General features: G+C 48.3%; 58 protein-coding genes and 1 riboswitch (2 of these 59 cut by a window edge). Of the genes, 38 read left to right on the top strand and 20 right to left on the bottom strand.

Going from position 1 to position 57,671, the window contains the following annotated elements:
* Positions 1-866: the 5' portion of a peptide chain release factor 3 gene (locus tag ACLHG7_RS07250; RefSeq protein ID WP_114899847.1), read on the bottom strand. 724 nt of this gene lie to the left of the window's left edge; the window shows 866 of its 1,590 coding nt (coding positions 1-866); the start codon lies at positions 864-866; the stop codon falls past the left edge of the window.
* Positions 867-1,167: 301 nt separating this feature from the next.
* On the opposite strand from ACLHG7_RS07250, the gene ACLHG7_RS07245 reads away from it, so the two are divergent.
* Positions 1,168-1,434, top strand: coding sequence for a hypothetical protein (locus tag ACLHG7_RS07245; protein ID WP_410210365.1), 267 nt, complete (start codon positions 1,168-1,170; stop codon positions 1,432-1,434).
* Between the two features lie 345 nt (positions 1,435-1,779).
* On the top strand, positions 1,780-1,932 hold the full coding sequence (locus ACLHG7_RS07240; protein ID WP_410210364.1) for a hypothetical protein: 153 nt from the start codon (positions 1,780-1,782) through the stop codon (positions 1,930-1,932).
* Between the two features lie 61 nt (positions 1,933-1,993).
* Here ACLHG7_RS07240 and ACLHG7_RS07235 read toward each other — a convergent pair whose 3' ends face one another.
* The 4 genes from ACLHG7_RS07235 to ACLHG7_RS07220 are packed head-to-tail and all read right to left on the bottom strand — an operon-like array spanning position 1,994 to position 4,623.
* The gene (locus tag ACLHG7_RS07235) at positions 1,994-3,241 is read right to left on the bottom strand and encodes an MFS transporter (RefSeq protein ID WP_410210363.1); all 1,248 of its coding nucleotides are present in this window, start codon (positions 3,239-3,241) and stop codon (positions 1,994-1,996) included.
* A complete protein-coding gene (locus ACLHG7_RS07230; protein ID WP_410210362.1) occupies positions 3,238-3,567 on the bottom strand; it encodes a hypothetical protein in 330 nt (109 codons plus the stop codon). Before ACLHG7_RS07230 ends, ACLHG7_RS07235 begins: the two co-directional genes overlap by 4 nt.
* Before the next feature lie 2 nt (positions 3,568-3,569).
* On the bottom strand, positions 3,570-4,127 hold the full coding sequence (locus ACLHG7_RS07225; protein ID WP_410210361.1) for an isochorismatase family protein: 558 nt from the start codon (positions 4,125-4,127) through the stop codon (positions 3,570-3,572).
* Between the two features lie 43 nt (positions 4,128-4,170).
* On the bottom strand, positions 4,171-4,623 hold the full coding sequence (locus ACLHG7_RS07220) for a MarR family winged helix-turn-helix transcriptional regulator (protein WP_410210360.1): 453 nt from the start codon (positions 4,621-4,623) through the stop codon (positions 4,171-4,173).
* Between the two features lie 236 nt (positions 4,624-4,859).
* Here ACLHG7_RS07220 and ACLHG7_RS07215 point away from each other — a divergent pair, with 236 nt between their 5' ends.
* From ACLHG7_RS07215 to ACLHG7_RS07205, 3 genes are all read left to right on the top strand, one after another.
* Positions 4,860-5,579, top strand: a complete 720-nt coding sequence (locus ACLHG7_RS07215) for a helix-turn-helix transcriptional regulator (protein ID WP_410210359.1) — start codon at positions 4,860-4,862, stop codon at positions 5,577-5,579.
* A 76-nt stretch (positions 5,580-5,655) separates the two neighbouring features.
* Positions 5,656-6,027, top strand: coding sequence for a VOC family protein (locus ACLHG7_RS07210; RefSeq protein ID WP_410210358.1), 372 nt, complete (start codon positions 5,656-5,658; stop codon positions 6,025-6,027).
* Complete coding sequence (locus ACLHG7_RS07205) at positions 6,024-6,455, top strand: EVE domain-containing protein (RefSeq protein ID WP_410210357.1); 432 nt, start codon at positions 6,024-6,026, stop codon at positions 6,453-6,455. Before ACLHG7_RS07210 ends, ACLHG7_RS07205 begins: the two co-directional genes overlap by 4 nt.
* Before the next feature lie 54 nt (positions 6,456-6,509).
* On the opposite strand, the gene ACLHG7_RS07200 is transcribed toward ACLHG7_RS07205, so the two are convergent.
* A complete protein-coding gene (locus ACLHG7_RS07200) occupies positions 6,510-7,523 on the bottom strand; it encodes a DUF6670 family protein (RefSeq protein ID WP_410210356.1) in 1,014 nt (337 codons plus the stop codon).
* A 309-nt stretch (positions 7,524-7,832) separates the two neighbouring features.
* On the opposite strand from ACLHG7_RS07200, the gene ACLHG7_RS07195 reads away from it, so the two are divergent.
* The 7 genes from ACLHG7_RS07195 (at position 7,833) to ACLHG7_RS07165 (ending at position 14,494) form a co-directional block, all read left to right on the top strand.
* A complete protein-coding gene (locus ACLHG7_RS07195; protein ID WP_114899858.1) occupies positions 7,833-8,132 on the top strand; it encodes a hypothetical protein in 300 nt (99 codons plus the stop codon).
* A gap of 180 nt (positions 8,133-8,312) precedes the next feature.
* Positions 8,313-9,251, top strand: coding sequence for a chromate resistance protein ChrB domain-containing protein (locus ACLHG7_RS07190; protein ID WP_410210355.1), 939 nt, complete (start codon positions 8,313-8,315; stop codon positions 9,249-9,251).
* On the top strand, positions 9,248-10,612 hold the full coding sequence (chrA, locus tag ACLHG7_RS07185; RefSeq protein ID WP_410210354.1) for a chromate efflux transporter: 1,365 nt from the start codon (positions 9,248-9,250) through the stop codon (positions 10,610-10,612). Before ACLHG7_RS07190 ends, chrA begins: the two co-directional genes overlap by 4 nt.
* A gap of 307 nt (positions 10,613-10,919) precedes the next feature.
* Positions 10,920-11,159: a hypothetical protein gene (locus tag ACLHG7_RS07180; RefSeq protein ID WP_410210353.1), complete on the top strand. Its 240-nt coding sequence runs from the start codon at positions 10,920-10,922 to the stop codon at positions 11,157-11,159.
* A 395-nt stretch (positions 11,160-11,554) separates the two neighbouring features.
* Positions 11,555-11,995, top strand: a complete 441-nt coding sequence (gene msrB, locus ACLHG7_RS07175; protein WP_410210398.1) for a peptide-methionine (R)-S-oxide reductase MsrB — start codon at positions 11,555-11,557, stop codon at positions 11,993-11,995.
* A gap of 14 nt (positions 11,996-12,009) precedes the next feature.
* A complete protein-coding gene (gene msrA / locus ACLHG7_RS07170) occupies positions 12,010-12,720 on the top strand; it encodes a peptide-methionine (S)-S-oxide reductase MsrA (protein WP_410210352.1) in 711 nt (236 codons plus the stop codon).
* 1 nt (position 12,721) lies between these two features.
* On the top strand, positions 12,722-14,494 hold the full coding sequence (locus ACLHG7_RS07165; protein ID WP_410210351.1) for a cytochrome c biogenesis protein DipZ: 1,773 nt from the start codon (positions 12,722-12,724) through the stop codon (positions 14,492-14,494).
* 82 nt (positions 14,495-14,576) lie between these two features.
* On the opposite strand, the gene ACLHG7_RS07160 is transcribed toward ACLHG7_RS07165, so the two are convergent.
* On the bottom strand, positions 14,577-15,245 hold the full coding sequence (locus tag ACLHG7_RS07160; RefSeq protein ID WP_410210350.1) for an O-methyltransferase: 669 nt from the start codon (positions 15,243-15,245) through the stop codon (positions 14,577-14,579).
* 189 nt (positions 15,246-15,434) lie between these two features.
* Positions 15,435-15,661, top strand: a riboswitch (yybP-ykoY riboswitch).
* 41 nt (positions 15,662-15,702) lie between these two features.
* Between ACLHG7_RS07160 and ACLHG7_RS07155 the strand changes: the two genes are divergently transcribed.
* The gene (locus tag ACLHG7_RS07155; protein WP_410210349.1) at positions 15,703-16,704 is read left to right on the top strand and encodes a sodium:calcium antiporter; all 1,002 of its coding nucleotides are present in this window, start codon (positions 15,703-15,705) and stop codon (positions 16,702-16,704) included.
* Between the two features lie 120 nt (positions 16,705-16,824).
* Positions 16,825-17,016 (top strand): hypothetical protein, encoded by a 192-nt coding sequence (locus ACLHG7_RS07150; RefSeq protein ID WP_410210348.1) that lies wholly within the window; start codon positions 16,825-16,827, stop codon positions 17,014-17,016.
* Between the two features lie 45 nt (positions 17,017-17,061).
* Here the strand turns inward: ACLHG7_RS07150 and ACLHG7_RS07145 are convergent, their stop codons facing one another.
* Entirely contained in the window at positions 17,062-17,241 is a 180-nt protein-coding gene (locus ACLHG7_RS07145) for a hypothetical protein (protein WP_410210347.1), read from the bottom strand.
* Between the two features lie 281 nt (positions 17,242-17,522).
* Here ACLHG7_RS07145 and ACLHG7_RS07140 point away from each other — a divergent pair, with 281 nt between their 5' ends.
* The gene (locus ACLHG7_RS07140) at positions 17,523-18,686 is read left to right on the top strand and encodes a DUF4382 domain-containing protein (RefSeq protein ID WP_410210346.1); all 1,164 of its coding nucleotides are present in this window, start codon (positions 17,523-17,525) and stop codon (positions 18,684-18,686) included.
* A 97-nt stretch (positions 18,687-18,783) separates the two neighbouring features.
* On the opposite strand, the gene bla is transcribed toward ACLHG7_RS07140, so the two are convergent.
* The gene (gene bla / locus ACLHG7_RS07135; protein ID WP_410210345.1) at positions 18,784-19,683 is read right to left on the bottom strand and encodes a class A beta-lactamase; all 900 of its coding nucleotides are present in this window, start codon (positions 19,681-19,683) and stop codon (positions 18,784-18,786) included.
* Between the two features lie 362 nt (positions 19,684-20,045).
* On the opposite strand from bla, the gene ACLHG7_RS07130 reads away from it, so the two are divergent.
* On the top strand, positions 20,046-20,648 hold the full coding sequence (locus ACLHG7_RS07130) for a protease pro-enzyme activation domain-containing protein (RefSeq protein ID WP_410210344.1): 603 nt from the start codon (positions 20,046-20,048) through the stop codon (positions 20,646-20,648).
* Positions 20,649-20,787: 139 nt separating this feature from the next.
* Here ACLHG7_RS07130 and ACLHG7_RS07125 read toward each other — a convergent pair whose 3' ends face one another.
* Entirely contained in the window at positions 20,788-22,143 is a 1,356-nt protein-coding gene (locus ACLHG7_RS07125) for a transporter (protein ID WP_410210343.1), read from the bottom strand.
* A gap of 317 nt (positions 22,144-22,460) precedes the next feature.
* Here ACLHG7_RS07125 and ACLHG7_RS07120 point away from each other — a divergent pair, with 317 nt between their 5' ends.
* A complete protein-coding gene (locus ACLHG7_RS07120) occupies positions 22,461-22,679 on the top strand; it encodes a hypothetical protein (protein WP_410210342.1) in 219 nt (72 codons plus the stop codon).
* 70 nt (positions 22,680-22,749) lie between these two features.
* On the opposite strand, the gene ACLHG7_RS07115 is transcribed toward ACLHG7_RS07120, so the two are convergent.
* Positions 22,750-23,118: a hypothetical protein gene (locus tag ACLHG7_RS07115; protein ID WP_410210341.1), complete on the bottom strand. Its 369-nt coding sequence runs from the start codon at positions 23,116-23,118 to the stop codon at positions 22,750-22,752.
* A gap of 1,112 nt (positions 23,119-24,230) precedes the next feature.
* Here ACLHG7_RS07115 and ACLHG7_RS07110 point away from each other — a divergent pair.
* The 4 genes from ACLHG7_RS07110 to ACLHG7_RS07095 all read left to right on the top strand — a co-directional run bounded on the left by ACLHG7_RS07110 (position 24,231) and on the right by ACLHG7_RS07095 (position 28,747).
* Complete coding sequence (locus tag ACLHG7_RS07110; RefSeq protein ID WP_410210340.1) at positions 24,231-26,141, top strand: protease pro-enzyme activation domain-containing protein; 1,911 nt, start codon at positions 24,231-24,233, stop codon at positions 26,139-26,141.
* Positions 26,142-26,312: 171 nt separating this feature from the next.
* On the top strand, positions 26,313-26,693 hold the full coding sequence (locus tag ACLHG7_RS07105; protein ID WP_410210339.1) for a VOC family protein: 381 nt from the start codon (positions 26,313-26,315) through the stop codon (positions 26,691-26,693).
* 151 nt (positions 26,694-26,844) lie between these two features.
* Complete coding sequence (locus ACLHG7_RS07100; RefSeq protein WP_410210338.1) at positions 26,845-27,114, top strand: hypothetical protein; 270 nt, start codon at positions 26,845-26,847, stop codon at positions 27,112-27,114.
* A 562-nt stretch (positions 27,115-27,676) separates the two neighbouring features.
* A complete protein-coding gene (locus ACLHG7_RS07095) occupies positions 27,677-28,747 on the top strand; it encodes a hypothetical protein (protein WP_410210337.1) in 1,071 nt (356 codons plus the stop codon).
* Between the two features lie 55 nt (positions 28,748-28,802).
* Here ACLHG7_RS07095 and ACLHG7_RS07090 read toward each other — a convergent pair whose 3' ends face one another.
* From ACLHG7_RS07090 to ACLHG7_RS07065, 6 genes are all read right to left on the bottom strand, one after another.
* Complete coding sequence (locus tag ACLHG7_RS07090) at positions 28,803-29,642, bottom strand: metal-dependent hydrolase (RefSeq protein WP_410210336.1); 840 nt, start codon at positions 29,640-29,642, stop codon at positions 28,803-28,805.
* 201 nt (positions 29,643-29,843) lie between these two features.
* Positions 29,844-30,533: a TetR/AcrR family transcriptional regulator gene (locus tag ACLHG7_RS07085; RefSeq protein WP_410210335.1), complete on the bottom strand. Its 690-nt coding sequence runs from the start codon at positions 30,531-30,533 to the stop codon at positions 29,844-29,846.
* A gap of 106 nt (positions 30,534-30,639) precedes the next feature.
* Positions 30,640-31,890, bottom strand: coding sequence for an MFS transporter (locus tag ACLHG7_RS07080; protein ID WP_410210334.1), 1,251 nt, complete (start codon positions 31,888-31,890; stop codon positions 30,640-30,642).
* 45 nt (positions 31,891-31,935) lie between these two features.
* The gene (locus ACLHG7_RS07075; RefSeq protein WP_410210333.1) at positions 31,936-32,745 is read right to left on the bottom strand and encodes a siderophore-interacting protein; all 810 of its coding nucleotides are present in this window, start codon (positions 32,743-32,745) and stop codon (positions 31,936-31,938) included.
* A gap of 75 nt (positions 32,746-32,820) precedes the next feature.
* On the bottom strand, positions 32,821-33,522 hold the full coding sequence (locus tag ACLHG7_RS07070; RefSeq protein WP_410210332.1) for a PadR family transcriptional regulator: 702 nt from the start codon (positions 33,520-33,522) through the stop codon (positions 32,821-32,823).
* 494 nt (positions 33,523-34,016) lie between these two features.
* Positions 34,017-34,454, bottom strand: a complete 438-nt coding sequence (locus ACLHG7_RS07065; RefSeq protein ID WP_410210331.1) for a hypothetical protein — start codon at positions 34,452-34,454, stop codon at positions 34,017-34,019.
* A 416-nt stretch (positions 34,455-34,870) separates the two neighbouring features.
* Between ACLHG7_RS07065 and ACLHG7_RS07060 the strand changes: the two genes are divergently transcribed.
* From ACLHG7_RS07060 to ACLHG7_RS07045, 4 genes are all read left to right on the top strand, one after another.
* Entirely contained in the window at positions 34,871-35,302 is a 432-nt protein-coding gene (locus ACLHG7_RS07060) for an SRPBCC family protein (RefSeq protein ID WP_410210330.1), read from the top strand.
* Positions 35,303-35,996: 694 nt separating this feature from the next.
* Positions 35,997-37,763, top strand: coding sequence for a protease pro-enzyme activation domain-containing protein (locus tag ACLHG7_RS07055; RefSeq protein WP_410210329.1), 1,767 nt, complete (start codon positions 35,997-35,999; stop codon positions 37,761-37,763).
* Positions 37,764-37,910: 147 nt separating this feature from the next.
* Positions 37,911-38,207 carry a DUF1330 domain-containing protein gene (locus ACLHG7_RS07050; protein WP_410210328.1) on the top strand — a complete coding sequence of 99 codons (297 nt, stop codon included), beginning with the start codon at positions 37,911-37,913 and terminating at the stop codon, positions 38,205-38,207.
* Between the two features lie 247 nt (positions 38,208-38,454).
* Entirely contained in the window at positions 38,455-39,132 is a 678-nt protein-coding gene (locus ACLHG7_RS07045; RefSeq protein WP_410210327.1) for a hypothetical protein, read from the top strand.
* A 92-nt stretch (positions 39,133-39,224) separates the two neighbouring features.
* Here ACLHG7_RS07045 and ACLHG7_RS07040 read toward each other — a convergent pair whose 3' ends face one another.
* Positions 39,225-40,109 (bottom strand): LysR family transcriptional regulator, encoded by an 885-nt coding sequence (locus ACLHG7_RS07040; RefSeq protein ID WP_410210326.1) that lies wholly within the window; start codon positions 40,107-40,109, stop codon positions 39,225-39,227.
* 157 nt (positions 40,110-40,266) lie between these two features.
* Here ACLHG7_RS07040 and ACLHG7_RS07035 point away from each other — a divergent pair, with 157 nt between their 5' ends.
* Together ACLHG7_RS07035 and ACLHG7_RS07030 are read left to right on the top strand one after the other, a co-directional pair.
* Positions 40,267-41,229: an NAD(P)H-binding protein gene (locus tag ACLHG7_RS07035; RefSeq protein ID WP_410210325.1), complete on the top strand. Its 963-nt coding sequence runs from the start codon at positions 40,267-40,269 to the stop codon at positions 41,227-41,229.
* A gap of 117 nt (positions 41,230-41,346) precedes the next feature.
* A complete protein-coding gene (locus tag ACLHG7_RS07030; RefSeq protein WP_410210324.1) occupies positions 41,347-41,715 on the top strand; it encodes a hypothetical protein in 369 nt (122 codons plus the stop codon).
* A 103-nt stretch (positions 41,716-41,818) separates the two neighbouring features.
* Here ACLHG7_RS07030 and ACLHG7_RS07025 read toward each other — a convergent pair whose 3' ends face one another.
* A complete protein-coding gene (locus ACLHG7_RS07025) occupies positions 41,819-42,046 on the bottom strand; it encodes a hypothetical protein (protein ID WP_410210323.1) in 228 nt (75 codons plus the stop codon).
* Positions 42,047-42,305: 259 nt separating this feature from the next.
* Between ACLHG7_RS07025 and ACLHG7_RS07020 the strand changes: the two genes are divergently transcribed.
* Positions 42,306-42,590 (top strand): hypothetical protein, encoded by a 285-nt coding sequence (locus ACLHG7_RS07020; RefSeq protein WP_410210322.1) that lies wholly within the window; start codon positions 42,306-42,308, stop codon positions 42,588-42,590.
* Between the two features lie 74 nt (positions 42,591-42,664).
* Here ACLHG7_RS07020 and ACLHG7_RS07015 read toward each other — a convergent pair whose 3' ends face one another.
* The gene (locus ACLHG7_RS07015; protein WP_410210321.1) at positions 42,665-42,922 is read right to left on the bottom strand and encodes a hypothetical protein; all 258 of its coding nucleotides are present in this window, start codon (positions 42,920-42,922) and stop codon (positions 42,665-42,667) included.
* A gap of 309 nt (positions 42,923-43,231) precedes the next feature.
* Here ACLHG7_RS07015 and ACLHG7_RS07010 point away from each other — a divergent pair, with 309 nt between their 5' ends.
* From ACLHG7_RS07010 to ACLHG7_RS06965, 10 genes are all read left to right on the top strand, one after another.
* On the top strand, positions 43,232-43,831 hold the full coding sequence (locus tag ACLHG7_RS07010) for a hypothetical protein (RefSeq protein WP_410210320.1): 600 nt from the start codon (positions 43,232-43,234) through the stop codon (positions 43,829-43,831).
* A gap of 13 nt (positions 43,832-43,844) precedes the next feature.
* Complete coding sequence (locus ACLHG7_RS07005; protein WP_410210319.1) at positions 43,845-46,874, top strand: hypothetical protein; 3,030 nt, start codon at positions 43,845-43,847, stop codon at positions 46,872-46,874.
* 375 nt (positions 46,875-47,249) lie between these two features.
* Positions 47,250-47,894, top strand: a complete 645-nt coding sequence (locus ACLHG7_RS07000) for a hypothetical protein (protein WP_410210318.1) — start codon at positions 47,250-47,252, stop codon at positions 47,892-47,894.
* A gap of 140 nt (positions 47,895-48,034) precedes the next feature.
* Positions 48,035-48,889, top strand: a complete 855-nt coding sequence (locus ACLHG7_RS06995) for a hypothetical protein (protein WP_410210317.1) — start codon at positions 48,035-48,037, stop codon at positions 48,887-48,889.
* A 93-nt stretch (positions 48,890-48,982) separates the two neighbouring features.
* The gene (locus ACLHG7_RS06990) at positions 48,983-51,193 is read left to right on the top strand and encodes a type I secretion system permease/ATPase (protein WP_410210316.1); all 2,211 of its coding nucleotides are present in this window, start codon (positions 48,983-48,985) and stop codon (positions 51,191-51,193) included.
* A complete protein-coding gene (locus ACLHG7_RS06985; protein ID WP_410210315.1) occupies positions 51,190-52,578 on the top strand; it encodes an HlyD family type I secretion periplasmic adaptor subunit in 1,389 nt (462 codons plus the stop codon). The genes ACLHG7_RS06990 and ACLHG7_RS06985 overlap by 4 nt, the downstream gene beginning before the upstream one ends.
* A complete protein-coding gene (locus ACLHG7_RS06980; RefSeq protein ID WP_410210314.1) occupies positions 52,568-54,070 on the top strand; it encodes a TolC family protein in 1,503 nt (500 codons plus the stop codon). The genes ACLHG7_RS06985 and ACLHG7_RS06980 overlap by 11 nt, the downstream gene beginning before the upstream one ends.
* Positions 54,071-54,154: 84 nt before the next feature.
* Positions 54,155-54,514, top strand: a complete 360-nt coding sequence (locus ACLHG7_RS06975) for a hypothetical protein (RefSeq protein WP_410210313.1) — start codon at positions 54,155-54,157, stop codon at positions 54,512-54,514.
* 309 nt (positions 54,515-54,823) lie between these two features.
* Positions 54,824-56,194, top strand: a complete 1,371-nt coding sequence (locus tag ACLHG7_RS06970; protein ID WP_410210312.1) for a DUF2252 domain-containing protein — start codon at positions 54,824-54,826, stop codon at positions 56,192-56,194.
* A 274-nt stretch (positions 56,195-56,468) separates the two neighbouring features.
* A protein-coding gene (locus tag ACLHG7_RS06965; RefSeq protein ID WP_410210311.1) for a hypothetical protein crosses the window boundary here: on the top strand, positions 56,469-57,671 show its 5' portion. 876 nt of this gene lie beyond the right edge of the window; the window shows 1,203 of its 2,079 coding nt (coding positions 1-1,203); its start codon is at positions 56,469-56,471; its stop codon lies beyond the right edge, outside the window.

Genomic DNA, 57,671 nt, shown 5'->3' with positions numbered 1-57,671 from the left:
GCTTCAACCGTACGCTCTACAGTCGGATGATCTTTAGGACGTGGTGCCCAATCGACGAAGGCATTCAGCACTTGATCCACACCGAAGTTACCGAGTGCAGTGCCGAACAAAACTGGGGTTTGTTTGCCGCTTAAGAACAAGTCGAGATCGAGCGGATCACTGGCGACTTGCACCAGCTCCAGTGACTCTTCAAAACGCGCAAACTCTTGACCCATACGCTCACGGATATCCGGATGGTCGTAACCTTGACGGGTTTCGATTTCCACGATTTCTGAACCATGACCCGGTTTGTACATATAGAGGCGATCTTCCGCCAAGTGATAGACACCGACAAAATCACGGCCTTTACCCAGTGGCCACGTGATCGGTACACATTTGATCTTCATCACGTTTTCGATTTCATCGAGCAGTTCTAGCGGCTCACGAATCTCACGGTCAAGTTTGTTGACGAAAGAAATAATCGGGGTATCGCGCATGCGACACACGTCCATCAGTTTGATGGTGCGCTCTTCCACGCCTTTTGCACCGTCAATCACCATCAGCGCCGAATCCACGGCGGTCAGAGTGCGATAGGTGTCTTCACTGAAGTCTTCGTGACCTGGGGTGTCGAGCAGGTTGATAATATGGTCGCGGTATGGGAACTGCATGACGGATGTCGTAATCGAGATGCCGCGCTCTTTTTCCATTTCCATCCAGTCGGAGGTCGCATGGCGATCACTCTTACGACTCTTGACGGTCCCTGCAATCGCGATGGCTTTGCCCCACAGCAGTAGTTTTTCTGTGATGGTGGTCTTACCCGCGTCGGGGTGAGAAATAATAGCGAACGTACGTCTAACCCTTATTTCATCGAGGATTTGTTGATTCATAATTTAGTGTTTTCAATGATGATATCCGTCTGCGGACATCAATTTATAAACGCTACCCGAGATTTAAGGTCATAGACAGCATGAAGGTGGCGCGCATTATAGCACCGCTCATTCACATAATTGTAGATATGCGAACTTAGTCGATAAATTGAGCTTGAGTGACATAAAGACCCGCTCACTTAAAGGACTTTATTTAAAAAAAATGCACACATAAAGCACCCAGTTTTATGCTTGTCGAAAACATCGGCATCCCTCATATTGTCTTTCCCCTTCTTCTGTTTCACCACTGAGGTTCAATGCGATGAGTTACTTAGAGAACGGTGTCCTGCACAATGACAAGGATGGAATTGATTACGTTGTAACGACTAAGCCCACACGTGTGGGTTCTGATCTGGTGAATGAATTTGGCGAATATGCCATTTTTATCGCTGAAGGTTATCGATCCAATGCCATTGAGGATCGGGTTAAAATCACGTGGCATATTCGCGTTGAAGAATTGCAGGATTTGGATGATAGCGGACAGAATATGTTTGAGGAACCGATCTCAATAGAGCCGATTAAAGCATAACGACCATAAAGCCTCTATCGCATGACTGTAGGGGCTTTTTTGAATAATTCTAATCCATAAAAAGCCTAGCGATCTAAAACCCTCTGAGTAACTTTCTCAGCCCCCCCCTCTTTTTAACTAACTGAAGTTGACAATCTTTCTACTCAGTCCCCTCCCCATGCAACCCAGTAAATAACAGCCAATTTGATTACAATTTACACAAAATAACCAAATTGATAGACAATAATGCCTACTAGTTTACATATTAACCCCTATGATTGCCGCTTTTTTAGCCAGGAGACATTAATGGGTCACTTTTTAGGTTTCATTTGCCAAAGCTGCCATTCTATTCAGTCTGAGAAATTTATGCTGACCACCCAAGATCATTACATCTCTGGTTCAGTGTGTAAGCAGTGTCATCAAGTCATTCCGACCGAAACGAAATTGAAGCAAATCGATGAATTATTGTTTAAAACTTATCTTGCTGATTTAAAATCGGGTTTATCCAACAGCAAATAATCACCAATCAAAAATAGCCCACATGATCAGCAATGGGCTATAGATAAGATCATGAGCATCGCTAAGAATGCGTCTCACACTCAGCCAGATGCAGCTCACGCCGATACCTAAGCTGATACTTCAACACTGTGAGCGCCCCCATAACCCCTGCTGCGGCACCAATCCCCAGCGCCCAACGCGCACCGAAAGTATCCGCCACCCAACCCACTATGGGCGCGCCGATCGGAGCACCGCCAAATGCAATCGCCAGCAATATCGCCACTACCCGTCCGCGCATGGCAGGTTCAGTAGAGAGCTGGATGATGCTGACCGATCCAGTCGTTAATACTTGGGCGGAAATCCCGATCATGACGAGCACCACGGCAAACAGCCAATAGTTGGGCATGAGTGCTGCAAGGGCAAAACCAACGCCAAAGATCAACGCACTCACACCCAAAAGTGCAATGTGCATACGTGCGCGCTTGGCGACAATCAACGCACCTGTCACCGACCCTACCGCCATGATTGAAGTCAGAAGACCGTAGTGACTTGCGCCGACATGAAAGACCGTGACCGACATGGTGGAAATAAAAATCGGGAAATGCAGTCCAAAGGTGCCAACCAGAAAAATCATGAAGAGCAATGCTTTCAAATCAGGTCGCTGCCAGATATAGCGAAAGCCATCGGCAAAGCTACCGCGCGTTTGTGCGGTGACTTCCTTGCGATGTAGCTCTTGCACGCGCAGCAGACAGAGTGCACCCAAGACTGCCGCAAACGATAGCGCATTGATCAAAAAGACCCATCCAGTACCCACACCTGCAATCAGGAGACCTGCCACCGCAGGGCCGATTATGCGGGCAGAGTTAAATGACATGGAGTTGAGTGCGACGGCATTGGATAGATCGGTTTCACCGACTAACTCGGAGACAAAAGTCTGCCGCGCCGGCGCATCAAATGCGACGACACTGCCAAACAGAAAGGCAAATACATAGACATGCCAAAGCTGTACAAGTCCTGTGAGGGTCAACAGACCGAGCCCCAAGGACAGTAGCCCCATCAACGCTTGCGTCACAAACAACAGTTTGCGCCGATCAAAATAATCCGCCGCATAGCCGGTTAACGGCAGCAACAATATCTGCGGACCAAACTGCAAGGCTGTTACAATCCCGAGCGCCGTCGCATTGGTATGCGTCAGTTCCGTCAGCACCAGCCAATCCTGTGCGGCACGTTGCATCCATGTCCCGATATTGGACACCAGCGCCCCGCTTGCCCAGATTCGATAGTTATGATTTGCTAGTGACCGAAAAAGACCTGTTTTGGAATCACTCATGAGCTTTGCGAAAGATTCCCGCCATTAAAACGACCAAAATGGCGCGCGGTAAAAAGAGCCAAGAGCAAAATCCCAGCACCCAAGGCCAACACGTCTGGAGTCGACTGAAGATCAAAATGCCCCACCCGACAGATCAGCACATAACCCACGACAAGATTAAAAAAGCCCCACCAGACATTCATGGTTGATGAGGAAAGACCTTCGCCGCGCGGTCTGGCAAACGGCGTCTGGAAAGGACGACCCATGACGCCGCACACCAGATGGGGAACGGCATTGGTCAGGAATGCCCCAGCAAAGAAATAAGACAATGCATGATTCCACAGCATGATTAAGCCCTCTGGCTAAGAAGTTGGAGTAAATCCTGAGTAGAGCCCGTCTCACTGATCTTTGGAAAGACTCGGGTAATGCTGTTGTGATGGGTATCCGCGTTCAAATCCGTCACAGCATCCGTGACCACACTGACGTGATAACCCAATTCATGGGCCTGACGTACCGTCGACTCAACACCAACGCTGGTCGCGACACCAAGGATCACGACCTGCGTCACGCCAAGGGCTTTAAGCCGTGCATCCAAGTCGGTACTGAATGCCCCCCATGTCCGTTTGGTAATGCGCAGATCTTCGGGCTGCGCCCCCAGTTCTGGAGACAAATCCTCCCAATCGGCTGGGGGTTGACTATCCGCCACGATTCGATCGGCACGCCCTATCGGACGGCCAGCAACGGTGACGAGAACGACAGGAAGTTTATGGTGCCGAAATTGTTCGGCGATCACGCGTGCCTTGGCGACGATATCAAGCGGATTTTCTACTCCGGGAAGTGCGAGGATACCTTTTTGCAGGTCGATCACAATTAGCGCAGTCTTTGGATCAAGTTGAGTAAATGCCACGATGTATTCCTCTTAATGCGTTAGGGTTGAAAGGTCAGTTGTTTTAATCATTGGCAAGACGTTTGAGCAAAGCAATGCCTTGTGCCAACTGCGCTTGTTCTTGGATCGTCAACTTAGCTTGAATCGCATGGAGTAGCCAATCATCGCGGACCGCACGATTTTCGGTAACCAGCGTGCGACATGCATCGGTCAAGGTCAAAATGGTCTGCCGACCATCTTTGGGATGCGGCGAACCCACAATCAGTTCAGCAGACACCAGCGCGGCAACTGTCGCACCCATCGATTGCGAGCGAACGCCTTCTGCACGGGCAAGCTCGGTGACGGTAGCCGGGCCATCACGCTCCAGACGACCCAAAACAGTAACCTCAGACCACGTCAGGTTGCCGATATGGACTTGCTCACGCAACAGCCGTCTCAGTTTGCCAATCGTAATACGGAGCTCACTCGCCATCTCTAAGGCACGCTCGGTATCCATATCATCAGGTTGCTTGCTCATTGATGTCGCCTTGTCTTTCATTATGGAATATCAAAATAGGAAGATAAACTACGTAGTTTACCTTTCTATTTATCGTATATAAAATGAGCCGACCACGTCAAGCCATTTTTTAGATGGCTGTGTAACGGTAGGTAAAGAACTGCATTGGGCAAGCTTTACAGCCTAGCCTTGAGTGATAGGCACCCTAAGCAATAACTGGCATGATAGAAGTACGTCATTAACAGAGAGTCGACCTCGTGTCTCGCGCCCAACGCCTGCTTGATTTAATCCAGATTCTGCGCAGTCATCGTTTTCCGGTGACGGGCGCGCATTTGGCGAGTCAACTGGATATCAGCCTGCGCACGCTGTATCGGGATATCGCTACCCTGCAAGAACAAGGTGCGCACATTGATGGCGAACCGGGTATCGGCTATCGATTGCGCCCGGGCTTTATGCTGCCCCCACTGATGTTTTCGGAAGATGAAATTGAGGCGCTGGTACTGGGTGTCAGCTGGGTCACCAAGCGCAGTGATGAACGCTTAAGTGCGGCAGCAAGAACTGCGCTTAGTAAAATCTCTGCGGTACTTCCCAGCGATCTGCGTAATACGCTGGATGCCGCGCCACTGCTTGCGGGCCCCAGTCAGACGCCGCAGACCAGCAGTCTTGAACTGTATCCAGTCCGTCAAGCCATTCGCTTTGAATGCAAAGTCACGATGACGTATCAGGATCAGCATGGCAAGCAGTCTGTGCGTACGGTCTGGCCTTTTGTGCTGGGCTTTTTTGATCATGTCCATATCCTCGCTGCGTGGTGTGAACTGCGCGAAGGCTTTCGCCACTTCCGTATTGACCGCATCTCCAGTCTGGAGATTACCGATCAGCGCTATCCGCGCCGCCGTCAGGCTTTGCTTAAAGAATGGCGGCAGATCAATGGCATTGCAGATTCACTACTGACAGAATCTGACAGTAGGTCAGCTTAGCATTGATGTTGAGATCAGGAGATGACAACCATTTCCCCTCTTCCACTGATGCAAGTTCTGATATGGAGTCTTTAAAATGACCAGCCCAAATTTCGTGATTTTGTACGTCGAAGCACCCGAAGCCAGTGCAGCATTCTATGCGGATTTATTTGATCAAAAACCTGTGGAGTTATCCCCGGGTTTTGCTCTGTTTATCCTGCCATCAGGTCTGAAGTTTGGCCTGTGGGCAAAGCACGATGTGCAGCCTGCAATCACTAGCTTTGGCACTGGCTGTGAATTGATTATCCCTGTGGTGGCACACGCTGAGGTTGAGACCACTTATGCGGCATGGCAGCAGCGTGGCCTACACATTGCCCAAGTACCCACCGAAATGGATTTTGGTTATACCTTTGTCGCGCTTGATTCTGATGGTCATCGTCTACGCGTATTTGCGCCGAATGCATCATGAACCACTGGATCGCGGTGGCATCGGCTGAGCACGTCCGGCGTGGACGCGCTGGAGGCTTTATGCAAGTCTGTCATGGCAAGGCGGCGCCGCTACGCCGCATCAAGCCGGATGATCGGGTCATCTATTATTCGCCCTCTGAAATCTTTGGCAGTAAAGATCGCTTCCAGATCTTTACTGCCATCGGAATGGTTAAAGATGAAGAACCCTATCCTTTTGACATGGGTGGGGGCTTCGTGCCGTATCGACGCAATGTGTTGTGGTTGCCTGCAACGGAGGCACCCATTCACCCCCTACTTGATGTACTGGACTTCTCCATGGGCAAGCGCAATTGGGGTTATCAATTCCGGTTTGGGATTCTGGCGATCAGTGAGCGGGATAGCCAAGTGATTGCGGAGGCGATGGGAACGATACTGCCTACAGCCTCATAACAGGACCGAAGGCAGAGTGTGAGGTGATATGCAGGAGCTATCACCTCTCTTCAATTAACGATGATCCATATACTCAATATAACCTGTCCCTTGAATGTTCTTGCCCTTGAAACGACCCGTATATTGATAGCTACCCGCATAGCCTGCCGCCATGCCATAACAAAAGTCACCATTGGCAACGCCATCAATCGTGATCACCTCCTGCCCCGCATCATCCTTGACTAGCCATGAGAATCGTTTAGGCATTTTCATGCGCACCCCTTCAGGAGTGACTTTAATTTCATCATCCAGTTTCTGAACATCAAAGCTGATATGACGATCATAAATCGCACCATGATCATCTAGGCTACGTATATACGCTCTACGCTGAAGAATGCTATTGGCAGGTCCAAGTAAATCAACAAACAATACTTGCGTTTTCTCATCAATGTTTAAAATCTGATAAGTGAAGAATCGAAATGGCAGATTCACATCAACACCGCGTGCATACTCAAAGGTACAGAGCCCTTTGACAGGTATTTTCTGCTGTTGAAACTCAATCACCCCTTCGTATTCACACAGCAGCGCCCAATGATCATATAACCCACCGATCAAGTCGGCGAAGTGGGCAATTTTATCTGTGGCACGTAGGGTCAGGTCATAGCTAAACGGCTTATTTGAACGCTTGGCTGTAAAGTTTGGATAGGTTCCTGCGATAGTCAAATCTTCTCCGAAGCGCAGCAAACTTGCGTCTGGCCGAATCTCGCAATCCTTTTCTATGCTGTAACCTGCGAAATGGTCTGGTGTTGCCACACCTGTTCCTACTAGCAAATTGGCTGTATCTCGTGCAGTTGTCTTAATAAGATGATCATTACGCCACATTTTAATCTCTGGTTGACCCAGCACGGTGATCATATTTAAAAACCGAAACGGTTCGGGCAAGTTGGGAATCATGATGCCGTAATGCACAGTCGTATATCGACCTTTTGGCGGCAGCATAGGAACTTGAGCCGGATCAAAGGGCTCGCCATTGATACTTGCTGAGTGATCCATCGCATTGCGAAGAAACGCTGGTATCGGTATATGCATCTCACTTTTCCTCACACATCATCCAAAAGATAAAATCTCACCAGCACTCGTATATCTGTACTTAGGTGACGAGTGATCGAATTTAGCACTAAAGAATCAATACCCATTGACCTTGAATCCCGATCAAGCATGTCTATGCAGTCAAATCCTGAATCTATAAATTTGCTAGAAAATCCGGATAAAAAGCGCTTTTTTGAGCTTTAGCCTTCATTTTATAGCGTTAATTGCATTTACCCTCTTGCGATTAAGCGTGAATATCACGAAAATCATTTTTTTATTTTTACGTGATCGTCACACTATTCACAACGCATGAAAGATATTTACGATACCAAGACTTTAGAGCTGCTCGAACCGATTCCCAAGAAGCGCGGACGCCCTGCGACTGGTCTTGCGATGACGCCTGCCGAGCGCAAAAGAAAGTCGGTGGAGAACTATCGTTTGATGGTCGCGGAGAAGTGTGCTGAGGATTACACCAAGAAAGATTGTCTATTTGTGATTGAGAACAAATACTTCGACAATATCCCTGCGGCGCGCCGTGCCGCGTGGCTAAGGCTAGGCTATCTGCTGGGGATTGAGTCGCAGTCGGTGCAGTTGCGATTTGAGATATAAAGAAATCGTATACATTCGTTTTAACCTCAAAATCACAGAACTCGAGTCTTTGCATTAAAGCTGCGAAAATCCTTAGCAGAAATACAGATCATTTCTGCTCTTGTTATGTCTTGTTCACTGCAATTCAATTAACATATGATGTAACTATCACTACATACTAGTAGTAACAACTACATCATTATGACATTCATTCTACTCATTCTGACTCTGCCTACGCAAAATGCAACGGCGCGGATGCGCGCTTGGCGCACACTTAAAGCATCTGGTGCGGCAGTACTCCGGGATGGGGTATATATCCTGCCGGATCAAGACGCCTGTCGCGCCACCTTGCACACCGTTGCGATCGATGTGAATGCGCATGCAGGCAGTGCTTATGTACTGGATGCACATGCCCCTGAAGATGCTCACTTTGAATCACTGTTTGATCGTAGCCCTGACTATGCCGCACTGCTCAATGAGGTCATCAAACTGCGGGAGCCACTAACCACCGAGCAACTCCCGGAAACGATCAAACAAACCCGTAAACTGCGTAAACAGTTGAGCGCTTTGATTGAAATCGACTTCTTCCCTAACGAGTCACAGCCGCAAGTTACTGCGGCTTTGCAAGAATTAGAACTACACATTGCTCGCTCGCAATCTCCAGACGAACCGCAGGCAGTCAATCAAGCCATTCCACGACGATTAATTGCGGATTATCAAGGCAAGTTCTGGGCGACACGGCAACATCCTTGGGTGGACCGCTTGGCATGTGCGTGGCTCATTAAGCGTTATATCGACCCCCTAGCCCAAATTCTGTGGCTCACCACCCCGCTTGATTGCCCTGCTAATGCACTGGGTTTTGATTTTGACGGTGCGACGTTTAGTCATGTGGGCAACGCAGTGTCTTTTGAAGTCTTACTCACCAGCTTTGGGTTGATGGAATCGGGTTTACAGCGCCTTGCAGCACTGGTGCATTACTTGGATGTCGGCGGTGTGCAGCCTGCTGAAGCGATAGGTATTGAAAGTGTCCTAACCGGACTCCGACAAACCATCCACGATGATGATCAACTTTTAGCGGCAGCCCTGCATGTTTTTGATGGGTTATTGGCTGCATTTGAAAACGGGGAAAGCACAGCATGAGCCATTCAGAGTTACCTTCAACCGATCCCCTCGATCACCCACCCGCACCCGTGAGTTTCTGGGCCGCCTTTGTCTTTTGGCTCAAACTTGGCTTTATCAGCTTTGGCGGGCCCGCGGGACAGATCTCGATCATGCATCAGGAGTTGGTGGAGAACCGGCGTTGGATCTCGGAGCGGCGCTTTCTGCATGCCTTAAATTTTTGCATGCTGCTGCCCGGGCCTGAAGCGCAGCAACTGGCGACCTATATCGGCTGGCTCATGCATCGTTCGATTGGCGGCATTACCGCTGGTGTACTGTTTGTGCTGCCATCTTTATTGATCTTGATCGGGCTGTCGTGGGTCTATGTCTCATTTGGTGATGTGCCGATCATTGCCGGGCTGTTCTATGGCATCAAGCCTGCGGTAACGGCAATCGTGCTGCACGCTGCGCATCGTATCGGCTCACGGGCGCTCAAAAATGGTATCTTGTGGGCAATTGCCGCGGCATCCTTCGTGGCGATCTTTGCCTTAAATGCCCCATTCCCCCTCATCGTTGCAGTGGCGGCGCTAATCGGCTATCTGGGCGGGCGCTTTCTGCCAGAGCAGTTCTCGCTGGGCGGTGGGCATGGGTCAGCGGATAAATCCTTTGGTGCGGCCCTCATTGATGACCACACCCCCACACCTGAGCATGCACGCTTTAAATGGGCTGGGCTGATTCGTGTGGTGATCATCGGTGCTTTGCTGTGGAGCATTCCGATGGGTCTCTTGACCGCGATCTATGGCTGGCATCATCCCCTAACCCAAATGAGCTGGTTCTTTACCAAGGCTGCGCTGCTCACCTTTGGCGGCGCTTATGCAGTGCTGCCTTATGTCTATCAGGGTGCGGTGGGGCACTATGGCTGGCTGACACCAACACAGATGATCGATGGTTTAGCACTAGGCGAAACCACGCCAGGCCCGCTGATCATGGTAGTCGCGTTTGTTGGTTTTGTTGGTGGGTATGTCAAAGCAGTGTTTGGACCAGATAACCTGTTTCTGGCTGGCGCTGCCGCAGCAACACTAGTCACATGGTTTACGTTTCTGCCGTCATTCTTGTTTATTCTGGCCGGGGGACCATTGATCGAGTCAACCCATAACGACCTGAAATTCACCGCGCCACTCACGGCAATTACAGCAGCTGTGGTCGGGGTGATAATCAATCTGGCCTTGTTCTTTGGCTATCATGTCCTCTGGCCGCATGGATTCTCCGGTTCCTTTGACGCGGTGTCGGCTCTGATTACGCTGGCCGCAGCCATCGCGCTGTTTCGCTATAAGCGCAATGTGATCCATGTCATCGCAGCGTGTGCGGTTGTGGGCTTAGTCGTGAAAACACTGTTGATTTAAAATGCTCTCATTTTTAAGAAAAATACGAGACATGAATCACATAAAATACATATCAGAAATAAACAGATAGGAAAAGTGAGAACTGGTTGCTTTAATATTACAAAAGTGTTATTTTTTGATCATTGGCATGAGAATTAATGCCTGAAATTTTCAGCTCATTTCTCCAAAGGATCTGAGCTTTTTTATACAGCACGCCACATTTTTTTATAGCGTGACTTTTTTTGCAAACTTTTTTTGCACATTAGGGGGAGCCTAAGGTTTTTAGAAACTTTAGGTATAAATCAGATTTAACTGAAGCACCGTTAACATGAACGTTGATATCGAACATAGACATATCGCTATGGTTGACCAAAACCAAAAAACGATACAAATCAAACTTGAACGCTTTTTATTTTTAAAACCCACTGCCGCTGGTAACAATGAGGTTGCCTTGCATGGCAGTTGGCTCGCCTTTAATGAATACGGCACACGACTCTTACAAGAAGGGCGTGATTATGTGACGGCTGATCGTCAGCGGCGCTATACGCCCAGTTCGTCTTTTGAATAATTTAAAACCGTGCTACACGCCCGTAATAATCAAAAACGGCTTACCCGAACAGCTCACTGGTAATCACAAAAAATCCCTACTTTGAATCTAAATTCATCCCATCCACGTATATCCCCAAAGCCCTTATCGCCTCGATCAAAATAACGATCAATTCCTTGTAACAATTCGATGCGATGGACGTCTATAGACCAGTGATCACATCCGGCGCACACTGTGTGCTGGACAGTGCAGCACCTCTACCTCTATCTTGCAGGAGTACACTGATGTCCAATCTCTATTCCCGCCGCCACTTGCTGGCAACAGTAGTCTCGGCATTCACTGTGACGACGATCGGCAGCCTCTTGGGTCGTCAGGCTCTTGCTACCCCGATCCCCGGTCAACCCAGTGACGTGTGGATTGTCAACTTTGCGCCTTCAGGCGCGCGCCTAGATCGGGTAAAAGTACACAAGGTCATCAAAACCGATCAGGAATGGCATCGCCAACTGTCAGGCTCAGCCTACCAAGTAACCCGTCATGAAGGCACCGAACTGCCCTATAGCGGTAAATACGTGGAGCTCCATGCCCGCGGTTTGTTTCGTTGTATCTGCTGCGACACGGCACTTTTTGACTCCAAAACCAAATATGACTCCGGCACGGGATGGCCAAGCTTTTATCAACCCATCGCCGAAGACAATATCAACAAGATCACCGATTCGACGCTTGGCATGACCCGTACCGCAATCTCATGCGCACGCTGTGATGCACATCTGGGACATGTCTTTAGCGATGGCCCACAGCCGACGGGGCTGCGCTACTGCATGAATTCTGTGGCATTAAACTTTGTCCCGTCTGTTTAAGGGAGGAGCACATCATGAAAAAACCATACCCACAACACCTGATCCACACGCTCATTCATCACAGCAGAAGTTTCTTGGTTCCGATCATGATCGGCTTGAGTGCCAGCGCCTGCGCTGAAACGAACACGGCACTGCCTTTCCCCAACCTGAATGAGCCTGTAAGCACCAGCCCTGAAGTCGTGGTGTTTTCGGGAGGATGCTTTTGGGGGGTGCAAGGCGTGTTTCAGCATGTGCAGGGCGTCATCAAGGCGACTTCCGGCTATGCAGGCGGTAGTCGCTCAACAGCACACTATGACATGGTCTCTGAGGGCAATACTGGACATGCCGAGTCGGTCAAGGTCGAGTTTGATCCCAGTAAGGTGAGCTTTGGCGAGTTGCTGCGTATCTATTTTTCAGTCGCGCATGACCCCACCCAGTTGAATCATCAGGGGCCAGATACGGGCACGCAGTACCGCTCAGCCATCTGGTATAGCAGCGATAGTCAGCAGAAAGTCGCACACGCCTATGTGGCACAGCTCAGTAAAGCCCATCTCTTTCATGATCCGATCGTGACTCAGATCAATCCGCTCAAAGGCTTCTATGCGGCAGAGGATTATCATCAGAACTACCTGACCTTGCATCCTGATAACCCCTATATCGCCTTTAATGATTTGCCCAAGGTCGAAAACTTAAAGCGCCTCTATCCCACAGACTATCGTGTAACCCCTGTGCTGGTGGAGAAATAACATGCTGATTTTTATCCTGGCCTATATCGGCGGCGCGCTGACTATCTTGAGTCCGTGTATCTTGCCAGTGCTGCCTTTTGTCTTTGCCCGCTCGGGTCAGCCCTTTGTCAAAAGCAGCTTGCCATTGCTGACTGGTATGGTACTGATGTTTGCCGTGGTGGCAACACTCGCGGCAGTCGGCGGAAGCTGGGCGGTGCAAGCCAATCAGTATGGTCGCTATGCAGCAATCCTGCTGTTGGGACTGTTTGGATTGGCACTGCTCTTTCCGTCGCTATCGGATTACCTGTCCAGACCATTCAATGCGCTGGGCAATCGTGTCCTTAAATCCGCTGATGCCAAGCCCAAATCAGGTACAAAATCATCTCCTGTGGTCTCGTCCTTTTTGCTCGGTATCGCCACGGGTTTATTGTGGGCACCGTGTGCCGGTCCGATCTTAGGTCTGGTGCTAACGGGAGCAGCACTAAATGGCGCCAATGGTCAAACCACACTATTGCTACTTGCCTATGCACTGGGCGCAGCCTCATCGCTTGCAGCAGCATTGCTGATAGGCGGCAAAGTATTTAGCGCCATGAAGCAAAGCTTGGGTGTGGGAGAATGGATACGTCGCGGACTGGGGGTTCTGGTACTGCTTGGCGTGACTGCCATCGCCCTTGGACTCGATACTGGATTACTCACCAAACTGTCTCTCACCCATACCGCCAAAATCGAACAAGCCTTGCTGGATAAAGTCCAGCCCGCACCCACCCCAAGTCGCGCAAACCCGGCGATGGTCGCTACACCAGTCAATGCCAATACCGCAGATCAACTCCCAATTGAAGGAACATTGCCGTCTTTAAGCGGTGCGGTGCAGTGGCTTAACTCACCGCCACTGACCGCCGAAGGTTTACGCGGCAAGGTGGTGCTGGTCGACTTCTGGACCTACTCATGTATCAACTGTCTACGTACCTTGCCTTATGTCAACGCATGGGCGCAAAAGTACAAAGACCAAGGCTTGGTGGTGATTGGTGTACATGCGCCAGAATTTGCCTTTGAAAAAGATATCGGCAATGTCACCAAGGCAGTGCATGATCTCAAGATCAGCTATCCCGTGGCGATTGATAATAACTATGCCATCTGGCGTGCGTTTAATAATCAGTATTGGCCTGCGCATTACTTCATCGATGCCAAGGGACAGGTTCGCTACCACCACTTTGGTGAAGGGGAATATGAGCAATCAGAAAAAGTCATTCAGCAGTTATTGGCTGAAGCGGGTCATCACACTGTTGCCACAGGCTTTGTCGAAGCCAAAGCCACGGGTGTGAGCATGGCTGCCGATGATAACGACGTGCAGTCCCCAGAGACCTACGTCGGCTATGCACGGGCAGAGCATTTTGCCTCCAAGGGCGGACTAGCTCAGGATCAAGCGCATCTCTATACGCTACCTCAAGCATTGGATCTCAACCAATGGGGACTACAGGGCAACTGGAAAGTCGAGGGGGAAAAAGCCACTGCGCTTGATCCACACACCCGCCTTCGCTTTCGCTTCCATGCGCGTGATCTGCATCTGGTCATGGGGCCCAATGCGGATGGCAAGCCAGTAAGCTTTAAAGTCAGTCTGGATGGTCAGGCACCCAAAGCCAATCATGGCATCGATATCGATGAGCATGGCCTAGGTACAGTGACTGGACAGCGGCTGTATCAGTTGATTCGGCAATCGGACACGGTACAGGATCATACCTTTGAGATTGAGTTTTTAGATCCCAAGGCAGAAGTGTTTTCATTCACGTTTGGTTAGCATTCAAGCAGGTAGGCTGCGTTTAGACAAGCCGCCTACCCACTTATTAGGGATAAACTGTTTACCAGTTCACTCCCTCAGTTCAAGACACTACGGTTGCTAATAAGAATCCATCGTAACCTTTACTGCCCACGGTCTGTATGGCTGTTGCCGACAGTCGTGGATGAGTAGCCACAAAGGCTACGGCCGCTCGAGCACCTTGGATCTTCTCATCGGTGGTATGGGCATCCACGACTTCGCCGTCTCTAACCACGTTATCCACCACGATGATGGTGCCGACACGCGCAAGCTTGAGGGACCACTCGAGATAGTACGGGTTGCTGGGTTTATCGGCGTCGATAAAGATAAAGTCAAACGGAGCCAGCCCTTCCTGTGCGATTTGCGCCAATGAGTCGACCGCAAGGCCCACACGGATATCGACCAACGCAGACAACCCCGCACGCGCAATATTGGCCTTAGCCACTGCGGCATGTTCGGGGCTATATTCCAGCGTAATCAAGTGCCCGTCTTTCGGCAGCGCTCTGGCCAGCCAAATGGTGCTGTAGCCGCCCAGCGTACCTACTTCCAGAATACGGCGTGCACCCTGAATCTGCGCCAACAGATGGAGTAGCTTCCCCAAATTGGGCGCCACGTTGATTTGAGGCAATCCAGCCTGATCGCTAGCGCGCAGCGCATCGGATAAAACAGAATCCTCCGGGATCAGACTGTCGCATAGGTAGGCATCTACGGCTGACCATTGTTCTTGGCTCATTGGGCAATCCTCGCTCTAAAATTATTGTTCTGGGGGTTCAGTTCACACTATTCGAAGCATGACGTTTGACGATCTACGACGGATGTGATTGACGTTAAAACTAGCACAAATTTTTTCTTTGCCGTTATATGAAATGTAGATTTACGCTACATCATCTTGTCATGAGGGATGACATTCAGTACCATGATGCTTCCTGTCATTGGGGAGTAGCTAACCTTTTCAGTACGTCGAGATATCAATCCGTTGTACATCATCGAAAAGGGGCTCATGTCAACATTCTTGGGGTTCAGTCACCCCATGGCGTGAGCAGCAACCGAAGCGATTCAAAACGACTCGATAAGAGCGTGATCGTTCGGCTTGACCAGCGAGACCTTTGGCCATCAACATGTCACCCAAGCCGGGCGAACCATGTTGCTGCGCCAATGGTTCACTGTTCGTCCGGCTATGCAACCCGCTTATGTTTATCACCTTCTTATTGTTCTTCCTCTCCGCCGCGACGATTTATTTCGCCTGCGAATTCTTTGTCAATGGCGTTGAATGGCTAGGCCGCAGGCTTAACCTCAGCGCAACTGCAACGGGCACAGTGCTGGCGGCGTTCGGAACTGCACTTCCCGAGAGTGCGGTCACCTTTATTGCCGTGGTGTTTGGCAACTCTCCCCAACAAAAAGACATCGGCGTTGGCGCAGCCATGGGCGGTCCTCTGGTGTTGGCAACGATTGCCTATGCCGTGGTTGGTCTCGCCCTCCTTATGAATCGTCGTAAAAAAAGCCTTGCTGAACGCTACACCATCACGGTCGATCAGAAGCGCTTGAGTCGTGATCAGGCTTGGTTTCTGGTCATCTTTGTGGTGAAGGCGGGATTAGGCTTGGTGATCTTTAGCTTTAAGCCGTGGCTGGGGGTGGTGTTTCTGGCGGCCTATGCTGCATACGTGTGGCGTGAGCTACGCGATGAGGGCGATGATGAGGAAGAGGAACTCGAGCCCCTTAAAATTCGCCCACATGATGCAAACCCCACGATGGCTTGGGTCGCGCTGCAAACGGTTGCAGCACTGACGGTCGTGGCGATTGCGGCGCATACCTTTGTTGCACAGATTGAGCTGATTGGCGTGGCATTCGGTATGGCGCCGCATATGGCGGCTTTATTGCTCAGCCCGATTGCAACCGAACTGCCCGAAATCATGAATGCCTTGATCTGGGTCAAGCAAGGTAAAGAACGTCTCGCACTTGCCAACATCTCTGGGGCGATGATGATACAGGCTACGATTCCAAGCGCCTTGGGAATCTTCTTTACCCCGTGGCTATTTGATGGTCCGCTGATCAGTGCTGCCGTGATCACGATGCTCGCGGTCGTTGCCCTCTTCGCGCTCTTCCGTCGCGGCGTGATGGATAGCCGAATTCTGCTCTCTGTCGGTCTGCTGTATGGTGTGTTTGTCGGCTATGTGATTTGGTATTTTAATTAATATGCCTCATCGCTATGGAGCTTATCGTCTCAAACGATAAGCTCATACATGTCGTGATATATAATTGACTAGACTCATATAGACTTAAATGACCAATCCTACGTTAGCTTAAGGCAATCTATGAAAATCACTAAAATGTTTTTGGTATTGGCGATCAGTACTTGGATGGTCGGCTGTGCCGCTTATACACCATTTGGTGATGTTGTAATCCCAGGCGGTGTGGTGGTGGATAGAGATCATGACGGCGGCGGTCATGATGGTGGCGGTCGTGGCTTCTGCCCACCGGGACAAGCCAAAAAAGGCAATTGCTGATTCCAATATAAAAACCGCTCATGTTGAGCGGTTTTTTTAATCCCATTACTTGTGCCCATGTCCAAGACTATGGACATCTGAGCCGTGATCGCCATGTGCTTTTTCATGGACATAACCGCTGCCATGATGACTACCATGATACGCATAGTGATGGTGGTAATGATGTCCTACAGCAAAAGCAGGTACGGAAACCATCGTGAGTAAAACCGCAAATAAATACTTCATGATAGAACCCCTCGTGTTTAAGGTAATGCCAATTTTTGATCAACTCATTTGTTCCATTTTCGATGATCTATCCATACCATAATGGCTAAACATCGCATATAAGATTACATTTTCGTCATCTTAACGCATCGACACACTCCATTATTTATAATTTTTTCAATATATTAGGAAATTTTTGTTTCAAACATTTTACAGTTGATACAAATTGTTACTTCTTCTTTTTTCTGATGAGACTTACCCTCCGCTCGCTAAATACTGAAAAACAAAGGATGAGAAGAATCATGAAAATTTTATTCCCAGCGACGCTGGTTGCAGCGGCTCTTGCTTTAACAGCGTGCGGAGGCGGCGGGGGCGGCAATGATGCACCAGCGAGCAACTCAGGAACGGTGAATGTCGCAATCACCGATAACCCATCTTGTGGTTTTAACCATGTTTGGGTAACCGTTCAACAAATCCGCGTCAATGGCAGTGCAACTGCGGGTGATAATGATGCAGGTTGGCAAACCCTCACCTTGGCCACGCCGCAGCGCATCGACTTACTTTCTTTAACCAATGGTGTGCTGCAACAGTTGGGACAATTCCCGCTGTCCGCAGGACAATACCAGCAGATTCGTCTGGTGCTGGTTGCGAATGCCAATACCGTGGTTCCGACCACAGCTTCAGGCGCGGATGGTACCGAAGTTGCGCTCTCAACACCAAGCGCGACACAGAGTGGCTATAAAGTTATCGGGAACTTCACAGTTCAACCCAATACCTTAACCGATTTGGTTCTGGACTTTGATGCTTGCCGTTCAATCGTACAGAAAGGCAATGGCTCTTATAGCTTGAAGCCTGTGGTGACAGCGACCCCTGTGGTAGTCAGTGGCCGAATCAAAGGCTACGTCTCCCCTAATGAAGTGGGTGCTACGGTTTATGCTGAACAAAATGGACACGTAATTAAAGGCACGGTAGTCAACACCGATGGCAGCTTCACGCTCGCCCCGCTTGTTCAAAGTAGTGTTAATGGCAATTACGATGTAGTGGTCGTAGATAAAGGCTACGCCGATGCAATCATTCGTGCGGTCCCCGTCACTGCAAATGCAGATACAACCGTCTCCACAGCTGCGGCTCCAATCTCTACACCAGCTTCAGGCATCCAGATCGCTAGCGGTAGTGCAACCTCGGCCAGCGATGGTATTTTGGTGCGGGTGCTGCAAACGGTGAATGGCGGAACCTATGAAATCGCCTCGATGGTCACCAATGGCAGCTTCTCATTCACCCTGCCAGCGGGTATGCCGACCTATGTGGGTACCTATAGCAGCAGCCTGCCGATTGCCTTGACTTCTGATGGAAACGCCGCTGGACAGTATCAGATCGAAGCAGATGAAACAGTGACTGGCGCGGTTCAAACCACACCGATCAATATCACATCAAGTAGCATCACCAACTTAAACTTTAAGTTCTGATCGCCTGCAAGTCACCCAGATTGTGATATCTGGGAGCCCATAAAAAAAGCCACCCCATGAAGGTGGCTTTTTTTATGGGCATTGAACAAAAGACGCCTCAAGAATAATCAGGGTAATGCGAAAGCGCCAATTTGGTTGCAGCCGCCAACACATCACGGCGGTTATCAGCATCTTTTTTAAGCTGGGTAAAGTAGATCGTTAGCACCACGGGATCACCTGAGGGTGGCCAGAGTAGCCCGATATCATTGGTGGTGCCGTAATTACCGCTGCCCGTTTTATCCCCCACTGCCCAGCCGCGGGGCGCACCGGCACGGATGGTGGCATCGCCGGTGGTATTGCCTTTGATCCACGTGATCAATTGCGCACGCAGGTTTGGCGCGAGGATGCTGTTGCCCAGTGCAATTTTCTTCAGGCTGTTTGCCATGGCTTTCGGTGTGGTGGTATCGCGGATATCAAATGGTAGTGCGCTATTGAGGTCTGGCTCGAAGCGATCCAATCTAAAGTCACGATCCCCCAGACTCTGGGAAAAGTGATTCACCGCCTCTAGTCCACCAATTTGTTTGATCAGCAAATTAGCGGCGGTATTGTCACTGTATTGCAAGGCCGCTGCACAGAGCTCCGAGACACTCATGCCCTGCACTAGATTTTTACGGGTGATCGGGGCATAGGACAAAAGATCATCTTCGCCATAGGCGATATGCTGAGTCAGCAGTCCCGCTTGAGTCATGCTCTTCTTTAGCACCGCAGACGCCAGCATCAGCTTAAAAGTACTGCAAAACGGAAAGCGCTCATCACCGCGATATTGAAACTCCTGACCCGTACCGGTGTTAATCAGTGCAAGGCCCAAGCGGCCTTTACTACTGGCTTCTAACGCCGTCAATTCTTGAGTGAGTGTGTCAGAGGGAGTGTCTGCGGCATGAACTCGTGCGGTGAAACTCACAAAAGGGAACGCCACGCCAGCCAATAACAGAGTGCGACGTAATGGAGAATGGGTCATGAGATTGCTCACCAAATAGATCGCGTGACAAAAGGTCATGATCAGCATCAAGACCTGATCGCAAATAGGCGTGCGATGTGAGATGCGTATCGAGAAGATTGTTATGAAAAGCAAATAGGTGTTGATGCACGTACCACACCCAGCCTATCCCGCAAGCAAGATAGCTGGGAACCTGCATCAACACGAATACGTTAAAAGTTTTGACCGGACGGTGCAATGGGCGAAATGTTAAAAAGTGTTGATCGAACAAAGTGAGTCATTACAGTACACCCCATTAAATCCAAACAAAAGTGTATTCCCTATGACGCTTAAGTGTCCGATACTTAAGGAAGCATCCATACAGCTTGGGCACAGATATCATCATGCGATCTTTAGCAACACAACACCCTTTCAATGTTTCACCGCTGAAAACCTTGGCTACCGCCTGCGTTCTGGTTGCGGCTTCGGTCTCGGTGCATGCAGATGAAGCTTGGGTCTCTACCCATACCCGGGCTTTTGCGGCACTGCCCAAAACCACAACGATCGTTGCAAACGATACCCCTGTCCACATCACCGTGGCGCTTAAATTACGCAATGAAGAACAACTGAATAAAAAGATCGAGGATGGTACGCCGCATCCATTTCTAACCCCTGCACAATTTGCCGCAGTATACAGCCCGACCCAGCAGCAGGCGGATCAAGTCAGCGACTATCTCAAAAAGTCTGGTTTTCACAACATCAGCATCGCGCCGAATCGTTTGTTGATTAATGCAGAAGGCACGGCGGAAAATGTCCAAACCGCATTCAACACCCCCTTACAACAATTCACCGCCAAAGACGGGCGACAAGTCTATGCCAATACCAAGGATGCTCAAGTGCCGCAATCTTTGGCAGATACTGTGGATGCGGTACTGGGTCTGCAGAACATCTATTTTCTACACGTGAATCCGCCTAGAGCTAAGGTTCCAGTACCCGCAACCTCATAACATTATTGCGGAATGCTTCAATCGGAACCGATCAGATGAATTCGGTAGACTTCCCTTTTTTCGGCCTTATCTTCCACCCATAAAAAATGGCAATCCGAAGATTGCCATTTTTGTTGAACTTGCTTAGGTGCGAAGCAGCTTAGAAGTGATAACCCACTTTAAAGCCGTAAGCAATCGCGTGACCGTCTTTGAAGTCACCCGCATAGCTGGCGGCTTCATTACCCGGTACCGAATGCGCGCCAGTTTCTGCTTTAGCATCGCCCAACCAGAAGTATTTGATCCCAGTCGAGATATCCCAGTCTTTCACAGGGCTATAGCGTAGACCTAGACCCACATTCCAATAACCATCGGTTGGTCCAAGGGTGGTGATCGGATTACCTGCACCACTGTCCCAGCCCACAGAAGCGGTACCTGAGAATTGATCATTGAATTTACGACCTAAGCCTAAGTTTGCAGACCATTGGTCTTTGGCGTAGTCCACGAGGTTAAAGCCACCAGCATAACCGCCTTTACCCAAGATTGGTGATACGGCACCTGCCACTTGACCAAACTGATAAGGGCGGATCGCGAAGCTCTTCCAGTTGACCCAGCGCACGTTGGCAAATGCTACTGTGTCCGCCATGATGCCAGTCTGGAAGTCTAAGTTGACTGACTGCGGGGTGGTGATTTTGGTATCGCCAGACGCGTTGGTATTGATACCTTTGGCTTTACCCAATGCACCAGCAATCGCTGCACGTTGTGCTGCTGGAACAAGGCTTAAAATACCGCCCAACTGAGCCGCAGGGATGCTCTGAATGGCATTGATCAGTGGTGTCGTTTCATCAGCCTGAACTTCATGTTCAATTTCAGAGCGATAGGTAATCGAGGTTTTCAGAGCAATTTCTGGAATTTCATAGGCAAAACCCGCCAACCAGCCATAAGCATTGTTTTGTTTAATGTTGGCGCTATAGCCGTTAAACAAGCTGTAAGTTGAACCGCGTAGGTCCACTTTACCGCGTAGCTCCTGATACACCACACCACCGTAGAAGTTGAAGTTTTTGGTCGGTTGATAACCAAAGATCGCAGTGTAGTCACGGCTCTCAACTTGTACACGCGTACCGCCATCGATGCCCGCTTTCAAACTGCCAGTGGTGATCGGCAATGAACCCAGTACCTTATCAGTTGGCTTAGCCACAAAGTTGCTGTTACCCGAGTAGCTAGCATCCGCGCCAAACGGCTCATCAAAGATTAAGCCAAACGAGAACTGTTCAAACGGTTGTAGCTTGAGCGCAAACGCAGGGAAGCGATAGGTGTTCGCCATGTCGCCCGTGCCATTGCCGCCATTGTCGCGACCTGAAACAGTCGGGTCGAGCACGGTGAAGCCCGCTTCGGCATAATTGCCTTTTTGCAAAAACGCGCCGATGGACTGACCGGAACGGTCAAGTGCAGCAGCAAAAATACTGGTCGCCGGAAGTGTCGCCAAAACAATAGCGACAGAAAGAGATGTCATTCTCATAAGAGATCGATCCATGATTGAGGAGTAATAAGGTATTTTACGCAGTCAAAACAATAGAGAGAGGTAACCTCCCTATTGTTATTTTTTGACCAATTGGTCTAACGCTTCATTATAGATAACAATATGCCTACATGCCAGCTAATTTAAGGCGATTGGCTTGCTGCAAAGACAGTCCACTGGGTCAAAGACATCGCTAAAAAATGCAAAATACGTCACAAAATAATGAATTATATGGTTTTATTTTGACTTCTGGCATAGTTCATGCTTTTATATTTTCGCTGTACTTTTTTTAATCACGTTGCTCAAGGATGACAATCATGAATACAGTGAAAGTACTCTCTCGGCATTTCGATGCCAGTTTCTGGTGTGAAGCGGATGATCTTTTTCTGAAAGAAAATGCGAACTTGCCCTTTGCACTGCTGGCGGATGTGCTGCATAAGCCCACCTCACAAATCCGCAAACGACGCCAGCAGCTCGGCGTGGTCAAAACCGAGGCCGCGACGCACCATGGCGGGTCTGCATCACTCTTGGCGTGACACGCAGGGACAATGTATAGGTCAGGGATCAGCGGGCTTAAGCAGTTTTCTGACCCTGTACATGACTCAATTAAAGTATTGAACCACCCAAGCTACTCCAGACTGGAGCCAGCAAAGGATCATATATCACCAGATTGCTATCATCCTGCAGGGCGATAAAGCGCTCTGCTGAAACGTTGACACGCCCGGTTTCTGAGTTCCACATCGGCAGGCTGCCTGCGGGATCATAGACCACAAAATTGCCATCACTTTGCAGCAATGCCCAATTGCCTGCACCAGTCGTGTGCGACTGCCAGACGACACTTTGATTGGATCTGGCGTAAATCACCAGATTGCCATTTAACTGCATAAGCAGACGAAAGTTTCCCAATGGGGAGAGTAAGGAATCTCCCGCAGAGAGGCGCTGCCCTAGTGTTAACATCGAACCTTTTTCAGCCATAAAACCACCTAATTCTCTCCAGTTCTTCCTTGAAGGATCAAATCATCACGTGTTTTTCCGCTTGGATAAACATTCAAAATTCATTCCAAAATGCGGGTGTTTTCTGGGTGATATCGACTTTCTTACTGCCTCACTTTTTTGAGCCACACCGTAACCGCAAAAAACTTCTTTTAAGTATCCGCATTCCTTGCAGATTCCCATCCACGCGCGGTGGAAGCTCTATATTATCATTGGCATATGAATGGAATAAGACAACTGCTGATGAATTGCTGCGCCAGCAGCAGCAATTGCTAAAAAATCGAGCAATGCCCTCCATTAAAATAACTAAAATAATAGTACCCCATTTAAGAGTCGCATTCTACTTACAGTACAAACATAATACGTCCACACAATCTACATAACATGTCAATCAAATATACATAATAGGTGGACGAAGCATAAAAATAATATATATCGATAATATATGCGAGATGAATACCACGTACCCGTTAGAAAAAAACGAAAACCAGCATCAATATAGACACGTTTTAAACGTGCTTAGAGACCATCTCTGACGCGACTTCATCGCAAGACACCCTACTATCATAAAAAAACAAAATTATGATTTTATTAATATTTTTTTCATAAACACACAACAAATCGGCCTATTTACCATCACACGTCTACACTCAAGCAAGCTCGCCCTTCTATCTGCTTTAAAGCGCAGTTCATCGTACTCATTTAATTATTTTTACCAAAAGGTAATAAATGGCATATTAATTGCTAAATAGTAATCCAGCGATAAAGCTGATTGAAATATCAACATTTATATTTCAGTTATGAGTAATATTTTTATAAATAAATCGATATAAATATCTCAGACTGTATATAGATTCGCAGATATCCAAAGCGGTTAAATGACCCATCGCCAGCAGCACAAGAGTCGCCACAAACGATGTAGATGTGCGGTATGGCGATGTGGTTGGTATGAGAGGCTATTCCGACCCATGATGCGCTGTGGACACGATGCTCTGCACCGTCAGCTGTTTTTTTAACGAATAAAAATGCTTCAGATTAGAAAACTTCTGACTGAAGACATTCAAACTTTAATAACAGTAATTCTGGAGATTTTCATGCAATTGAATACACCTAAAAGCCTCACCAAGGCTCGCGGTATCTTGTTTGCCACAACAGCATTATCCATTGCTGTGACGTCATCGGTATATGGTGCGGAAGGCTGGGTTTCTACCAAAACCAAAGCATTCTTGCCCTTGATTAACTCATCAGCTGTATCTCAACCTACGACAGGATTAACCGCAAATACGGCAGCGGCAGTCGCCAAGGATATCGCAAGCACCAAAGCAATCCATGTTACGGTAGGACTTGCACTAAGAAATGAAGCACAACTCGATAAAGACATCAGCTTTATCCAATCTGGCGCTGCACGCCAATTCCTCACTCCAGATAAATTTAAAGAGCTCTATAGTCCGACCCAACAACAAGTCGATCTAGTGGTCAAGCATTTGACCAAAGCTGGATTTACCAATATTAAAGTTGCCCCAAACCGCCTCTTTGTCACGGCCAATGGTACGGCAGGTACTGTACATACTGGGTTTAACACGACCTTGAAAGGCTTTAAAGCGGCTGATGGTCGCAACGTGTATGCCAACAGTACTGATGCGCAAGTTCCACAGTCACTCAGCGGTGTCGTACAAACCGTATTGGGTCTACAAAATGTAGTCACGGCCCATACCTTCCACAAATCGTTGCCTGTGCCTGTGACATCTACCGTTGCTGGCGGTCTGAGCAATGCAGCAGCAGCCACTACACCCGTTGAAACAGGTCACAATCCGACTGAGTTTCCAGCCATCTACCATGTAGGAACCACACCTGCAGCAACCAATGTCTCTGTCGGGATCATTACCTGGGGCGATTTGACGCAAACGCTCAGCGATCTAAAAACCTTCACGACAAAAAATACTTTAACCGCCGTAACGACATCCGTAGTCAAAACGGGGACAGATCCTTTCAACGATACTTATTCTTCAGGCGACCCTACAGAGTGGAACCTTGACAGCCAATCCATTATCGGGGCTTCTGGCGGTGTTAAAAGTCTGATCTTCTATACCGCACCAGATGACGCAACAACCAATCTAGCTTTTTTTGATGCCCTGACTGGAGCCTTTAACGCAGCTGTAACGGATATCAATACGGATAAAACTCCTAAAGCACTCATCGTGAATGTGTCGCTGGGATGGTGCGAATCGGATGCCGATGCCTCCAGCGTACAAACTGCCAACGACAATATCTTTAAACAAGCCGTGGCTCAAGGACAAACTTTCTCAATCTCTAGTGGAGATGCTGGAGCCTATCAATGTAGCACCACACCTACCGGCTACCCTGGCAAACCGTATACCAATCACTATACGGTCTCTGCACCCACCAACTCTCCCTATGTGATTTCAGTGGGCGGAACAGCGTTGTTTACCAATGCCGGTGCGTATAGCAGTGAGAAGGTCTGGAATGAAGGCACTGCTGCTGCCAGCTCGACAGATTCAACCAAGCGCTTATGGGCGACAGGCGGTGGCTACAGTAAGAGTGAAACAGCTCCGACTTGGCAAAAAACTATCATCGGTACTTCTACCTTCCGTGGAATCCCTGATATCGCTTTTGATGCCGCCCAAACCAGTGGCGCAATCTTGTATATCAATGGCAGCACTACTCAAGTGATTAATGGTGTGACGTATAAGAATCAGGTGGGTGGAACCAGTCTGGCTTCGCCGATCTTTGCAGGGCTCTATGCACGCCTGCAGTCAGACAACAAAAACGCGTTGGGTTTCCCTGCATCAACTTTCTATAAATACTTCACTGACACTACGGTAACATCGCCCTTAGTCCATGACGTGACCTCTGGTAACAATGGCTATGGCACCACGTACACTGGTTATTCAGCGAAAGCTGGTTGGGATGCCGTGACTGGCTTTGGGAGTATCGATATCTCAAATCTGAACGCCTATATCAAAGCGAAAGCGGTCACACCATAAGGTGAATGATTAACATTGCTTCTGATTAAAAGCCCCATGCTGATGCATGGGGCTTTTTTTATATTCTTTGGCTTTAAGTAAACCTTCCCGATTAAAACATGCTCAGAATTTTAAAGTTTTGCTATGCTCAAGCAGCACAATCACTTCACCTCATCAAGAAGGAACGCAGAAATGATCGATCATACTGAGATTATTGTTCATGATTTTGAAGCCAGCAAAAAGTTCTATCAGGACACCTTAAAAGCCATCGGCTATGAACTGCTGTTGGAATTTCCCGCCTCCGTCACCGGACATACCGATGTGGCAGGGTTTGGTGAAGACGGGAAGCCCGACTTCTGGATTAGCCGTGGCACACCGGGTCAGTCGATCCATGTGGCCTTTCGGGTCAAGAGCCGTGCGATTGTCGATGCCTTTCACAAAGCCGCTCTGGCTGCACAAGGCACAGACAACGGTGCACCCGGCCTGCGCCCACACTATCATGCCCATTACTATGCCGCCTTTATTCATGATGCCGATGGGCATAATATCGAAGCGGTGTGTCACGAGGCCTGAGTGAATAACACCCCAGCAACATTGCAAAGCCTGCTTACAAAACGCAGGCTTTTTTTTAAGCTTTTTTTAAAGATCCCAGTATGCTGATCTTCCGCTCAGTTTTTAAGCGGGTGCCGTCTTCCCATAAACAATGAAAGAGGTGAGCAAGGATATGAAAACCTATCTGATTAGCGCCGAGCTTTTGCCTCATCGCGATGACTCAGTGATCGCGGAGGCGATTGAGCAACTCTCCACCCAGACCTTTAAGTATCAAAGCGCCAAATGGATTATCAAGCATGATGGCGATGCAGGTAGCATCCATGCCGAACTCGTCCCCGCTTTAAAAAACGGTGAGAAACTGATGGTCTTGGGCCTATCAGGTGAAGGCGCGTGGACGGGTGTCGCCCCCTCCAGTGATCACTGGCTGCATGTTCATCTCTAGCGACATGAGGACACGGATCGTTTAACACGATCTTGGGATCCTCTATATGTTCAATTCGCTATAAAAAAAACCTTTATCGCCATTAGCCGAGATAAAGGCTTTTTTTTGCATAATTTAAACTCCGCAAAAATGTTAATCCAAGCGCCGCATTATATAAACCGTACAATCCACACACAAAACAAAACATTTAAAATATCTAGCCATATCTCGTTCAATATTAAATAAAAAATGACTATTTAATATTTACCCCGCCGACCCAACGTCAAAGTGTACCGAAATGCATACTTGTATACATTTGATAACAAGGGTACGGTGATTTAAGTCGTCAGTATAGTGATGCCATGAAGAATTAATAAAATATATACATAGATTCATGGTAACTAACTGTAATTTAAAATAATTATTTAAAGTTAATGTGCGAAATAATTATTTACTAATCGACTAACTGTTCTACCATAATTATTAAAATGTAACAGTGACTTAAATGCAGATTTTACCTTTTAGAAAATAGGTAAATTCATCATATGGACTGATCATAAAAAACAAATGGATTTGAAATATCATGAAATATTCAGCATCTATTCTCGGCCTCATCACTTTTTATCTCGGCACATGCAGTGTTTATGCGCAGCAAGTCTTGGATGACGAATCATTAAGAGAAGTCTCTGGGCAAGCCGCTTTTTATACCAACTATATTCCAACTGGTGGCGCTAACCCTAATGCCAATATAGGCTTTTTTACTTTGGGTTTAGAGGGCAAAGTCGACTTAAACGCCAATATTGAGCATTTGCAACTCGGCTGCGGCGGAGTCAATGGGCCCGGATGCGATATCGACTTGACCCATGCACGTTTAAGCGGTGTGAACCCCGGTGCCAGTGGCACCTATGCAGATTCAGACGCAACCCTGACCAATCCATTTTTGCAAATCGCGATCCAAAATCCAACGCAGTTGGCGACACGCTCGGTGGCCGGGATTCGTTTTGGTGCTCAAGGCGTGCTGGGAATGCTCTCTATCGGGGAGAACCCGAATACCAGTAACCTGAGTGATGATACGGGGATCAATAGTCTGAGCGGTGATATTGGTTTGAATATCACCAACGCCAAGATTACCAATGCTTGTGCTACCCTACTCACGCTCTGCGTTGCACCTGTGACGGCTAACCTGAATGATTATAGTAAGCAATATCACGTCATACGGGGAAACAGTCTAGATATCACAGGCCTAACCGCAGTAACGACAGGGGTATCGATTCTGGGGGTCATTAACCTGCCCTTAGGGATTACGCTCAATAATATCAATATCTATGGAGAACCCTTAAGAGCAGCGCATCAATTAGTCTTAGCAGGTGATGCAGCAGGCACGATTCCGTCTAAAGACGTTTCGCTGTCACTACAAAATCAGTCCATCAAATGGCAAAAAGGTGATGGGACTTATCCCACCACAGGCGCTGAGAAAGGCTGGTGGATTAACCTGCCGAACCTGCAAGTCAATAATCTGCAAATTTCGCAATACATTCCGATTGATGTGCTTCAGGTGGTTGGAAATCTGCTGACGATACCCATCAATCTCGATCCCGTGGACTTAGGACAATCGCCAACGCGTAACTGCTATGGGACTTTAAAGTTCTGTTAAAAAAGATGAATCGAAGAGGCTTGCCCCTGTCTCTTTGATTTACTCTACATAAGTTTCACGTGGATTTAAGCTGTAATTGTTGCCGCCAATGCTGCTCAAGTTGCTGGGTATCATGATCGAAGGGGTGAAATGAAGGGTAAAAATAATCAATAAATCCGTTCATAACAGAGAGATTAAATATCCCTGTTCTAGGATGAAATCCCTTTGCGATGGATTTGAGATGTTGTCTTGACAGTAATTTTTGATCAGCATGCAACAAACGCACACAATTATGTATGGCAAGACCCACCAGAACACTGCCGCTAATCGCCATCCACGTCACACGCTTTAAATAGCCACCGCCCGCAGCTTGATACGCATCAAAGAATACTGCTTTGTGTTCATTTTCTTCGAGCGCATGCCAAACCCATAACTCCCGCAATGGACCAACCATCCGTTGATGCCAGTCATCGCTACGGAGTAATTCAGCCCCCAACGTTGCCGTGCAATGTTCAATCGCACAGCCAATCGCCATTCGATGCATCGCGGGTAAGATACGATCCATGAGGGTATAAAACCGCTTCATCTGCCGCTCGAGCGTCTCAATATCAATATCATGCTGATCAGCATAGCGGTTAAACGCCGTGTGCTCTTTGGAATGCATTGCCTCTTGCCCTATAAATGCACTGATATCGGCTTGCAACTGCGAATCCTTAATCCCTTGCCGCACAGTACGTAATGTCGTAATGAGGAACAGCTCCCCTTGAGGAAAAATACCCGATAGGCCATTGAGCAAATGCGAAAATAACGGGTCATGATCAAACCAATAACGCGGCGAGGACTCGAAATTAAATTTGATATTGCGCACGGGAAAGGACGATTTGACCTTTGGTACAGAATTCATGGTGATCGGCATGATGAGCAAGACTCCAAGAGTTGGTCAGATACAGATGGACGCGCCTACCTAAAGATAAAGTAAGAGGACCATCAGATTAGTACAAAAGAACTGTATAGTTCTTTTGTACTATATCAGACATATTGAAGTCAACATGAAATGAAGACGCGGCTCATCAGCACATGCGCAAAAAGTACATATGTTAAGCTTAGTATGAGTTAATTATTTGATAACAGAAGACTCTGAATCTGGGCGATAACCCAGTGCATTTAAGGTAAACGTAATGATGGTGTCTTCCAGTGCCGTTATATCCCCAAACCGTGATTGACTCACACAACGAAAAATCATCTCATGTGCACCGCCAACCACTGCCTCATAGAGCGTATCAGGGACGAGAAGCCAAGATTCTGGCTGCTTGGCTTTTGCCAATCGATGTGCTTCCCGAAGAAAAGCAGCCAGTTCAATAAAAAAAGCGTTTCTCCGTGCCAATGTACGTGCACTGGCATTGGGAAATTCTATAATCCACGCTTTAGTGAATTCAGGTTCTTCGCTACAGATACGTAAATAAGTCCGAATTGGCGCACGAATCCACAAGTCATTCGTCGTATTATGCTCACGGTCCATAGATGCGATGATACCCGAGAATAATGCCGCTCTACCCATTTGCTCGGCGGCAAGGAAGCAGTCTTCTTTGGTTTCAAATAGCTTATAGAACGCTTGCCGTGATACACGGGCACGACTCACGATATCGTTGATGGTCGTTGCGGCATAGCCCAGTTCGGCGAACGCAGAAATACTGGCGCGTAGCAGGCGTCGGTATTGAGCTTCTTTCGTTTCCTCCGAAGATAAACTGGTCCGTCCGCGAGGAAGTCCTGCTGCATCACTATCATATGTGCCCGATAGTTTTTGCATTCCAATCTCCATATGAAGCCCTAAGCTAGATTGATTCCCGAATCTGCCATAATAGGGCGAAGGATTGAGAAAACTCAAGTTAGAATTTCGCATGTGCCACAACACCTCACCCCGCGGCCTCTGTCTCCAGTGGCTTTGTCGCTTGCACCGGAACCCGCGTACCTCGGACATGATCAATCCATAGCATAGCCAAGATCGCAAGTCCCACTGCAGCCCAGCCCACCATGCCATAGCCTTCGATCTGACCTGTCGCTGTATTCGACAGCATCAATCCACCGAGCCATGCACCGCAGCCTGTACCGAGGGCTTGAATGGCACTATTGGCACTCAAGAACGCGCCGCGATGGGCAGGCTCTGGCACGGTCGTCAAAAGCGCCTGCATCGGGATGATGCGTCCAGACACGGTGACCATAAAGAAAGGGAAAAACAGCACGATCAGGATAAACGGCAGTGCAGGCATATGGGTGACAAACAGAATCGGGAATGCAGACAAGATGACGGCAATCCGAAACACGCGTTTGTTGCCATAGCGATCTGCCAGTCGCCCGACCACACGCGATGTGAAGAAGGTCGCAGCCCCACCCGCCATATAGATCCACGACAACTGCGCAGGCGCCACACCATGATTGGCGACCAGCACAGGGGAGATGAACGGGATCACCATCATCTGTGATGCCATCATGGTGAAGGTAAAGGCAAAGGCGTTGAGATGTCGCGCATTGCTAAACAAACGCCATAGGTTCGGTAGCACTTCACTCAGTACTGGTGGGTTCTGTTTGAGATGCTCGGTCAGTGAGGGCACAACCTTGATGGCGGCAATCCAGACCAATCCCGACAACACCACCAAAAGGACGAACGGCGCTGCCCAGCTAAAGTGCGCACCGAGTAAAACACCTGCAGGCACACCAGCGATTGCAGCCAGTGAGAACGCGGTCATGATGATACCCATGGCCGCACCGCGCCGCTGCGCGGGAATCACATCACTGACAATCGCCATGACGACTGAGCCCAACATGCCTCCGGTAATGCCGGCAAACGCACGGGCAAACAACAACAGCTCATAGCTATTGGCAAGCGCACAGATCAGATTGGACAATGCAAATAGTGCATAGGCAATCATCAGCAAGCGACGACGGTCAAAGCGGTCGATATAAGTTGCCGCCAGTAATCCAGACAGTCCTGAACACCAAGAGTACATCGACACCGCAGTCGCAAAAGCAACCGGGGTAATGTTAAAGGCATGCATCAACTGCGGACCGAGCGGCATCATGACCATGAAGTCCATGATGATGGTAAATTGAACGAGCGCAAGCAGCCAAAGCAGGCTGCGCTCTTGGGTCGTGCTGATGCTATACATCGACGTATTCCTTTTTTAATGATTCTGACATCGATGTTGCCGATGTCAATCTTCTAGATTTTCGTGCACAGCGGCGTCGCCGTGTTTCCAATAACTGGCAATCCGCAGGCGGGATTTATCTATGCCACGTTCGCTGCGGAAGTGGTCTCGGATAGCGCGCATGGCGCTGGCCTCGCCGGCTGCCCAGACATAGCCTTCGCCTGCGGGTAACTCTAGCTCACGCGCGGCCTGCAAGAGCGCATTGCTCTCAAACACCGAAGCACTGCGATAACACCAGATCGTGGTCAGTTCGGCTTGGGTGTCAAACTCAAGATGACCTGAAGCATCGGCCACTTCCAAAATCGCAGTCACGCGGGTGCCCGCAGGGAGTTCGCTGAGACGACGCGCAATGGCGGGAAGTGCGGTGTCATCCCCGATCAGCACCTGCCAGTCAAAACCCGTGGGGATCACCAGTGAGCCGCGTGGACCACCGACGCCTAGAGACTGTCCAACTTGTGCTTGCTTCGCCCATGTCGCGGCGGGGCCGGCTTCATGGATGGCGAATTCGATATCCAGCTCACGCGCAGCGCGATCAAAACGACGCGGCGTAAAATCGCGGGCGACAGGTCTAGGCCCTGCGGGGAACACCAGACCATCGGGTCCCATGCTTGGCATGACCAGAGGCTCGGTGCCTGTGGGAAAAAAGACTTTGATATGGTCATCAAAAGATGCCGATTCAAAGTCACTTAAGTCCTCTCCCGTGAAGGTGACACGAATCAAATGTGGCGTTAGCGCTTGCACACGGGTTGCTTCGAGCAAACGGAATTTCAACGGGTGGCGTACGCGGGTAACGCTCAAATCAGGGGTATTTGACATCTATACGACTCCAATGTATTTCTCTGGATGCATGGTGAATCAATACTTAGCGGGTGATACAGCGCAGTGCTTTTTTTACTCTGCACTGCCCTTTTCACTCTGACCTTCAATCTCGGCTGTTGCACGCGCCAAGATGGCAGCAATACGGCGTTGCTCGTCGGCAGGCACATTACTGCGCAGGAGCAGCGCGTGCTTAAGCGCACGGCGTGCGGTGATCAATTCAGGCAACCAGCCGCCTTCACTGATATCGGCGGGTTCCTCACCGGAGAAGGCACGGCGTACTGAATCCATCTTGCGCGCGATATGTACCAGCTTGGCAAACATCAGCTCGACATGCGCGCGGTTGCTCTCCAGATTCTCACGACCCAAGTCCGCCAGTTCATAGCGTTTACGGTTACCTTCCAGTTGAACGGTGACATAGCCCAGCTCTTCCAGATAGGTCAATGCCGGATAAACCATACCGGGACTGGGGGCATAAAAACCATTGGAGCGGGTTTCCAATGCCTTAATAAGTTCATAACCGTGGCTGGGTTGCTCTTCAATCAATGCCAAGAGCATGAGCTGTAAGTCAGCAGTGGTAAATTTTCGGCCGCGTGGCATACCGTCTCCCTCACCGCCTCCAAATCCACCGAAGCCGCCCCCTCCGCCAAAGCCTCCTGGGCCACCCTGAAAGCGGTCACCGCCGCCACGGCGACCATGACCGATCGCATGCCAGAGCTGATGAATAGAAAAACCACGGGCGCCGTGTTGACGTGAAAAACGAGAATGGGAATGCATGGGTATCTCCTTTTATATCTTAAGATATATTGAAAGATATATATCTTAAGATAGTTTGTCAAATGAAATGTGCAAAAAAAATACAAAATGAAGAGTAGGCATTGCGGAAAGCATCATTGATGGGTGAGTCGTAGCGAACGGTTCTAAGATTTTTGGTCGATTAACGGGAGTGTGTCGAATAGATTTATGCTGAAAGATTAAATGGATATCAAATAATCACCCAAGCAAGTTACGATTAAACCTATGTTCATTTGAAATCAAAAGTGATAACTTAATCACACTTTCACACCCTATATGCCAATGTTTAATTATTTATACGCCTGCTTGGCCATTCTGATCCTTTGTATTGCATTTCTGATCTACCTGTCCTTCAAGACACACGTTTGAGCTGATCCGCTCACCGATCTTCGATAGCGCCCATAAAAAAACCCACGCGATGGTGGGCTTTTTTGTGAAGCGTCACTTTCCTAAACGATAGATGCGTGAGGTTTCTTTTACTGAGCAACCAATGGCGCAAAATCGGGCGTCGCATCGAAGACCTGCGGGTTCGAGGTTTGAACTTTATTCACTTCCTGCCCAACTTCGATGAGTCCTTTATTGATATTCGGATCAGAAAAAAATTCTTTGATCGCTGCACGACCTAAAGCCTGACCAGCCAAACCCAGAGAGGCTTTGCCTTCAAAATTCACAGCATCTTCAGTCTGAGTTTGGCAGGAGACAGTGAAGAGTCGGTTAAAGACTTTACTAAACTCATCGGTAATCTCATGACGCTTACGATCACTGACATTCACCAGATCCTTAAGCTGCTTGGTCGGGGAGAAGACCAGAAAGAAACGCTGAATAAACACTTGTTTGTCTTGCGGAGTCGCTTCCTTCAGCAGACAGCCGACCAACCGCTGGGCATAGACACCCGCATGGGCACTCGCACTCATGCTGCACGCCAAAATCAACATACTCAGTAAAACAAATCTTTTCATAGCCTCTCCCCAAGACCTCCGAGATTAGCACAGAAACATCGGGGCTTAGCAGGGGGTATCCGCATTTAAATCGCACTAAAAACTGTAAATACATACTCGCTCATTGATGCGCTTAAGACAGAGCGATGTCAGTCGCCTGATCCACCCACATGCTCATTCGATAGTATCAGGGAGGCATATCCGTGACGCGCGTAACCGCATTGCTCAAAGCGCTTTCTGAGCCATCGCCCTATAAAGTGGCAAGATCGCATCAAGATCCCGCTTGCCCGTCATCGTCTTATGCTAGAATCGATCAATTGACAACAATAATTGTCAATTGATCGATTCTACAAGCCTCATTAACAAGACTATGCGAATAACGGAGAAGAACAATGCTGAAAACCCAAAAAGTGTATGTGGTCCATGAATTTGATGCACCAGTGGCAAAAGTCTTTGCGACATTGAGCGAACATGAGAACTTGAGCAAAATCTTTGCCCCAGCCAAAGTCACCCGTTTAAACGATGGCAAAGATGCACGCAATGGCGTGGGTTCAGCACGTAAACTATCTATTCCGTTAACCCCGTCTTTCGTAGAGACCAATCAGGTCTACCGTGAAAACGAGCTGATTGAATACGCAATCACCAGCGGTATCGCACCAATCAAGGAGCATCGCGGCGTGATGAAGTTTGTTGATCTGGATGGCAAGCGTACCCGTCTGGAATACACCATTACCTTTAAAGGTCGGGTACCGTTTATTGGTCCAATCATCAAAGCGGCACTGCAAGATGGTGTGGCACGTGGACTGAAGAAACTGCGTTTTTAAGCTTTAAACACTTTTGTGCGTCCAATCCTGACCGACCGCTCTAGGCGGTTGGGATCAGGGCAATGCTCACAGACTGAGCACTCAACATGGTTTAAGCAAACGCTCACTTTGTAAAGTCACCTAAATCAAATTTGAATAAAATCCACATAACCTACATATAATCTACACATAACAAAAATAATTAAAATTAACGACCTATATCTCACTTAATATATTTTCAGGTTTACTCATAATAAAACTCATATAGTCCACGGATTATAAAACGCATAATTCATCACAAGATTCAAAAAACAAAACGATGAAATCTCAATAAGAGCTGCTGGGATCAGTGACTATATTTGCCATAAATTAAACCAAAAAATAAAAGTAATATATTGTTTTACATAACTTAAAATATTTTACACCAACCAGAACTTACAACATCATCTCTAGCACCTATAGCGACAACCCAGTCTTAAAAATGAAATGTAATAAAAGAAAATTTATTATTTCCTCAATTACACAAGAAATACAATTAATTATAAATCTTAAACCTATATTCGACGTTCAAGCATTATTGGATGTTTGTCCCTTAAATATGAATACGCAGCATCATGAATATCATGTTGTATGCCCTATGAATAAATTGGGCGCTGCCCAGTCATTCAAAATCCATCTTAAAGCCAGCTGTCGTTTCTCAATCATGGAGTTTTCTATGCAAGTTTCGGATCTGTTTTCTGCTGTTGCGGTGCGTCGTGTGACGCTCTTGTCATCGATGGTCTCTGTCGTTTTAGTCTCCCTATCCGCACAGGCGTCAGAGCCTTGGGTATCGACCAAGACGCATGCGTTTCAACATTTTGACTGGGCTACCCCAAGTGCAACTACGGCGATAGCAGGAGCGACAACCGCTGCAGTGTCCGATATCACAGCAACAACCGCCGTGCCCATCACCTTGAGCCTCAAACTCCAGAATGAGGCACAGTTGGATAAGCTGGTGTCTTATTATCTCTCCGGTACTGCACGCCAGTACCTCACCCCCGCACAATTCACTCAGCAGTTTGGTCCCTCACAAGCACAAGTTGATAAAGTGGTGAGTTACCTCAAGAAATCTGGCTACACCCATATCACCGTCTCGCCAAATCATCTGCTGGTGACCGCTACAGGTACGGCTGCCCATGCAAATAGTGCTTTTAACACTAAACTCAAAAGCTTTGAGAAAGATGGACATCATGTCTTTGCCAACAGCACTGATGCGCAGGTGCCACAATCTCTAAGCGGTATCGTAGAAACAGTACTGGGGCTGGATACGGCAAACGTCTATCGCACGTTCAGCCATCAAGTCATCGCCACCAATGCAAAATCCGGTTCGACAACAAACGCGACTCCCGCCAAAGTTGGACATAACCCACTGGACTTCGCCACTATTTACGATGCAGCCTCATTACCTAAAGCAACCAATACCACAGCAGCAGTCGTGATGTGGGGAGATGGCACAGGTGCGGTCAAGGATCTAAGCACCTACACCACGGCCAATGGCTTAGGGGCGGTCGCGACATCCGTGGTTAAAACCGGTTCTGCTTCAGACAGCTATACCCTGACCGATGCTGAGTGGGACATGGATAGCCAGACGATTTTGGGTGCCGCTGGTGGCGCGATTCAAAAGATTATTTTCTATACCTCACCAGACTCACCGACCAATGCCAACGTGACCAATGCCATGAACCGCGCAGTAACGGATAATCTCGCCAAGGTTATTGATGGTTCTTTTGGTGAATGTGAAACAGGGGATACGATTGCCGTCAACGATGCCATCTTTAAACAAGCCATTACCCAAGGTCAGACCTTCTCGATTTCCAGTGGCGACTCGGGTGCCTTTGAATGTAATGGCGGTAAGCCGACCAGTAACTATACCGTGTCATCGCCTGCGGTTTCGCCGTATGTGATTGCCGTTGGCGGTACCGCTCTGTTTACCACTGGCACCACAGCGTATAGCAGTGAAGTGGTGTGGAATCAGGGCTTGACCAAAAGAGTGCTTGGCGCTACCGGCGGTGGCTATAGTAAAATTGAAGCAGCACCAGCATGGCAAAGTGGTATAACAGCATCATCAACTTGGCGCGGTCTACCCGATGTTGCTTTTGATGCAGACCCCAACAGCGGCGTAAAGGTCTATGTCAACGGCGCGATTCAACAATGGGGTGGCACTAGCCTTGCCGCACCAATTTTTGCTGGACTCTGGGCGCGCTTGCAGTCCAACAATACTAATTCATTGCCCTTCCCAGCCGCTGCGTTTTATTCATACTTCTCCAAATCCGCCAATGCAGGACTTCTGCATGATGTGACCTCAGGCAACAATGGCTCAGGCACCACACCGGGCTATACCGCAGTGGCTGGCTGGGATGCGGCGACAGGCTTTGGTAGCTTTGACACTGCAAAACTGGACGCATTCTTAAAGCAACAAACCAGCATCCCCACATCGTTTTAAGCTGAGCTACTGATCACATCGCGATTGTATCGCTATCTGAAAAGCCCGTATTGTTATGCGGGCTTTTTGTGTCTGTCTCTTTACTTCATGATGTGGCTTCTGCCACGCTCAGCCCTCCTTCACCCGTTCATATCAGGTAGAAACAGCATGGTGGCTTACGTCATTTTTATTCGCGAAAAAAAACTCAACCCAGAGAAATTGGCTGAATATAAACAAGGGGTCGGTAGTACGTTCAAAAACCACCCCACAAAATTGCTCGCCGCCAATGGCCCTTTTGAAGTCCTTGAGGGTGACCCAGTTGATGATGTCTTGATTCTCGAGTTCCCCTCCTATGAGGCAGCGTCCAACTGGTATCACAGCCCCGAGTATCAGGAAGCCAGTAAGACCCGTCTGGAAGGTGCTGCGTTTCAGGTCTATATTACTGAGGGACTTGGAGCAAAGTAATCCCTGAGTTCGCCTATCAAACTGGATATTGAGGATGGTTTAATCAGTCATTAATCAACACATCGAGATAACGGGTATTACCATTTAAAAACCGACCATTGATGTCGGTTTTTTCTTTTGCAAGTTTTGAAATGAGAAATATATTTTATCGCAATTGGTTAAATTTTGTACTACTATTCTATTCATGCGATCGTATGAGTTCTTATCCTTGATTGCCTAAAGCGTTACCCCCACAAGGAGAACAATAATGGACAAGCGCGTCTTACCAATTCCTCTGACTCAGCTTAGAGGACAGCGATACCTTCTTTGGATATTCATTCTGGTTTTCGCAAGCCTCGGTGGATCAACAGCCAGTGCGCAAATCTGTTGCCCAGCAGGCTGCGTCCAAGACAGCAACCGCTGTGTCACCATAGGCACGAATCAGAGAAGCTGCCCGTCATGGACTTGCAGCTCGGGGGCCAACGGTTCCAATAGTGGCAGTAGTGGGGGTACAGGGTCCTCCGGTGTAGGGCCACCGAGTGTCCCCCCTCCACCTCCATGTGTTCCCATACCAGGGACTCAAGCTGAGAATGATGTAGTCACGAATAATTGCATGGCATCCCTGACGGGCAGTGCGCAGTTTGTGGGATGTCTGTTCGAAGACGCTGCAGGCAGGGCGGAAGATCAGCGAACGAACATGAGCTGTGCTGATCGGCAAGCTGCGCTTGCCAAACAATGTCGTAGCCGCTGCGCGACATTCGCAAAGTCGATGACGGGGGTGAGTTGCGACTATAAATCGCCGGATCAAAGGTGGCAATCTGCCTTTGGCGACATAGGCGGTACGATGGTTGGCTCGGCCCATGTACAAGACTGTGGACCACCACTCAAGCCACATTTTTCGTTAATCACACGACTGAAGAATACACTTTTTGATGCCTTCAAATAAGCGTGAACAATGGTAGCTCAAAACCCTCACCCTTCGCGTGCAGATATGAGCTGCAGCGAGGGGGGACAAGTCCGCTTAAGGTCTATTTAGATCTATCCCACATAGGCTTTAAGCCCATCACTCAGCCAATCAAAAAGCAAGCGCACCCGCTTGACCTGCCGCAGGTCACGGTGCATGACCAGCCATATCTCCATAGTGAAAATAGTCTGCCCACCCAGGATAGGCACTAGCTCAGGCGTGCGCACAGCGATACGATGCTGACAACCACCGATGCCCACGCCTGCACGCAGCATGGCAAGTTGGGCCACATCGCTGTCTGAGCGAAAACGAAATAACTCACGATTCATCACGCCCAAAGAGGTTTGACCGCTGATGGAAGGACGGCGGTCAAAGCCAATAATCGGATGCTGCCCGAGTTCAGCAAGGCTGGTTGGATTGCCCTGCCGAGCCACATAGTCCTGATGGGCATAGAGTCCGACGCCTGCATTGCCGATTTTCTTGGCAACCAGTGACTCTTGCACGGGTCGCACCATACGCACGGCAATGTCCGAATCGCGGCGCAGCAAGTCCTCTTGTCGGTTGGTCAATGACAGTTCAATGATGATCTCTGGATAGTGCTGACTAAAGCTTGCTAGTAGTCTGGGTAAAACTTCAGTGCCGACAATCTCACTGGCGGTCAGGCGAATCACACCCCGCTCGGAGTCACCTTCTGCCGAGGCCAGACGCCGTACAGCCGCCTCTGCGGTGACCATCTGCTGGATTTGCGGTGCGAGCGCGAGCGCCGCATGCGTCGCTTGCAGTCCAGTGCTGGACCGTGAAAACAGCGTCACACCCAGTGCGGCCTCAAGTCCTTCGATATGGCGGGTGATGGTCGGTGCGGTGGTGCCAAGCTGACGTCCCGCTGCTGATAGACTGCCCGTCTCCATCACCGCAACGAAGGCACGGTAACTATCCCACGAATACTGCTGATTGCTCATGACGCTCTCGATCGTTTCCGCTTAAGTGCATATAAAAACGTTAAACTAAATTAAAGTTTTCGTTATTCCATTGTAGGCAGCGGAGGTCTATCGTGCAAGGTATAGATCCAACGTGATCACAGCGAATAAACACTCAATGACTACCGTGGAGCAACTCATGAATACTTCGAATAACACAACAAAAACAGCACTTATACTGGGCGCAACTGGCAGCTTTGGCAGTGTCATGGCAGCTGAACTGCTGGCACGCGGCTGGCAAGTGCGCGCCTTACAACGCAATCCCGATGCAGCACGCGCAGAGCTTCCTTTGCTTGATGTCACGTGGCTGGCAGGCGACGCCATGAATGCCGATGATGTTGCCCATGCCGCAGCAGGTGTGCAACTCATCGTGCATGCGGTAAACCCGCCCAAATACCAGCGCTGGCGCGAACTGGCACTGCCGATGCTGAACAACAGCATCGCCGCTGCCCGTGCGCAGAATGCCCGTATTCTCCTGCCCGGCGTGGTCTATAACTTTGCACCAGACAACGCGACGGCAATCCCTGAAGACGCGGCTCAGCAGCCCTTGACCCAAAAAGGCCAAGTACGGGTCGAGATGGAAGCCTTGCTGCAAGCCAGCGGCGTACGCATCCTGATCCTGCGTGCGGGCGACTACTTTGGTGGACGAGGAACCAATGCGTGGTTTCACTATATCTTCAAGGCTGGCAAACCGCTGACGAGCATGCTGTATCCGGGTCATGATGACATTGTCCATGACTGGGCATACCTGCCTGATATGGCCAGCGCCGCAGCTCAGATTCTGGAGCGGGAATCTGAGCTACAAACCTTTGAACGCTTCCACTTCAGCAGCTATCAACTGTCGGGGCAGCAGTTTATCGACACGGTGCGCAAGGTCAGCCAGAAGCCCAAGCTCCCCATCAAACGCTTGCCGTGGTTACTGATTCGCATTGCGGCGCTATTTGCCAGCCTGCCGCGTGAACTGCTGGAGATGCGCTACCTCTGGCAAAAACCGGTGCTACTAGATGACCGCCGTTTGCAAAAGTTTTTAGGTCATGTTCCAGCGACGCCAATTGAAGCAGCCCTAAAAACCAGTCTGGCGGAAATGGGGATTGATGTTTAAGAAACGTATTTTATTGAGTCACGTTACAAGAACAAAACCCATCATCACGGTGGGTTTCTTTGCTTTAAGCGTTGATTTTAGGCATCCTTAGCTCTGGATTCACTTAAGGGATGGACAATGCAAACAAGACAATGGGTCGCGCTCTTCTCTTTACTGACCATGTCAAACTGCATCTTTGCAGAAGAGCTCGATGATGAAGCGACCTGTACGGCGGCATATAATCAATATGTCACCCTGATCGGAACCAATAGTCTGTGTGCAGGTGCTGTGTCAAAAGCGCAATTAAATGATTTTGAGAAAGAATATGCTCACTACTGCCCCAAGACGGTCAATTTAAAGGTATCAGAAGAAAAACAAAAAAACTTCCGCATCTTGTTTGGCAATCAGTACTTTAATAAAGGCGGGCTTACCGACAGTCAGATCAAGGAAAAGTTTAAACCCATCTGTGATGCAGCAATCAATGCGGCGAAGGATGCAGCATCGTAAGTGCTCAATGACATTCGTTGACCCATAAAGAAACCCACCATGATGGTGGGTTTGTTGATTTCATCTAGGCCGTCAGACTATCTGATGGCCCATGCTCGATGGCTTAGTGGTGATATTTCTTCACGACAACCACTTTTTTGTGCTTGTAGACATTATGATGTTTGTAGCCGTGGTGTTTGGTATAGACCACACGCTTTTGGACATAGCCATGGTGGCGATCGACATGTACCGGATGGTGAATAACCCGTTGTTCAACAATCGCAGCTTGTGACATGACTGGAGCTGCCATCACGCCAACCAACGTTACACCCACTAATAGTTTCTTCAACATGATGCTTTCCTCGCTTGTTTAAACCAGAGACTTGACTATAAGCCCTAAAAATCACAGATTTAAGCAGACTCACACGCGATACATGAAAGACCTACCTGCCCTTGCCTTTTTATCCACATTTCCGAGAAATTGTAGGTTTGAGTAAAGAAAATGGAGTAAAAACGAGGAGATAAAATAATCATCGCAAAACCGTTGTATCGCTATGATTTGCTCGGCACATCTGGCATCCTCAAACGATAATAAGACGAGGAGCTCGACCATGAAAATAATCATTCTTGCTGCGCTGTGCCTGTTGACTTTCCCTGCTCTTGCCGCAGTGCCAGCCGATCCATCCAATCCATTGAACTATTCTGCTGATCAATCGGTGCCACCTGTAGCATCGCATCCGCAACTATCGAAAAATCACCCAGCTAAACAAGCGGGCAAACACGCCAAAGCCCCACGTAAAGACCACAAACCCTATAAAGCAGTGAAGTGTCATGATGGCTCACATCAACATCTACGCCTAAGTTGCGCGCCACATGGCGGCGTGGCTCGTTCCTGATCAAAAAAGAAACCCATCGCTTGCGATGGGTTTCTTTGAGTGCCATTTTTAAAGCAAGGCTTTAAACAATCCACTTAGCGCCAATGGTGATGGTGTCTATAACCATGACGGTAGCCATGACGGTAGCCATGATGATAACCATGGTAATACCTAGCGTGGTGATAGCGGACATAGTGGGGTCGATACACCACAGGACGATAGTAACCGTGATGATGATGGACATGATGAGGCGCAGGATAGTACACCACGCGCTCAACCACTGCCGCTTGTGAAACCACAGGAACCGCCATCACACCAACGAGGGCTGCGCCCATGAGAAGTTTTTTAAACATGATGTTGCACCTCTTCTTCTAAAATCTTGAGATTTCACTATAACCCCCAAAAATCACGGTTTTAAGCAGACTCACAATCGATCCTACAAAGCGATACCGGATATTGTATTTTTATCCATATTTCTGCTGTTTGTAAGTTTAGGTATAGAAGGTGGAGGGAGGATGGATGTTTAAGACAACAAAAGATAAATTCATAAAAACGGTGCAAGTTATCCAGGCTTAAGCCATGTTTTGCTTTGCACTTTATGGTATTTTACCATTCAGTCAATACCACTATATTCTAATTAATTTCAACGATTGAGCGTAAGAATGCAAGATGTAAGTTTCAAAAAGTGGTTCATAGCTTGGCTCAATATCATTAATGAACCACAAGGCTGGCGGGAGAAACTTTGTCAACTCTTTAGTCTTGCAGCTATTGCGACCCTATGTCTTTATCCTTTCATGGGTAATCTTTTACTCAGCGAACTATCTGGAAATACTCCTCCTACAGTCCCCTTAATTTCCTCAACTGGTAATTTTGAATACGTTTCAAACCCAAGTAATCATTCAAATCACTATGATGTTTATTTTCATACGCATGATGGAAAAACCTATCAAATGTCACAGTTTGTAGCTCCTTTATCAGTAACAAAGCTAGCCGAAAATAATCCAACCACACAATTTAAGGTACAAGGATTTATTTTGGCTAATGGAAAAGGTTCCTTTTATCCAGTAATTGTTAATGATTTAAATGATTACCCGATCATTAGTAAAGAATCGCTACTCGCAGAGCTTGCTCACAACAGACAAGCGGACCAAAGAACTGTAAACCTAATGTACTCAGCTACGATATTTTGTTTTGTTGGATTTATTATTTTTTCCTTTCTAACAATTAATAGAAAACTTTCTACCCAGACTTTCACTCAATAGGATCTTCAATTAAATGGCTAAGTTAGAAACCGCAGGCGATATTGGAAATTATGTATTAGATCTACTAATAGGTAGAACTATTGGCACATATGATGCTGCCAAATCTGCTACGGAAGCAGCCCATGCAAATGATAAATGGGTACAAGGATCAAAAGTTGCCGCAGTAGGTGCAGATATCATAGGATTTGCAGCAAGTGTAGCAAACAATGTAACGACTGAAAGCTCTCTTCTGACTCCTTCAATACGGGCAGTTTCAAAGGCAGCACCTATGCTCGGTTTTGCAGCATCCATAGTAGGAACAGCAAGACAAATACAAAAAGGCGGTTATGGAAGTGTTGGGATTGCGGATATAGAAGGAGTAATCGGGGCAGGTTTGGCGGTAGCAGCTGTGACTGTAGCAGCTCCTGAAATTGCTCTTGCACTTGGGATTGCAGCCGCAGTGTATACAGTTGCAGGTTTTAAAGACCAAGGAACTATTGATGCACTTAAAAATAATATTAGCGGATATTTCAATTCTTTAAGCCAAACTGATCAGGCTTCTTTTAATTTGAGTTTTAGTAACGCTTTTCAAAATACACTTGAAGGCGCTTCACTAGTACCTAAAATTGATAGTACATCTGGGTTAATTACTGGATACTCTCTCCAGAAGCCAATTTCAACAACTCCCCAATCTAATGGATCAGTAGTCACAACATTTGATGGCGGTGCCAAATACACAGCATATACCACTCCTCCCCAACAAATTAGTGCGGCAGGAAGTACCATCAATGGAAGTTCTGCAATAGGCAGTTGGACATTAAATAATAATGCTGTGCTTGGGGTTTATTCAGATAATAAATATGCGTTGTTATCTAATGGTGTAGTTGCGACATCAACTAGCGCAATTCTGACTACTAATAATTCTACGATTCTAGTAGGAAAAGGTACTACAAGCACCGTTATCGGAGATAAGAACACTATTCAATCTCAGGGAAACAGTGGCTCCATACTTAATGCTCAAGGTAAAGAACTTAATATCATAGGGATTGTTGGTAGTAGCTCTCTTAAACTCTATGGTGACGCTTCAAGTGCAATAATCGATGGGAAAGGAAGTACCATTTCGTCTTATGGTAATAGCCAAACTATTACTGCATGGAACCAAACCATAAATTTTGGTTGGGGCAATATGGCTACAACCGTAAAAGGTGACAACCTAACCATCAACGAATGGGCCGATTCCGGTTCATCTCTTGCTCTATCCGGCATTGGTCATGTTGTTCATGGCATTACAGGTTCAACTAGTTTAAATCTCTACGGCGACGGTAGCTCAGTTGCTGTCGATGGTGGTGGCAGTAAAATAGGTGTCTTTGGAAATAACCAATCCATTACTGCATGGAACCAAACCATAAATTTTGGTTGGGGCAATATGGCTACAACCGTAAAAGGTGACAACCTAACCATCAACGAATGGGCCAATTCTGGTTCATCTCTTGCTCTATCTGGCAATGGTCATGTTGTTCATGGCATTACAGGCTCAACAGCGATGAATCTATTTGGCGATGGTTCCAGTGCCTCTGTTTTCGGTGATGGCGGTTCTATCGGCTTAATGGCCGATAATCAAACTATCTATACGACTGGAAATATCAAAGTTAATTGGTCGCGTAGTGATCTGAACGCCGTAGTAGGTTTAATAGATAGCTCTGGAATGAAAGTCAGTGACACTGTCTACGCCCACGGTGTTAAAACACAAGAAGACACATATGTCGGATCAAATATATTAGCCGAGAGTCGATTATTTAATGCCGCTGGGAAACTAACCGATAAGATATCTTATGATTACAATGGGTTCCAATCAAAAGATGAAATCTACGATCCCAATACAGGCAAATTAACATCCAGTATAAAAATGTATTACGGATCGCCTGAAGTAGTCGAACACTATGATTCTGCTGGGAACACTACTCAGGTCGATGTTTATGCTGCTAATGCAACAAGAACAGGTGTAATTATTCATTCGATTCAGACATACACGAGTACTGGGAACCCAATTGCAACAACACTTTACGATGCGTATGGTCGAAAAACAGAAGAAGTGCGTTACGACCCAACCCAGAATTTTCGACGGCTTGAAGACACTCTCTACAACAGCGCAGGTCAAGTCACTTCTGATAAAAAATATGATATTGCAGGGCGCCTAATCTCAGATGGCACATCATCTCCGACGTCTAGCATTTCATCGTTACCGCGACCAAACTTAATACTCTCATTCAATGATGGTACAACTCAGTTGATCAACAGTACACTAAGCACTCTCCCTAATCTGCCACCGCCTAAATTAAAAGTGCCTTCAGTTACAATAATCAGTGACCAATTCATAAATAAATACTATTACCCTAATCTGGCCTCCTCATGTATCAACGGTGTTGACCCGATCATCCTCAACCTCCAAGGAAAACCAGTAGAAACCCAATCCCTCTCAGCCTCATTCACCTACTTCGACATGCAGAACAACGGTCAAGCTGTACAGACAGGATGGGCAACTGCGGGCGAAGGCATGCTGGTCTACAATCCAAGCAATCCTGATGGTGCAGTAACTCAAGACAGCCAACTTGTCGCGGGATTTTCAGTACTGCAAGGCATGGACAGTAACAGTGATGGCGTGTTTAACAGTCAAGATCAAGCATGGAAAGATATGCGGGTTTGGATTACGGATGGCACAGGTCATTTCAATGCGGGTCAACTCCACTCTCTTGATCAACTGGGCATTAAATCGATCAACCTGAATAGCAGTCATGTCAATCAAGACAACAATGGCAATACCATTCTGGATAACAGCACCTTCACATGGGCGAATGGCATGCAAGGAGAGATTGCAGGAGTAAATTTGGCGTTTAACCCCAATAACGTCCAAAATGCAGATGTTGCCGTCTCATCTATAGTCCATCACAGTGTTAGTCAATTGGTTGATGCGATGGGCTCTTTTGCACCGCATGGCGCAATTGCATCCCAATTCAATGCTGCCAATGACTCACAGACAACTCCATTGTTGGCCGCAGCTCGCTAAGAGCCTACTAGCAGTCGCCCACACATAAACCAAACCCCGCCTAAAAAGAGCATCACACCCCGTGATGCTCTTTTTATTTATGGGATGAATATAAATAAACAGTCGATAACATTATTTATAACTATTCCAAAATCTCAGAATAAATAGATATAAATGAATCACATTTTAAATTTTTCATAAACCCTCACTTACCTATTTTTCTCATAACTTAGTCATAACTAATTATTTATGGCATGGTCCGTGCATAGACTATGATCGACTTGTTGACCAAATGGTTCATTTTTACTCAAATCACAGGCATGCGCTTTTCTGATGATGAATGATTAAAAACGCCCTGTATTGCTGAGTGTAAATTTATTGAAGAAGGTAACGATTATGCAGCTCGACCAACCGCAACATCATGCCGCTCAAACGACAATGGCTCACACGCATCATCCGCGTCTGGCATTGTGTCACTCCATGACAGCGTCACATGATCAAAGCCGTGCGACATTGCGACGTGACCGACTCAAACGGGGATTGATTGCCAGCGCCATGGTGCTACTGATCATCCCGACCGCATACGCTAAGGAGAAGAAATTGACTACCCCCCTATCCAGTCTCGATATCAAAACCACGCAAGCCGCGACGGTGGTGATTGTTTCTCCTGATCAATCCTTTCGGGTGCGTTTAAACGAAGAGACACTCAAAACATCCGGTAAAAGCTATACCACCCAAGACCCAGCACGCATAGCCAGCCTCGTTAAGCTCTTAGAACACGCACACGTCAAGAGCAATACGGAAGTAGCGCATCCTTTTGAGCCGCGTACCGGGATTTTCCTGACGCTTGCGGATGGATCGCACGCAGACTTTTTGTTTGAAAAGGCTTTTGCCAATCAAACTCATTTAAACGGCACGCTGAATGGCAAAGCAATTACGGTAACCAGCACCCTCCCCCATACGCTGGATAGCTGGACCACAGAACAAGGCGCGGCCTTTGAACCTGCCAGATCTACGACTGAAAACACCGTACAAAAATAATGGAATGAAATTAAGACTGGGCAGTACCGCTGCTCAGGGCTTAAGTACTGCTGCCAGATTGCACCACCAGTCTGGGAGCTCTCTCGGTTAACCAGAGACACCCTTTGGTTAATATTTTAAAAACGTTAGGAGAAACAATCATGCCGACAGCGCATAACAGCACGACTGCGACTTGGGAAGAGATTTTCGAACGCAGTACTAATTTTGGACAATCTCTGGATCGATCCACAGCCAATGGGAAATCGTCTTCAAATTTAGCGACTACTGCCGCTATTACCGCCAGCGACTTCACCGTCAAAAATGCGACTGCAACCGACATCGCCAATTTGAATACCAGCTTGGCTTATCTGGAAACCAGTGCGACTGCATCATCCATCATCACAGGGCTGAAAAGTAAAAGCGTCAAAATCAGCATCATCCATGATGGCAATGACCGCTATAGCTCATCGACCAATACCATTTACTGGGATCCCAACTCAGCGCTGACTGTGCAAGACAATGCAACGGGCAAAGCGGTTGGCGTGCAATCCGCTGCGCTGGGTTTGATCCATGAAGGTGCACATGCGACTGATGCTAATCTGGCACTGCATGCTTCGACCTATAATGCACAATATGATGATGACGCAGAAGCCTATGCTGTCGGCAAAGAAGATATCATCGCAGGCGATTTGGGCGAGACCAAACGCTACAACCATGGTGGAGTCAATCTGCCTTATGAAGCCAATCCAACCGAACACAGCACGCCTAAAGGCGATGGTACCTATACCTATGCGGCATGGATCAATGGCGCGATTGTCAAAGGTGGGGTATATACCTTGGGTTCAGCGCCATCAACGCTACCTGCAATCACCGCAGCACGCAGTAATACCACCACAAGCAGCGTAGATCAATTGATCAGTGCTTTGGGTTCTTTTGCACCAGCTTCTGCAGCCACACAAAGCCTGTTTGCTGCAAATGACGCGCATGCTGCTCCACTACTTGCATATGCCCGATAAAAAACTCTAAAAAACAATGCGTTTTTACTGGCTAGATTTTTGTCTATATGGCAAAGTCTAGCCAGCGTTCTTTGTACACAATGATAATGACTTATGACCGATCCTTTGCCACAGATTCCTCCTACTGCACCCCAACCTTCCGCTGCTCCCCCCAGTCCAAATTCGGGTTTACATTGCCTCCTCATTATGGCCGGTTTACACGGTATTGCTGCGGATGAAGCACAGCTCCAGCATGAGTTTGGTCAGGAGGCATTTTCGACTCAGTCGGTTTTGCTGGCGGCCAAAAAGATTGGTCTTACTGCAAAGCTGGTGCGCCAGCCGCTTGAGCGATTGGATCGTGCGCCCTTGCCGGCGGTAGCGATCGACAAAGAAGGGCGCTATCTGATTCTGGCTAAAGTCGATTACAGCAATGCGGAAGCGCCACGCGTGTTGATCCAGCGTCCGGGTGAGCCCCCTGTCGTCATGGCTTTGGCAGATTTTGTTGAGCTGTGGAATGGCTCGCTGATCTTCTTTACCAGTAAAGCGACCTATGCGGGGGATATGGCGAAGTTTGACTTCACCTGGTTTATTCCGGCAATCGTCAAATACCGCAAACTGCTGGGTGAGATCCTGCTGATCTCTCTGGTGTTGCAATTGATTGGTCTGATTACCCCAATGTTCTTTCAGGTGGTGATGGACAAGGTGCTGGTCAATCATGCGATGAAGACGCTGAACGTGATTGCTATCGGGCTGATTTGCGCTACGCTGTTTGAGATTGTCCTTGGTGGCATCCGTACCTATGTGTTCGCCCATACCAGTAGCAAGATTGATGTGGAGCTGGGTGCCAAGCTGTTTCGTCATTTGCTGAGTCTGCCGATCAGCTATTTTCAATCGCGCCGTGTCGGGGATTCGGTGGCGCGGATTCGGGAACTGGAAAATATCCGTGCGTTCTTGACCGGTAATGCCATGACGCTGGTGTTGGATATCCTGTTTTCATTTATTTTTATTGGCGTGATGCTGTGGTATAGCGTCGATCTGACCCTGATCGTGCTCGCATCGATTCCGCTGTATGTGCTGCTCTCAGTGCTGTTCACTCCTGTGCTGCGTGCGCGCCTCAATGAAAAGTTTAATAAGAGTGCCGAGAACCAGTCCTTTCTGGTTGAGACCTTAAGTGGCATTGATACTGTCAAAGCGATGGCGGTAGAGCCACGCTGGCAGCAGAAATGGGAAAAACAGCTTGCCTCTTATGTGTCGGCTGGACTGTCTACTACCAATATTTCAACTGTCGCCAGTGGCGGGGTCAATCTGATCAGTAAGCTGGTGACTGCGGCTATCATGTGGCTGGGTGCAACTTTGGTGATTGATGGCAAGCTCACGGTCGGTGAGCTGGTCGCGTTTAACATGCTGGCGGGTCAGGTTTCCTCGCCGATTCTGCGTCTGGCGCAACTGTGGAATGACTTCCAGCAGGTCGGTATCTCCATGAGTCGTCTGGGCGATATTTTAAATACCAAAACCGAAGTCGTCGGGCAAAAGACGCGGATTCCGCGTGTTGCAGGGCAAATTGAATTTGATCAGGTGTCGTTCCGCTATCGTCCGGATACGCCCGATGTGCTGCGCAGTATTAACCTAAAAATCAATGCTGGTGAAGTGATCGGGATTGTCGGGCGCTCAGGTTCAGGCAAGAGTACGCTGACCAAACTGGTGCAGCGCATGTATGTGCCGGATCGTGGGCGAGTGCTGGTCGATGGACAGGATATTGGCATCATTGATACCACGTCACTGCGTCATCAGATTGGGGTGGTATTGCAGGAGAACATGCTGTTCAACCGCTCGGTGCGTGACAATATTGCACTGGCCAATCCTGCCCTGCCGATTGAATTGATCATGCAGGCTGCACAACTTGCAGGAGCGCATGATTTCATCTGCGAATTGCCGGAAGGCTATGACACCATCGTGGGTGAGCATGGCACAGGCTTGTCCGGTGGACAGCGCCAGCGCATTGCGATTGCCCGGGCGTTGATCAGTAATCCGCGCATTCTGATCTTTGATGAAGCGACCAGTGCGCTCGACTATGAGTCGGAAAAGATCATTCAGGACAATATGCGCCGTATCGCCGCAGGTCGTACGGTGCTGATCATTGCCCATCGCTTGTCTGCGGTGCGTGATGCCAGCCGTATTGTGGTCATGGAGCGCGGTCAGATTGCCGAGATCGGTAGTCATACGGAATTGCTGCAAAACCCTGAAGGCATCTATACCCATCTTTATCAGCTTCAATCCGGTTTACAAGACCCAACTGCTGCACCGCAAAATGGAGGTGTCGCATGAGTATTCGTCATCGTTTTGCAGCATCCAGAGAACTCTGGCGACGCTATAAAACTATCTTTGCCCATCACTGGGCGGAGCGCCATACGGTCAAGAGCGGTATCTTCAATGAAGATGAAGCGGACTTTCTGCCTGCGGCACTTTCCCTGCAAGAAAAACCCGCGTCAAAGACCGCGCATTTAACCGCGTGGCTGCTGATGTCCATCGTAATCATTGCGGTGATCTGGTCAATCTTGGGCAAGATCGATATCGTGGTCAATGCCACGGGCAAAGTGATTCCATCGGGCTATACCAAAACCATCGCTTCGGTCGAAGTTGCGGCGGTACGGGCGATTCATGTTGAAGAAGGTAAAGTAGTTAAGGCGGGTGATGTGCTGGTGGAGTTAGACGCCAGCGCCACCGATGCCGAGCACACCAAGGCTAAAGGCGATGCTCAAGTGGCTGCCTTGCAAATGGCGCGTTCTAAAGCCTTGATCAGTGCGGTTGATCATTTACGATCCCCGCAACTGGCTCATGTCGATGGCGTATCCCCTGCCGAATGGCAAGCCGAACAAGCCCATGTCGTCGGTCAGTATCAGGACTTCAAAACCAAGCTGGATCGAATTAATAGTGACATTGCCCAGTACTCTACCAACCTACCACTGGCTCGCCAACGCGCCAATGATTATAAAGCCTTAAGCCTTAATCATGATGTATCTGAGCATGCTTGGATCGAGAAAGAGCAAGCGCGGATTGAGCTGGAAGGTCAACTGAACAATGCTCGGGATCAACGTGCGGCCTTGATTGCCGAGACGAAAAAGAATGCCTTTGATGCCCTCACCGAAGGGGCAAAACTCAATGCCGCCAGCCAACAGGATGCCAAACGCGCGGGTGAGCACAGCAAACTGCTGGTGCTCCGTGCGCCAGTTGATGGCACGATTCAACAATTGAATGTGCATACGGTCGGCGGCGTGGTGCAAGCGGCACAGCCCCTAATGCTGATCGTACCCAAGCAGAAACAGGTTGAAGTTGAAGCCTACCTTGAGAACAAGGACATTGGCTTTGTCCATGAAGGACAGATTGCTGCGGTCAAGGTCGATGCCTTTGACTATACCAAGTACGGCACGATCCCTGCCAAGGTCACTCATGTTTCACGCGATGCAGTACAAAATGATCAACCAGAGCAAAATGACAAGGATGGTAAACCGATTCAGCGCACGGGCAATGGTCTGCGCTATGCAGTGCGCATTACCCTTGATCGCTCGACGATCAATGTCGATGGCACAGATCTACCGCTGTCTGCTGGGATGTCAGTCAATGCTGAGGTGAAAACTGGTACCCGCCGCGTGATCGAATACATCCTGTCACCGCTGGTACAGCATGAGCGTGAGGCTTTGCATGAGCGCTAATTCTCTACCAAACCATTTCCGTAAAACGGTCATGGTGATTGGGCTCGCAACGCTATTTACTGCGCCCAATGTGATGGCGCAGGATTGGATCAGTTCGGTCGGATCATCTATCGCAAGCTATCCAGCGGTGTTTGAAGATCCGTTGCATACGCGCCCTGAGATGTTGAAAACGGGGCAGATTCAACTGCCGGGTGACTCTCCGCTTACCCCTTGTGCTGTCGATGGGCGCAATTCATTGCCCGATGCCCATGTCCCTTTGACATTGACGCAGGCGATGGATATTGCGCTTTGCCACAACCCGCAGCTGAAGGGCACTTGGGCGGCGATTAAAGTTCAGGCGGCGGCTCTGGGTGAGGCGCGTGCGGCGTATTTGCCGACGCTTTCTGGCAGTATCAGCCGTCTGCGTGATCATACCCATACGCCCAATAATGCATTTCAGCCGTCAACGACTTTAAAAAACACGACACAATATGCGAGCTTGAGTTGGCGATTGCTTGATTTTGGTGGACGAGCGGCCAATCAGCGCTCGGCAATTGATTTACTCAACGCTGCTGAAGCCAGTCACAATGCAGCCTTGCAAAAGACACTGACCGATGTGATCTCGGCTTATTTCGATGCCCAAACGGCTCAGGCCACTTGGCTATCGAAACAGAAGATTGAAGGCTATGCCAAGGCGACTTTTGATACAGCGCAGCGCCGTGAGACACGAGGTGCGGGTGCTGAGTCCGATACACTCCAAGCACAAACGGCACTGTCTAAAGCCATGCTTGAGCGCAGCCGTGCTCAAGGTGGCTATCAAAAAGCACTATCGGTTTTGATTTATGCACTGGGGATTCCAGAGACCACGCAGCTTACGCTGGGTGAAGATTTAACGGATCAAACCAGTGCGTTGAAACAAGACCTGAGCGCGTGGCTTGCCCAAGCACAGGCTATGCATCCAGCGATCTTGGCTGCACAAGCCCAGTTGGCATCGGCACGGGAGAAGATTATCTCGACACGCTCAGAAGGACTTCCTTCGCTGGATCTGACCGCCAACTACTATCAAAACGGACGGCCTAATCAAGGACTGAATTCGACCAAAACACAAGAAACACTGGCAGGGATCACGCTAAATATTCCGATCTTCAGTGGCTTCTCCCAAACCTACAAGATCCGCGGTGCGGAAGCGCAAGCCGAGCAAAAACAGGCGGAGCTTGAGGATACCGAGAATCAGATCCTCCGCGAAGTGGTGAAAGCGCATGCCGATGCCAGCGCGGCGCTGGATAATCTGCAATATTCGGAGAACTTACTCACTGCAGCACAACGGGCTGTTGCCACGGTACAGCGTAAATATGATAAGGGCGCGTCGGATATTCTGGAAATCCTCAATACTCAGTCGTCGCTGTCAGATGCCGAGCAAGAGCGGATACAGAGTCTGGCGGATTGGCGTTCGGCGCGCTTACGACTGCTGACCAGTGTAGGGGTACTCGGGATGCAAGAGATGGGGCGGTAGGCTAGACTACTGCTTCATTAGATATGATTAGGAGGTATGTCAAAAATATGGCAATCTCAAGTGACTCAAAGATGAGAATATATTGTGGAAAATAATCTGCGTGTCGCTAAAGTACATTTTGCATTATCCGTTTTCTACGTCATATTTCTGATTATCTTTGTCCTTGATCGATTTCTGGGTCATTCGATGGAGAGCTTAGAGAATAAGATTGTAGACGTTGTCGCTATTGTTATGACTGTAACTCTTATAGGAGGAATACATTTCTTAATATCGCGCGGTGCCAAAAACAAAAAACCATGGGCACGAATTGCATCCATTATTGTTGCCTGTATCTTACTTGTGGGTATACCCATCGGGACGATGATTGGCATCTATTTACTGAAATACAATCGCTGGTCAAAGGATTACAACGCCACACCTTTGGTTGAAGGTGCAATTGAATAAAGCCAGAGTCCTATGCGAAGCATGGACATATTCAGAGTTTGGTGGGGTATGTATTAAAAAAATTTCAACTCCCCACCCGACCTCACATTTTCAGTGAATTTGACAGGTTGGTTCGTGAAATTTGCCGCACAGCCTAAGTCTAAGAATCACGACTGCAAAATCATTTGATCATACGGTTTAACAGAAGGTCATCGGATCAATCGCCCCTTGATCATTAACAGCTAAGTTTGGGCTAAGAATGACACGGTACTGTCATATTCGGGTGTTTAAATCTGGCGCAGTCTCATTCACCGTCGGATTACTTTCTCCATGTTTATCAAAAAATTGCCATCAATTCTAATGGGTACACTGCTTGCAGTAAGCATCACCACAGCCCATGCCGCAACCTCACGAACCAGTTGGGTTGTCAATCAGGTTTATAACTATAACCATCCTTATGCAGCGACTGACAGCACTGATCTGGCCACCAAAATGTCCACCATGGCTGCCAGTGCATTCAACTTCTACCGTGGCACCAATCATATTTACTATCAAGATACCTTAACCCTCCCTGCATCAAACTATGTCACCTCGCAAACGGGTTATACCTGGGTTGGCGGTGATGTGCATGTGGGCAACTTCGGTGGTCTACGCGACAGCAGTAGCAACTCAATCTTCTCTGTAAATGATTTTGATGAGGCCTACTTGGGTCAGTATGTGTGGGATCTGCGTCGTTTGGCGACCAGTCTGGTGCTTGCTGGTCAAGCCAATGGCATTTCCAACAGCGATATCACCACGGCGATCAATACGCTGGTCAGCAGTTATGCCAGCCAGATGAGTACATTTAAGGGTAGTAGTGCTGAACTGAGCTTCCAGCTTAAAAATGGCAATACCTCAGGTGCGGTACAGGATGTAATCAGCGCATCGAGTGGCGACAGTCGCTCTAGCCTACTTAGCAAATACACCCAGCTCTCTGGCAGCACCCGCACATTCCAAAACATCGCAGGTACGCTGGTTGCAGTCAACAGTACCACTTATAACAACATCGCCAATGCGATGAGCAGTTATATCAGCACGATTTCTTCGGGCAAGCAGTATGCATCGAGCTATTACGCCGTGAAAGACATCCATCAAAAACTTGGTTCGGGTGTCGGTAGTCTGGGCAAGCTGCGCTATTACGTGCTGATCGAAGGTCCTTCGACAGCGACCACGGATGATGTGATTCTGGAAATCAAACAAGAAGCCAGCAGTGCAGTGTCTGTCGTGGATCCTGGTCAACTTGCACCAAGCTACTATGGCAATCATGAAGGCGGTCGTGTGGCGCTCAGTGCCAAGGCGCAGCAATTGAATGCCGATGTGTTGATTGGTTATACCACCATCAATGGTCTGCCGTTCTACGTGCATGAGAAATCACCTTATGCCGAAGATTTTGATTCAACCAAGCTGTCTACTGCGGGCAAGTTGAATACTGCGGCGACCTATTTAGGTCAAGCATTGGCCGCGGCGCATGCGATCTCGGATCAGGATTACAACAGCAGCATCGTGACCTATAGTATCGACAAGCAAGTGACTGATGCCATCACCAGCACCAGCGGTTTACAATCTGAGATTTCTACTTTTGCCTTTAACTATGCGGCACAGGTGAATCTGGATTGGCAGAGCTTTGTGTCTGCTTATAATGCAGGAACACCGCTTTATTAAATTTCAGTAAGGTTGACTAGCTGTAGAAAAGAAAACCCATCAATACGATGGGTTTTCTTGTTGTGACTTAAGAGTTTCATAATACGTGGCGCTTTGACCCAACTTACAAGATTATTCTCTTATTTAATATAAGACTTTTAAAATTTTCGTCTGAAAAATACCGATTAAACATTGCCATAATGTATCCTCTCACAAATTTCTTGACCAAATGAAAAAAGGTTTCTCAATGCGACAACATCTATGGAAGTTTCTAATCATAAGCGGTCTAATCAGCATGCTTTCAGCTTGTGGCGGCGGTTCTGACTCAACGGGAGCATCCACAAATTCTGGCTCATCCACACCTCCAGTGACAAACCCACCCCCTGTTACCCCTACTCCAGGTCCAACGACAGCCTCCCCAGATGTAGTACTCGTTGCCGCAAACATTCACGCTGGCGATCAAACTATCACAGGCTTAGCAGCTCGGTTTAATAATCCAGTCGATGTTGCAGCGGATAGTCACGGTAATGTATATGTTGCAGACAACTACAATAATGCTATTCGAAAAATTACACCTAGTGGCTTTGTAACAACGATAGGACATACGAGTAATAATGGCGGACTAGATTCAACTGGCGTAGAAGCTCGCTTTAATAGCCCATCCAGTATCGCTGTGGATAGCAAGGATAATATCTATGTCGCAGATACGAATAATGTCATTATTCGAAAAATTACACCCTCTGGCGTAATCAGCACTATCGCAGGGAAAGCATATACTCCAGGCAGTGCCGATGGCACAGGTTCAGATGCACGGTTTAATCAGCCTGTCGGTATTACCGTTGATAAGAATGGAAATATTTACGTCTCAGACGCTGGTAATGAAAATATCCGTAAAATCACAGCAGATGGTGTGGTAACAACCCTAGCAGGTTCTGTAAGTACATCGGCGATCGCAATTGACGGTATTGGTACTGCAGCACATTTTAGGAGTCCTAAAGGCATCGCTGTAGACGACAATGGGTACATCTATGTTGCGGATATGATGAGCAGCACTATCCGTAAAATTACACCAAGCGGTGTAGTGACTACACTTGCGGGTACATCCAATGTCTTTGCATATGCCGACGGCACTGGTGCAGCCGCAAAATTCGATTATCCTCAAGATGTCGCTGTAGACAAAAATGGTAACGTCCTCGTTGCTGATAATGGAACAATCCGTAAAATTACGCCAGCAGGCGTGGTTACAACATTAGCGGGACAGTTTGGTGTAAGAGGTCATGAAGATGGTATCGGCGCTGCGGCCCACTTCTACGGTCCAACTGGCGTTACTGTAGATAGCACTGGCAATGTTTATGTCGCGGACTCTAATAACAATCTTATTCGTAAAATTACGCCAGCAGCAGCGGTGACGACTATAGCTGGCATGGTCGACCAATATGGAAGTTACGGGAATAGTGCAGGCAATCCCACGGGGGCTGCCGTGGATACTGATGGTAAT

This window comes from Aquirhabdus sp., assembly GCF_046462495.1.
Lineage (GTDB): Bacteria > Pseudomonadota > Gammaproteobacteria > Pseudomonadales > Moraxellaceae > Aquirhabdus.
Note: the sequence above shows the minus strand (reverse complement) of the source record. Positions and strands in the feature narration are given on the sequence as shown.

Excerpts from the sequence above, each read along its gene's own strand:
- ACLHG7_RS07245 (WP_410210365.1), top strand. The coding sequence starts at position 1,168 with ATGAGTTACTTAGAGAACGGTGTCCTGCACAATGACAAGGATGGAATT.
- ACLHG7_RS07240 (WP_410210364.1), top strand. The coding sequence starts at position 1,780 with ATGCTGACCACCCAAGATCATTACATCTCTGGTTCAGTGTGTAAGCAG.
- ACLHG7_RS07235 (WP_410210363.1), bottom strand. The coding sequence starts at position 3,241 with ATGAGTGATTCCAAAACAGGTCTTTTTCGGTCACTAGCAAATCATAAC.
- ACLHG7_RS07230 (WP_410210362.1), bottom strand. The coding sequence starts at position 3,567 with ATGCTGTGGAATCATGCATTGTCTTATTTCTTTGCTGGGGCATTCCTG.
- ACLHG7_RS07220 (WP_410210360.1), bottom strand. The coding sequence starts at position 4,623 with ATGAGCAAGCAACCTGATGATATGGATACCGAGCGTGCCTTAGAGATG.
- ACLHG7_RS07210 (WP_410210358.1), top strand. The coding sequence starts at position 5,656 with ATGACCAGCCCAAATTTCGTGATTTTGTACGTCGAAGCACCCGAAGCC.
- ACLHG7_RS07205 (WP_410210357.1), top strand. The coding sequence starts at position 6,024 with ATGAACCACTGGATCGCGGTGGCATCGGCTGAGCACGTCCGGCGTGGA.
- ACLHG7_RS07200 (WP_410210356.1), bottom strand. The coding sequence starts at position 7,523 with ATGCATATACCGATACCAGCGTTTCTTCGCAATGCGATGGATCACTCA.
- ACLHG7_RS07195 (WP_114899858.1), top strand. The coding sequence starts at position 7,833 with ATGAAAGATATTTACGATACCAAGACTTTAGAGCTGCTCGAACCGATT.
- ACLHG7_RS07190 (WP_410210355.1), top strand. The coding sequence starts at position 8,313 with ATGACATTCATTCTACTCATTCTGACTCTGCCTACGCAAAATGCAACG.
- chrA (WP_410210354.1), top strand. The coding sequence starts at position 9,248 with ATGAGCCATTCAGAGTTACCTTCAACCGATCCCCTCGATCACCCACCC.
- ACLHG7_RS07180 (WP_410210353.1), top strand. The coding sequence starts at position 10,920 with ATGAACGTTGATATCGAACATAGACATATCGCTATGGTTGACCAAAAC.
- msrA (WP_410210352.1), top strand. The coding sequence starts at position 12,010 with ATGAAAAAACCATACCCACAACACCTGATCCACACGCTCATTCATCAC.
- ACLHG7_RS07165 (WP_410210351.1), top strand. The coding sequence starts at position 12,722 with ATGCTGATTTTTATCCTGGCCTATATCGGCGGCGCGCTGACTATCTTG.
- ACLHG7_RS07160 (WP_410210350.1), bottom strand. The coding sequence starts at position 15,245 with ATGAGCCAAGAACAATGGTCAGCCGTAGATGCCTACCTATGCGACAGT.
- ACLHG7_RS07155 (WP_410210349.1), top strand. The coding sequence starts at position 15,703 with ATGTTTATCACCTTCTTATTGTTCTTCCTCTCCGCCGCGACGATTTAT.
- ACLHG7_RS07150 (WP_410210348.1), top strand. The coding sequence starts at position 16,825 with ATGAAAATCACTAAAATGTTTTTGGTATTGGCGATCAGTACTTGGATG.
- ACLHG7_RS07145 (WP_410210347.1), bottom strand. The coding sequence starts at position 17,241 with ATGAAGTATTTATTTGCGGTTTTACTCACGATGGTTTCCGTACCTGCT.
- ACLHG7_RS07140 (WP_410210346.1), top strand. The coding sequence starts at position 17,523 with ATGAAAATTTTATTCCCAGCGACGCTGGTTGCAGCGGCTCTTGCTTTA.
- bla (WP_410210345.1), bottom strand. The coding sequence starts at position 19,683 with ATGACCCATTCTCCATTACGTCGCACTCTGTTATTGGCTGGCGTGGCG.
- ACLHG7_RS07130 (WP_410210344.1), top strand. The coding sequence starts at position 20,046 with ATGCGATCTTTAGCAACACAACACCCTTTCAATGTTTCACCGCTGAAA.
- ACLHG7_RS07125 (WP_410210343.1), bottom strand. The coding sequence starts at position 22,143 with ATGAGAATGACATCTCTTTCTGTCGCTATTGTTTTGGCGACACTTCCG.
- ACLHG7_RS07120 (WP_410210342.1), top strand. The coding sequence starts at position 22,461 with ATGAATACAGTGAAAGTACTCTCTCGGCATTTCGATGCCAGTTTCTGG.
- ACLHG7_RS07115 (WP_410210341.1), bottom strand. The coding sequence starts at position 23,118 with ATGGCTGAAAAAGGTTCGATGTTAACACTAGGGCAGCGCCTCTCTGCG.
- ACLHG7_RS07110 (WP_410210340.1), top strand. The coding sequence starts at position 24,231 with ATGCAATTGAATACACCTAAAAGCCTCACCAAGGCTCGCGGTATCTTG.
- ACLHG7_RS07105 (WP_410210339.1), top strand. The coding sequence starts at position 26,313 with ATGATCGATCATACTGAGATTATTGTTCATGATTTTGAAGCCAGCAAA.
- ACLHG7_RS07100 (WP_410210338.1), top strand. The coding sequence starts at position 26,845 with ATGAAAACCTATCTGATTAGCGCCGAGCTTTTGCCTCATCGCGATGAC.
- ACLHG7_RS07095 (WP_410210337.1), top strand. The coding sequence starts at position 27,677 with ATGAAATATTCAGCATCTATTCTCGGCCTCATCACTTTTTATCTCGGC.
- ACLHG7_RS07090 (WP_410210336.1), bottom strand. The coding sequence starts at position 29,642 with ATGCCGATCACCATGAATTCTGTACCAAAGGTCAAATCGTCCTTTCCC.
- ACLHG7_RS07085 (WP_410210335.1), bottom strand. The coding sequence starts at position 30,533 with ATGCAAAAACTATCGGGCACATATGATAGTGATGCAGCAGGACTTCCT.
- ACLHG7_RS07080 (WP_410210334.1), bottom strand. The coding sequence starts at position 31,890 with ATGTATAGCATCAGCACGACCCAAGAGCGCAGCCTGCTTTGGCTGCTT.
- ACLHG7_RS07075 (WP_410210333.1), bottom strand. The coding sequence starts at position 32,745 with ATGTCAAATACCCCTGATTTGAGCGTTACCCGCGTACGCCACCCGTTG.
- ACLHG7_RS07070 (WP_410210332.1), bottom strand. The coding sequence starts at position 33,522 with ATGCATTCCCATTCTCGTTTTTCACGTCAACACGGCGCCCGTGGTTTT.
- ACLHG7_RS07065 (WP_410210331.1), bottom strand. The coding sequence starts at position 34,454 with ATGAGTGCGAGTGCCCATGCGGGTGTCTATGCCCAGCGGTTGGTCGGC.
- ACLHG7_RS07060 (WP_410210330.1), top strand. The coding sequence starts at position 34,871 with ATGCTGAAAACCCAAAAAGTGTATGTGGTCCATGAATTTGATGCACCA.
- ACLHG7_RS07055 (WP_410210329.1), top strand. The coding sequence starts at position 35,997 with ATGCAAGTTTCGGATCTGTTTTCTGCTGTTGCGGTGCGTCGTGTGACG.
- ACLHG7_RS07050 (WP_410210328.1), top strand. The coding sequence starts at position 37,911 with ATGGTGGCTTACGTCATTTTTATTCGCGAAAAAAAACTCAACCCAGAG.
- ACLHG7_RS07045 (WP_410210327.1), top strand. The coding sequence starts at position 38,455 with ATGGACAAGCGCGTCTTACCAATTCCTCTGACTCAGCTTAGAGGACAG.
- ACLHG7_RS07040 (WP_410210326.1), bottom strand. The coding sequence starts at position 40,109 with ATGAGCAATCAGCAGTATTCGTGGGATAGTTACCGTGCCTTCGTTGCG.
- ACLHG7_RS07035 (WP_410210325.1), top strand. The coding sequence starts at position 40,267 with ATGAATACTTCGAATAACACAACAAAAACAGCACTTATACTGGGCGCA.
- ACLHG7_RS07030 (WP_410210324.1), top strand. The coding sequence starts at position 41,347 with ATGCAAACAAGACAATGGGTCGCGCTCTTCTCTTTACTGACCATGTCA.
- ACLHG7_RS07025 (WP_410210323.1), bottom strand. The coding sequence starts at position 42,046 with ATGTTGAAGAAACTATTAGTGGGTGTAACGTTGGTTGGCGTGATGGCA.
- ACLHG7_RS07020 (WP_410210322.1), top strand. The coding sequence starts at position 42,306 with ATGAAAATAATCATTCTTGCTGCGCTGTGCCTGTTGACTTTCCCTGCT.
- ACLHG7_RS07015 (WP_410210321.1), bottom strand. The coding sequence starts at position 42,922 with ATGTTTAAAAAACTTCTCATGGGCGCAGCCCTCGTTGGTGTGATGGCG.
- ACLHG7_RS07010 (WP_410210320.1), top strand. The coding sequence starts at position 43,232 with ATGCAAGATGTAAGTTTCAAAAAGTGGTTCATAGCTTGGCTCAATATC.
- ACLHG7_RS07005 (WP_410210319.1), top strand. The coding sequence starts at position 43,845 with ATGGCTAAGTTAGAAACCGCAGGCGATATTGGAAATTATGTATTAGAT.
- ACLHG7_RS07000 (WP_410210318.1), top strand. The coding sequence starts at position 47,250 with ATGCAGCTCGACCAACCGCAACATCATGCCGCTCAAACGACAATGGCT.
- ACLHG7_RS06995 (WP_410210317.1), top strand. The coding sequence starts at position 48,035 with ATGCCGACAGCGCATAACAGCACGACTGCGACTTGGGAAGAGATTTTC.
- ACLHG7_RS06990 (WP_410210316.1), top strand. The coding sequence starts at position 48,983 with ATGACCGATCCTTTGCCACAGATTCCTCCTACTGCACCCCAACCTTCC.
- ACLHG7_RS06985 (WP_410210315.1), top strand. The coding sequence starts at position 51,190 with ATGAGTATTCGTCATCGTTTTGCAGCATCCAGAGAACTCTGGCGACGC.
- ACLHG7_RS06980 (WP_410210314.1), top strand. The coding sequence starts at position 52,568 with ATGAGCGCTAATTCTCTACCAAACCATTTCCGTAAAACGGTCATGGTG.
- ACLHG7_RS06970 (WP_410210312.1), top strand. The coding sequence starts at position 54,824 with ATGTTTATCAAAAAATTGCCATCAATTCTAATGGGTACACTGCTTGCA.